Raw genomic sequence first — 56,475 nt, forward strand, 5'->3', positions numbered from 1 at the left:
CCGCTCCGCCGACGCCACACCCGACTGCAGCAGGTTGGCCATCGACGCCACCTGCGAGAGCGGTTGGGTGAACTGGCGGGAGTACTGGATGAACGCCTGCACGTTGCCGAGCGTCATCGACCCGGTGGCCACCTGGACCCCGCCGACGACGGCCACGAGCACGTAGGAGATGTTCCCGATGAACATCATCGCCGGCATCATCAGGCCCGACACGAACTGCGCCCCGAAGGTCGCCTGGTACAACTCCTGGTTGGTGCGCATCGCCGAGGCCACGGCCTCCTGACGCCGACCGAACACCGTGACGAGTTCGTGTCCGGTGAAGACCTCCTCGATCTGTCCGTTGAAGACGCCCGTGCGCTCCCACTGCCGCACGAACAGCTTCTGGCTGCGTTTGGCGATGACGCCCAGGACGATCATGGACAGCGGGATCGCCGTCAGCGCGATGAGGGTGAGCAGCGGGCTGATCCACAGCATGATGATGAGGATGCCGACCACGGTGACCAGGGCGTTGAGCAGCTGACCGAGGGTCTGCTGCAGGCTCAGTCCGAGGTTGTCGATGTCGTTGGTGACGCGGCTCAGCAGCTCACCACGCGGCTGGCGGTCGACGTGGCTGAGCGGTAGGCGGTGGAGCTTGTCCTCGACGTCGGAGCGCATCCGCCGCATCGTCACCATCGAGACGTTGTTGACGATGAGGGCCGAGATCCACATGAGCACCGAGGACGCCGCGTACAGGCCGACGACGACGAGCAGCACTCGGCCGATCTCGTCGAACGGGACTCCTTGCCCCGGAACCAGATCCATGGCCGCGACCATGTTCGCGAAGTTGTCCTGCCCCTGCCCACGCAGACCCGCGACGACCTGGTCCTTGGACTGCCCGGCCGGCAGCCTCGCTCCGATGACACCGGCGAACAACAGGTCGGTGGCGCGGCCCAGCACCTTGGGACCCAGCACCGCCAGGGCGACGCTCGCGACGCTGAGGACGACGGCCGCGAGGACCTGGAGTCGCACCGGCGCGAGACGCCCCAGCAGTCGCCGCCCCGATCCGAAGAAGTCCATCGACTTCTCCGCCGGCACGTTCATCCCGCCGGGGTGTCGCCCGCCTTGGCGCCGTGCGGCCTTGGCGACCTGTTGCTCGTCGATCGTCGGCTCCCGATCGGGGGAGGCCGAATCCACAGCGGTGCTCACGGCGTGACCTCCCCCGTGGTCGCCGGGCTCTCGATCTCGGCGTCGGAGACCCGCAACTGGGAGGACACGATCTCCTGGTAGGTCCGACAGGTGTCGAGGAGTTCGTCGTGGGTGCCGACGCCGACGAGACGCCCGCCGTCGAGGACGAGGATCTGATCGGCCGTGGCGATGGTGGAGACGCGCTGGGCCACGACGATGACGGTCGCGTCGGCCACCCAGGGCGCGAGCGCGGCCCGCAGTCGGGCGTCGGTGGCGACGTCGAGGGCGGAGAACGAGTCGTCGAACAGGTACAGCTCGGGCCGGGCCACCAACGCCCGGGCGATGCAGAGCCGCTGCCGCTGACCGCCGGAGACGTTGGTCCCGCCCTGGGAGATGGGGTGCTCGAGCCCGTCGGCGTAGGCCGAGACGAAGTCGTCGGCCTGAGCCACCTCGAGCGCCGCCCACAGCTCCTCGTCGGTGGCATCGGGGCGCCCGAAGCGCAGGTTGGACGCCACCGTGCCACTGAACAGGTAGGGCTTCTGCGGCACGAGCCCGACCCTGGACCACAACTGCTCGGGGTCGATGTCGCGCACGTCGACCCCGTCGAGACGCACGCTGCCGCCGGTGGCGTCGAACAATCGCGGCAAAAGCTTGACCAGCGTCGTCTTGCCCGATCCGGTGCTCCCGACGACCGCCGTCGTCGTGCCGCGCCGCGCGGAGAAGGAGATCCGGTCGAGCACGGGCGCCTCGGCACCGGGGTAGGTGAAGGAGACGTCGACGAACTCGACCTCACCGCGCAGGTCTCTGAGCGGCACCGGGCTCTTCGGCGCCACGACGCTCGTGCGTTCGGCCAGTACCTCGCCGATGCGGTCCGCGGACACCGCCGCCCGCGGGATCATCGTCGAGACCATCGTGGCCATCATGACGCTCATGAGGATCTGGATGAGATAGGTGAGATAGGCGAAGAGCGAGCCGATCTGCATCTCGCCCGCGTCGACCCGCAGGCCCCCGAACCAGATGACGGCGACCGTCGACAGGTTCATCACGGCCATGACGATGGGGAACATCAGCGCCATGAGGCGCCCGACGGCCAGCGTGGTGTCGGTGAGCTCCTCGTTGGCCACGCCGAACCGCTGCCGTTCGGCGTCCTCCCGGGTGAACGCGCGCACGACCCGCAACCCGGTGATCTGCTCGCGCATCACCCGGTTGACCGCATCGATGCGCGTCTGCTGCTGCCGGAACAGCGGGACCATCCGGCGGATGATGAGCAGCACGGCGGCCAGGAGGACCGGGACGGCGACCGCGACGAGCCACGACAGCCCGACGTCCTCACGCAGGGCCATGACCACGCCGCCGACCATCATGATCGGGGCGCTGACCAGCATGATGGCGCCCATGACGACGAGCTGCTGCACCTGCTGGACGTCGTTGGTGTTGCGGGTGATCAGCGAGGGCGCGCCGAACCTCGCCACCTCGCGGGCCGAGAAGCCCATGACGGCGTCGAGCACGTCGGCCCGCACGTCGCGACCCAGGCTCATCGCGACGTTGGCCCCCGCCCAGACGGCGCCGCACGAGCACGCGATCTGGATGATGGAGGCCAGCAGCATGAGGATCGAGACGTCCCAGATGTGCTCGATGTCCCCCCGTGCGACGCCGTTGTCGATGATGTCGGCGTTGAGCGCCGGCAGCCAGAGCGCGGCGAAGGTCGACCCGAGCTGGAGCAGGGCGACCACCGCGAGCAGCCCGCGGTAGGGGGCCAGGTAGCGGCGCAGGAGACGCATGAGCACGTCTCAATCATGCAGGTATCCACCGACAGCCCGCGCGTCCAGCAGGTGAGGTGGGCCCTTCGGGCCGGCGAAGTCTCAGTGATTCCCGAGGGTTCGCGCGAGCAACGCCTCCAGCTCGGCGAACGCCCGCTCGGCTCCGGCCTCCTGGTAAGAGGCGGTGTCGGACATGGTGAAGCCGTGGGGAGCGTCGGGGTAGACGGCGCTGGTGACGTCCCTCCCGGCGCTCTCCAGGCACCGGTCCAGCTCCTCGATCGACTCCGGCGGGTTGAGCTTGTCCTGGTCGGCGTGACCGAACAGGTACGCGGCGCGGGTGCCGGCGACGAGGCGGTGCGGGCTGTTCTCCGAGTCCTCCACGAGGTTGGCCCCGTGGAACCCCGCGACGGCCGCGACCTCCTCGGGACGCTCGGCGGCGGCGCGGATCGCCAGGCGCGCACCCATGCAGAACCCGACCGTGCCGATCGGGGTCGTCGCGTACCGCCCGAGCGTGTCGAACCAGAACGGGACGTCGGCGTTCGACAGATCCGGGGTGTAGCCCTGCACCCGTGGCGAGGCCACCTTCATGAACGCCGCACGGTTGTCGGGGTCGCGCAGGTCGGTCGTGGGCGCGAGCTCCTCGATCGACCCCTCGCGGTAGAAGACGTTCGGCAGCAGCACCACGTAACCCCACGAGGCGATGCGGTCGGCCATCTCCTTGGTGCGCTCACGCACGCCGTTGGCGTCCATGAAGAACAGCACGCCGGGGTGCGGCTGGTCGTCGGGTCGCGAGAGGTAGGCCTCGGCCTCACCCGCGTCGGTCGTGATCCTCAGCATCTCGTTCACGACTCCTGCCTACGACACCTGCGCGAAGACCGCAAGGGCTGCGCGCACCGCACCCCGGCTGTGCTCGGCCGGCGTGACCGGCTCAGCCCAACTGCTTGGCCGTGACGAACTCCTGGGCGACGGCGGCCGGGTCCTGACGCTCGACGTCGACCTTGGTGAGCATCTCCTGCAGGTCCTGGGTGGTCAGAGCGTCGGAGACACGGTCCAGCGTCTCGGTGACCGCCGAGTTCTGCGCGACCTCCTTGGACACCAGCGGCACGACGTTCTGGCTGCCGAACAGCCCCTTGTCGTCCTCGAGAGCGACCAGTTCGTGCTGCACGTAGGCGGGGTCGGTGGTGAAGACGTTGGCGGCGTCGACCTGCCCGTTGACGAGCGCTTGGATCAACGCCTGCCCACCCAGCTCGCGCACCTGACCGAACTCGACCGCATACACGGACTTGAGGCCGGGGATGCCCTGGCGGCGGGCCTTGAACTCCGGCGGTGCCCCGAGGGTGAGCTCCCCCGCCTTGGTGGCCAGGTCGCTGACCGTGCGCAGCGACTGCTGTTCGGCGGTCTGCCGGGTGACGGTGATGGAGTCCTTGTTCTCGGCCGCGCTGGGCCGCAGCACGGTCAGCTCCGCGGGCAGGACGGACTTGAGGTGCTCGTAGACCTCGTTGGGGTCGGTGCCCGCGTACTCCTGGTCGTAGTAGGAGGCCAGGGCGCCGGTGTACTCGGGGATGACGTTGATCGAGCCGTCGGTCATGCCCTTGATGTAGGCCTCGCGAGCACCGATCCCGAGGCGCGGCTGGGCGACCTGGATGCCCTGGGCCTTGAGCGCGGTCGTGTAGACGTGGGCCAGCAGCTTGGATTCGGAGAAGTCGGCCGAACCGACCGTCACCGTGCCGCCGGCCGCCGATCCGCTCGCGCCGGGAGCGGGCTCTTCGGCCAGCGGGTCGGAGCCGCCGCCGCACGCGGCAGCCGTCATCGTCGCGACGAGGGCGACCGCGGCACCGAGCCTGCGCCGGGTGGCCGTGCGGGTGGAGGAGGTCGTCGTCATGGGATGGCCTTTCTGCCGGAGGGTGTGGGGCGGGGATCAGGACGTCGATCGCGGCGTCGGGGTCGGGCGTCGGCGCGCAGGCCGGGTGAGACGACGAGCCGCGTGAGCAGCGCGAGCAGTCCGTCGAGGACGAGGGCCAGCAGCGCGACGAGCAGCGCGCCTCCGGCGACCTGGGCGTAGTCGGAGGCCGCGAGCCCGTCGATGAGGAAGCGGCCGAGCCCGCCGAGGCTGATGTAGGAGGCGATCGTGGCCGTGGCGACGACCTGCAGGGTGGCGCTGCGGACCCCGGAGAGCAATAGCGGCAGCGCGCAGGGCAGTTCGACGCCGGTGAGGACCTGGCGTCGGGTCATGCCGACACCGTGCGCGGCGTCGCGAGCGGCGGGGTCGACCGCCTCCACCCCGGCGTAGGCGCCCGAGAGCAGCGGCGGCATCGCGAGGATGACGAGAACGATGAGGCTGGGCAGCACGAACGCCAGGTCGGACTCCAGGCGGGGCCCGAGCCAGAGGGCGAACGCGAACAGCAGGCCGAGGCTCGGGATGGCGCGGGCCGCGTTCGTGGTGCTGATGAGCCACCTGCCCCGGCCGGTGTGCCCGATGGCCAGGCCGAGGGGAATGGCCACGAGACCGGCGATGACCAGCACCACGAGGGAGTACACGAGGTGCTCCCCCGTGCGGGCGAGGATGCCCTCGGATCCCGACCACGTGGCCGGGTCGCCGAGCCAGGCGAGGAGACGGTCGATCACGACGCGGCTCCCACCCGTGTCCACGGCGTCATCAGCCGCGAGGCCACGACGATGGCGAGGTCGAACAGCAACGCCAGCACCAGGGTGGCGACGATGCCGACGACGAGCACCTCGGGAAAGGCCCGGGCGTACCCGTCGGTGAGCAGGTTGCCCAGCTGGGCCACGCCGATGAGGGAGGCGACGCTGACGATGCTGACGTTGCTCACCGACGCCACCCGCAGACCCGCGGCGATCACCGGCACTGCCAGCGGCAGCTCGACCCGCAGGGCGCGCGCCACCCGCCCGTACCCCATGGCCGTGGCGGCGGCCTTGACGTGCTCGGGAACCGAGTCGAAGCCGTCGGCGACCGTGCGCACCAGCAGGGCCAGGGTGTACACCGTCATCGCGACGACGACGTTGATCGGGTCGAGGATGCGGGTGCCCAGCAGCAACGGCATGAGCACGAAGAGCGCCAGCGAGGGGATGGTGTAGAGCAGCCCGGCCCCGACGACGAGGAACGGGCGGATCGCACTCCAGCGGTGGGCGATCCAGCCCAGCGGCAGCGCCAGCACCAACCCGATCAGCAGGGGCAGACCGGCGAGCTGCACGTGCGCCCAGGCGAGCTGGGCGACCGTGTCGAGGTTGTCGGGCAGCCAGGTCATGCGGGCTCACCGTCGTCGGCGACACCGGCCCGGCCGGCCGCCTCGATCGCGGCGAGGACCTCACCCGGATGCACGATGCCCACGAGGACCCCGTCGCCGTCGACGACGACACCGCGCCGGCTCGGGGAGGACAGCGCCGCGTCGAGATGGGCGCGCAGCGTGCCGCCCTGCCCGGCCAGGGTGCCGCCGAGCCGCAGGTCGTCCTTGCCGACCGGACGACCGACGAGCGATCCGGCCCGGACCCACCCCTGTGGCCGGCCGTCGTCATCGACGACGAGCTGCCAGTCCGAGGCGTCCTCGACGGTCTCGCCCAGACGGATCGTGTGCTCACGGTGCAGCGGCACGTCGGCGGCCTGGAACGCGAGCGAGCGATACCCCCGGTCGCGTCCGACGAAGTCGGCGACGAAGTCGTCGGCCGGCTCGGCCAGCAGGCGGGCGGGGGCGTCGACCTGGGCCAACTCACCTCCGACCCGGAGCACCGCGACCTGGTTGCCGAGCTTGACGGCCTCGTCGATGTCGTGGGTGACCAGCAGGATCGTCTTGTGCAGTTGCGCCTGCAGGGTGAGCAGTTCGTCCTGCAGCGCGTCGCGCACCACCGGGTCGACGGCGCTGAACGGCTCGTCCATGAGGAGCACCGGCGGGTCGGCCGCGAGCGCGCGGGCCACGCCCACCCGCTGCTGCTGGCCGCCGGAGAGCTGCGCGGGGTAGCGCCCGGCGAGTTCGGGGGCCAGGCCCACGACCTCGAGCAGCTCGCGGGCGCGCGTGCGGGCCTTGTCGGTGGACCAGCCGAGCAGCTTGGGCACGGTCATGACGTTGTGCTCGACCGTGCGGTGCGGGAACAGGCCGCCGTGCTGGATGACGTACCCGATGCCCCGCCGCAGCTCGGTGGCCGACATGGACCCGGTGTCGGTACCGTCGAGGGTGATCGTGCCCGAGGTGGGCTCGACCATGCGGTTGACCAAGCGCAACGAGGTGGTCTTGCCACAGCCCGAGGGCCCCACCAGCACCGTGATCTGTCCACGGGGTGCCTCCAGGGTGAGGTCATCGACGGCGACCGTGCCGCCCGGATACGTCTTGGTGACGCGGTCGAACCGGATCATGCGCTCCAACGTATCGGCCACCACCGACAATCGCGCGTCATGGGCCTCCCGCCTTCGGGCCCAGGGGGATTCCCGGGGCCGGCGGGGAGATCAGGCCGGTCGCAGGAGCGTGGAGATCAGATGCTCGGCGGCGAGGTCGTGCCACTGCGCTGCGCGGCGCAGCATGAGGTGTCCGCAGTTGTGGAGTTCCTCGTAGCGCACGTCACCGCCGGCTGCCCGGAGCCGGTCGACGAACTCGCGGGCGTGTTCGGGCGGGCACTCGCGGTCCCGATCGCCCTGGACGAGGAGGACCGACCGGCCGAGCAGATGCTCTACGTGGTCCCGGTCGTGCTCGGTCACCCACGGCGCGAGCGCGACGACGCTGCGCACCTGCTCGTGCCCGGCGGCCGCGAGCGCCGTCCGCCCGCCGAGCGAGTGCCCGAGGAGCCCGATGGGCAGGTGGGCGACGCGTTCGGAGAGGTCGCCCAGCAGCCAGCGCACCTGGCCGAGTGTGGTCTGCTCCCCACCGTTCCACCCGGTCTGGGTGTGCCGGACCCGCACCACGGCGATGCGATCCTCGGACAGCTCGCGGATCCGGCGCCCGAACGGGAAGAGGCGCAGGTAGGGCGCGCTCCAGGGGGCAGTGGTGGAGAACCCGCGCTCGGGGCCTCCGTGCAGGGTGACGACGACGGCCTCGACGGGCCGATCCCCGCGATGCACGGTGTGCGCCGGCCGACGCAGCGGGTGCCGGCGGAGGATGCGGGACACGGCTACACGACGGACTTGGTGAATCCGGCGAAGGAGCGGCTGGCCGTCGGGCCGCGCTGCCCCTGGTAGTGCGACCGGTAGACCGGGCTGCCGTAGGGGTGCTCGGCCGGCGAGGACAACTGGAAGAAGCAGAGCTGGCCGATCTTCATCCCCGGGTAGAGCTTGATGGGCAGCGTCGCGACGTTGCTGAGCTCGAGGGTGACGTGCCCGTCGAAGCCCGGGTCGACGAAACCGGCGGTGGCGTGGGTGAGCAGCCCCAGGCGACCGAGGGAGGACTTGCCCTCGACGCGGGCCGCGATGTCGTCGGGCAGGCACACCGTCTCGTAGGTGGACCCCAGCACGAACTCACCCGGATGCAGGACGAACGCGTCGTCGGACTCGACCTCCACCAGCCGCGTGAGATCGGGCTGCTCCTCCGCGGGATCGATGTAGGGGTACTTGTGGTTGTCGAACAGCCGGAAGTACCGATCGAGCCGGACGTCGATGCTCGAGGGCTGGACCATCCCCTCGTCGTAAGGGGTGAGGCGGACCCGCCCGGCGTCGACCTGGGCCTTGATGTCGCGATCGGAGAGCAGCACGGACAGACACGTTACCGTGGCGGCCTCGGTGCAGAACGTCGGCGAGCTCCGAGCGATGACCGCCCCCTGACACCCTCGCGGCACCCCTTGGACGTCGCGGATCGCTCAGGGCCGTCCCCGGGTCGCCGAAGGGATGGCTGCGAGCGCACACGAAACGACGTCGTCCCCTGGGGCGGCTGGTGCTGCGGGGGGACCTCGCACGCCGATTCGTCCCGTTCGAGCGATCGAGCGGGCCGAGCCTCTCCGCGACACCGAGGAATCCCATGCGCCTGCGCACCGCGACGGTCAGCGCCGTCACCATCACCCTGCTCTCCTCCGGCGTCGCCGCCGTCGCCGCTCCGGCGACCGCCGCGACCAGTACGACCTCGACCTCGACCTCGACCTCGACCTCGACCTCGACCGACGCTGCGCGGCAGTCGAGGACCACCGCGCTCCGAGCACGGGTGAGCGCGCCGTCGGCGATGACCTCACGCCTCAACGGGGGCGCCAGGAGCCGCTATCTGGGCACCGGGTTCTCCGGGATCGTCCTCGACGAGGCGAGCGGTCAGGTGCTGTGGTCGACGCGCACCGCGACGGCGCGGATGCCCGCCTCCACGCAGAAGGTCATGACGGCGTTCACCGTGCTGTCCTCCACCTCGCCCGGCACGCAGCTCGTGACCCGCGTGTTCCAGAGTCCGGCCGTGCCCGGCAACGTGTACCTGCGCGGCGCGGGCGACCCCTCGCTCACGCCGGCCAAGCTCAAGACCCTCGCCGACCGTACGGCCGCCGGGCTACGCGCGCAGGGCCGGACCTCGGTCACGCTCTACGCGGACGCCTCCGCGTTCCCGGCCCCCACGAACGCGACGGGCTGGAAGAGCAGCTACATCAGCGGCAAGGAGGTGCAGCACGTCCGCGGGCTGACGCTGGCGGGGTATCGCGGCTCGAACGGGTCGATCGCGGCCGCCAACACCTTCGCCGCGCATCTGCAGAAGGCCGGCGTGAACACCCGGGTCGGCGGCGCGGGGGTGACACCGCGGCAGTCCACCCAACTCGGCGAGAGTTGGTCGCGTCCGGTGTCGTCGCTGGTCTCCACGATGCTGTCGGTGAGCAACAACGACTACGCGGAGTACCTGCTGCGCATCGCGGCCCTGGAGTCCGGCCGCTACCCCACGTGGGCGAACTCCCTGGCGCACCAGCGCTCGACGCTGGCCGCGGCGGGCATCCCTCTGAGCGGCTACGTCAACCGGGACGGATCGGGACTGTCGCGGTCGAACCGCATGCCGGTGCGCACCCTGGTCACCACGGTCGACCGGATGTGGGACGACCCGCAGATGCGCCGGGTGGCCTTCGCGTACGGCGCCATGCCGCGCTCGGGCCAGACCGGGACGCTGCGCACGCGGTACAAGGCCACCGCTCAGCGGTGCGCCGTCGGCAAGGTGCTGGCCAAGACCGGCACCCTCGGCGACGCCGTGGCCCTCGCCGGCATCGCCCAGGGCACCGACGGACACACGCGCGCCTTCGCATTCATCCAGAACGGCAACACGCGGACCTCCTCGGTGCGCGGCGCGGTCGACACCCTCGCCACGGCGACCGTCGGGTGTCGCTGACGCGGTCGCCCGACCGGTAGTCCGGCCGGTTCTCTGACCGGCCACGTCGTGTCGTAGACTGCTACCCACGCGAGCGCCGACCCCGGTTCTCACCACGCCCCGCACCGGGTCGACCACGGTCACCAGCCAGGTCGAACCACAGCAGGGTCAGAGGGTGGAAACAAGGGTTGACCTGCGAAAACGCGAGTGTAGTTCAATGGTAGAACACAAGCTTCCCAAGCTTGATACGCGGGTTCGATTCCCGTCACTCGCTCCAGGACGAACAACGAGGGCCGCACCGAATCGGTGCGGCCCTCCTTGCGTTGTCACGCCGACGCTCGCGCCATCCACCCGCCCGTCGTGGAGGCGGGCCGGTCGGAGGAAGAACAACACCGACAACATCGACGCCACCCCGCAGCAGAGGCCAGGCCTCTGACCTGCACCGACGAAAATCTCCCACTGATGCATGTTGTCGGTGTTGTTCTTCGTCGGCCGAGACCTCCGTCCGGCCTCGCCCTCAGACCCGGAAGGTCGACACGCGCCGGTTCAGTTCGTCGCTCAGCTCGCGCAGGTCGGTGAACGAGGACGACATCTCCTCCAGCGCACTCTTCGAGCCCTTCGCGCCCTGGGCGATCGAGCCGATGCCCGTGGCGATGATGCCCGCCCCGGAGGCGGCGTCGGTGACGTTGCGCCCCATCTCGTTCGTCGTGGCGGTCTGCTCCTCCACGGCCGAGGCGATGGTGCTCTGGGTGTCGTTGATCTGGGCGATGATCGAGGAGATCTCGCTGATGGCGGCGACGGCGGCCTCGGTGTCGAGCTGGATCGCCTCGACGCGGCGGCCGATGTCCTCGGTGGCCTTCGCGGTCTCCTGGGCCAGGTCTTTGACCTCGTTGGCGACGACGGCGAAGCCCTTGCCTGCCTCCCCGCGCGGGCTGCCTCGATGGTGGCGTTCAGCGCGAGGAGGTTGGTCTGCTCGGCGATGCCCGTGATCGTCTTGACCACGTTGCCGATCTCGATGCTGGACTCGCCGAGCTTGGCCACGGTCGTGTTCGTCCGGTCGGCGACGTGCACCGCGGAGGAGGCCACCCCGGCCGCGTCGTTCGCGCTCTTCGCGATCTCGCGGATGCTCGCCGTCATCTCCTCGGTGCCCGCGGCGACCGTCTCGATGTTGCGGTTGACCTCACCGGCCGACTCGGCGATCCCCCGGCCTCGCGGGCCGCCGCCTCGCTGGTCGAGAGCACCGACTTGGCGGCGTCGTCGAGGTCACCGGCGGACCGGGAGACCCGCCGGCCCATCCCCTCCACCTGCGTGATGAAGGCCCCGATCTTCTCCAGAGCGGTGTCGATGGCCTCGGCCGCGGTACCGACCTCGTCGCGGGAGTGGATGCCGGTGCGCTGCGAGAGATCCCCCTCGGCGGCCGCGGTCGAGACCGCCTCGACGCTGCGCAGACCACGCACGATCCGGGCGGCGACCCACCGGGCGAGCAGCAGCGCCAGCAACAGCCCGACCACGGCGATCACGACGATGAGCACGAGCGCCTGACGCGCGGTCTCCTGCGTCGCCTGCGCCTGCTGTCGCGCCGTCTCCATCTTCATCTCGACGATGCGGTCGAGGGAGTCGGCGACCTCCTTGCCCGTGGGGGCGAGTTCCTTGGCGCGGTAGGCGTTGGCCTCGGCCGGTTTGCCGTCGGCGAAGAGCTGGTCGGCCGTCGCGAGCCGCTCGACGTAGGCCTCGACGTTCGCCTGGATGCGCTGACCGAGTGCCCGCTCCTCATCGGTGAGGTCGCCGCGCTGCGCGAACGCCGCCGATTCGGCGCGGAGGGTCTCGATGACCTGAGCGCGCTCGTCGGTGAAGGTCTTCTTGCGCGTCGGGTCCTGCTCGAGGGCGATGCTCGCGCTGAGGAACCGCATCCGCCAGTAGCCGACGTCGAGGGCGTCCGCCTTCGACAGGCCGTCCACGTCGCGGTTGAAGGTCTGCTCGTTGAGGTTCGCGACGGTGTTGATGCCCGTCACCCCCGAGAGCGCGATGCCGACGGCCGCGAGCCCGGCGAGCGCGACGGCGCTGATGACCTTGGTGAGCGTGCTGAGGTCGTCCACGCGTCGGCGGAATCCGCCGCGGGAGTCGGTGTCACTGGCGTGGGGCATGACGCCTCCTTGACGGGCGGGCCGGTGTGTGGGCGCGTCGGAGTGGCACCGTCCCCCGAACACCTACTCCATCGGCGGGGAGAGGCGTACACTGAGCCGTTTGTCCACCATCCGGACGAGATGGCTCGTGATCCGGATGCGCCGGGTCACCCCTTCGTGCCGACCTTGCCCGCCGCCGCGATGGCGCCCTCCAGCAGCGGCTTGTACCGCTCTTCGACACTGCGGGCCACGGCGTACTCGCGCTCCGCGAGCACTCCGTAGGTGAAGGTCTCGCGACCGGCTTTGCGCGCGTCCGCAGCGAGGCGCATCACGACACCGCGCGAGACGACGCTGTCCTGGTGATCGCCGAGGGCTTCCTGCAGGTCCTTCCACGCAGAGACGACGGCCTTGGCCTCACCGCCCGCGGCGGCACCGGCTGCCTCGGCGGCGTACCTGGCCGCCTTGGCCAGCTTGCGCACCTCGTGGATCGCCTCGTCGCGCTCGGCACCCTCGGGCATCGCCTCGGCGGCCTCGGCCTGACGGACGACCTTGGCCGACGCCTTGGCGACGAGCTTGGGGAGCACGGCCGACGAAGGCCCCGTGGCGCGCTCGGAGAGCGGCGGGTGCAACAACAGGTCTACGAGGTCGCCCATGAGCCGCTCGTACCGTGTCGAGTCCAGCGCCTTGACCATGCGGGCATGCGCCCGCTCGTGCTCGTCCGTCAGCGCGGCACGCATGTCGCGGTCGGCGCGGTCGACGATCAGGTCCGGCTCGAGGGAGTCCAGCAGTCCCGAGATCCGCTCCAGCATGACCTCGCCGTCGCGGGGGTCACCCAGTGCACCGGTGAGCCACTTGATCTCGGCGCGCAGGGGGTCGGTCTCGACCCGGTCGATCAACGCGCGGTAGGACTTGAGCGTGCTGCGCAGCCGGCGGGTGGCGACCCGGGCCTTGTGCACCGCGTCGGGAGCGTTCTCACGCAGGGCCTGCTCGGAGGACTGCAGCACACCCACCTGGGCGGCGAGGTAGGCCAGCACGACCTCACCGGCGCTCCGGCTCTCCGGCGCCGCCGGATCCTTCGCGCCCTTGCGCTTCTTCTTCGACCCCTTCTTCTCCGAGGACGTCCCGCTCGCGGCCTCCCCCAGGCGCGCGAGCGGTTCGGCCAGGGCTCGCGAAAGCTTGCTGGGGCTGTCGGAGACGGCGAGACCCTTCGCGACCAGGGCATCCCTGACCGCCGCGAGATCCTCGGCCGTTCCGTCGACGAGTTCGACCTCGATCTCCCGCCAGCGGTGGACGCGCTCACCGTCGACGTAGGTGGTCGCCTCGACGGCGTCGTCCTCGACGAGCAGGAGGACCCGTCCGCCGTCGTGGAGCAGGGACCGGCGCGTGCGGCGGGTGCGGAGCGTCGCCACCGGCACCAGAGCGTCGCCGTCCACCAGCGGCGCCACGATCGCGTGCAGTTCGGCCGGGACGATCGCCGCGGAACGCCCGAGCGGCAGCCGGTGTTCGACGCGCCCGTCCCCGTCGCCGGGCGTCTTGAGGTGCCACCCGGCATCGCTGCCGCCCGTGCGCCGACGCAGGGTGTGCCGGGCGCGCAGCAGGTCGAGGTCGAGCGTGTCGAGATACGTCGCCGACTGGGTCATCCGCCGCGGCCCCTCGACCGAGGCGACCCGCCCGATACCCTCCAGCCGCGGCATCGTCCAACGACGTGGCACCTCGAGCTTGATCTCCTGTTCGATCCCGATCTCCGGGCCGACCCCGACGTCGCTCACGTCGTTCACCTCACGTTCACCTGGCGGAAAAGTATCCGCCATTCTCCCACGTCCGGCGGGATCGGCCACAGGATGGACCGCCACCACCTGCCACACCGCCCACCCATCACCTGCGGGCGAGCACCTGCGTTCCATCTCACCCGCGACGCAGCTCACCCCCAGCGCTTGCGAGTGGACGCCTGCATCGCCCATGCTGATTACCGACCAGTAATGTCGGTCGTGGGTCACCGCAGACCCGACCGCGAGACGAGGGGATTCCGACGTTGGGCCACTACAAGAGCAACCTTCGAGACCTCGAGTTCAACCTGTTCGAGGTCCTGGGCCGCGGCGACGTCCTGGGAACCGGCCCGTACGAGGAGATCGACGCCGGCACCGCGCGCGAGATCCTGCACGAGGTGGGCCGTCTCGCCGAGAACGAACTCGCCGACAGCTTTCTGGACTCCGACCGCAACCCGCCGATCTTCGACCCCGAGACGAACACGGTCACGCTGCCCGAGTCGTTCAAGAAGTCCTACAAGGCCTACTGCGACGCGGGGTGGGGCCTGCTCAACGTGCCGGCCGAACTGGGCGGCACCGTCATTCCTCCGTCGCTCAACTGGGCCGCCGCCGAGCTCGTCCTCGGCGCCAACCCGGCCGTCTACATGTATTCCGCGGGCTTCGGATTCGCCCGCGTCCTGCACGAACTCGGCAACGAGGACCAGAAGAAGATGGCCTCCCACATGGTCGAGCGTCAGTGGGGCTCGACGATGGTCCTCACCGAGCCGGACGCCGGCTCCGACGTGGGCGCCGGCCGCGCCCGGGCGATCGAGCAGCCCGACGGCACGTGGCACATCGAGGGCGTCAAGCGGTTCATCACCTCCGGTGAGCACGACATGGCGGAGAACATCATGCACCTGGTGCTGGCCCGCCCCGAGGGCGCCGGGCCGGGCACGAAGGGACTCTCCCTGTTCGCCGTCCCCAAGTTCGAGTTCGACCTGGAGACGGGCGAACTCGGCGAGCGCAACGGCGTCTACGTCACGAACGTGGAGCACAAGATGGGCCTCAAGGTGAGCACCACCTGCGAGGTGCGGTTCGGCGAGAAGCACCCCGCGATCGGCACGCTGGTGGGCGACTCCCACGAGGGCATCGCCCAGATGTTCCGCGTCATCGAGTACGCACGGATGATGGTGGGCACCAAGGCGATCGCCACCCTCTCGACCGGCTACCTCAACGCGCTGGAGTACGCCAAGGAACGGGTGCAGGGCGCCGACCTCACGCAGATGGCCGACAAGAGCGCCCCGCGCGTCACGATCACCCACCACCCCGACGTGCGCCGCTCCCTCATGCTCCAGAAGGCCTACGCCGAAGGCCTGCGGGCGCTCGTGCTGTTCACCGCGCTGCAGCAGGACATCGTCGACCAGGCCTACCTCGCCTCGGGCGCGATGGAGTTCGAGAAGGGCTCCGAGCCCGACATGGCCGCCCGCGTCAACGACCTGCTGCTGCCGATCGTCAAGGGCGTCGGCTCCGAGCGCGCCTGGGTCCTCCTGGGCAGTGAGTCGCTGCAGACCTTCGGCGGTTCCGGATTCCTCCAGGACTACCCCGTCGAGCAGTACGTCCGCGACGCCAAGATCGACACCCTCTACGAGGGCACGACGGCCATCCAGGGCCAGGACTTCTTCTTCCGCAAGATCGTCCGCGACAAGGGCCGGGCGCTCACGTGGATGTCGGAGCAGGTCATGGCCACGGTCAAGGCCGGCGAGGGCATCGTCGACGACCCGCTGGCCAAGGAGCGCGAGCTGCTCGGCCGGGCCGTCGACGACGTCACGGCCATCGGCGGCTACATGATCGGTGAGCTGATGAAGTCCGACCCGCGTCAGGAGGGTGGCGAGATCACCAACCTGTACAAGGTCGGCCAGAACACCACCCGCCTGCTGCTCGCCGCCGGCGACGTCATGGTCGGCTGGCTGCTGCTGCGCCAGGCCGACATCGCCGCGAAGGCGCTGAGCGACGGCGCGACCGGCGCGGACGTCGATTTCTACACCGGCAAGATCGCCGCGGCCCGCTTCTTCGCCCGCACGGTGCTCCCGCTGCTGGCCGGCGAGCGCACGGCCGCCGAGATGACCGACAACTCCCTCATGGAGGTGCCCGAAGCGGCGTTCTGATCCCGACCCGCCTCCGTCGTCGCTGGTGTGACCCTACGTGAGGATCAGGGCCGACCGAGGGGTCGGTCCCGTCGTCGTACGTGGTGGTCCGACGTGCCACGACGGTGCGGTTGCGGTTGGTCATGATGACCGACACGAGGGCGGTGACCAGGCCCGCGGCCATGAGGATGTAGCCGATCATCTCGAGGTTGATGCCGGGCAGGGCGTCGCTGACGGCGAAGGACAGGATCGCGCCGAGGGCGATGAGGAAGATTCCGAAACCGATGGACATGTGACCCCTGACGTAGGTGAGTACTCAGTGCCATGATCGGCAGCCGGAGGCGCACCTACACCTCCCCACGTGCCCGGTTTGCCAGGATCATGCCGGCCCCAGGCAATATCCAGACGTTCCCATGACGTTGTCCCGTATGTGAGTCCCAACGCCCGCATCCCCCTGTCCATCCTCGACCTGGCGCCGGTCAGTGCCGGATCGAGCGCCGTCGACGCGCTGCGTGACAGCACGCTCCTGGCCCAGGAGGCCGAGCGGCTCGGTTATCACCGCTTCTGGATGGCCGAGCACCACGGCAGCGTCACGTTCGCCAGCTCCGCCACCTCGGTCCTGCTCGCGCACATCGCGAGTCACACCGAGTCGATCCGCGTCGGGTCCGGCGGGGTCATGCTGCCCAACCACGCGCCGCTCATGGTCGCGGAGCACTACGGCACCCTCGCCACGCTCTACGGCGACCGCATCGACCTCGGCCTCGGCCGGGCTCCGGGCACCGACCCCGTGACCGCCGCCGCGCTGCAACGGGGTTCCGGCGATCTGCGCGACTTCGCCACCGACGTGGCCGATCTCGTCACCCTCCTCGGCGACCGGGAGGCTCCCGGTCGCGACGGGCTGCGGGTGCGCGCCCTGCCCGGGGAGGGCACGCACGTCCCGCTGTGGATGCTCGGCTCCTCCCTCGGCGGCGCCCAGGTCGCGGCCGTACTCGGCCTGCCGTTCTCGTTCGCCTCGCACTTCGCGCCCGACGCCATCGAGCAGGCCTTCGAGGTCTACCGCTCCGGGTTCAGCGCGGAGGCGCACACGGCGCAGATCTCCGAGCCGCACGTCATGGCCGGCGTCAACGTCATCTGCGCACCGACGACCGAGGAGGCCACCCACCTCGCCACCACGGCCCGCGCTATGCGCACCCGCATCATGAGCGGGCGTTCGGCGCCGCTCGACCCCCCGGGCGAGGACATGCTGCAGGACCTGCGCGGGGCCTCCCCGCTGCGCATGCCGCAGCGGAGCAGCGCCCTGGAGACGTCGTTCACCGCCATCGGCACGCCGGAGGAGGTCGTGACGCAGTTGGACACCCTCGTCGACCGCTACGACCTCGACGAACTCATCGTGACGACCTACACGTGGGATCCGCAGTTGCGCCGGCGCAGCTACGAACTCCTCGCCGACGCGTGGGGCCTCACCCCGCGCTGAGGCCTTCCTGCTCCAGTGCGAGGGCGAACCGTGCCCGCGCCCGCTGCCACACCTCCCCGTCGGGGAGGGTGAGCAGCGTCGCTAGGAGGTCCGCGGAGTAGGTGGCCGCCGCCTCGGCGGGCAGGAGCGAGGGCAGGTTGTCGATGGCGATCATCCGCACCGCCGGGCGACCACTCGCGTCGTCCGCCGGGCGGATCTCGCGCACCGGCTCCTGCCAGGTCGTGATGTCGTCGTAGATCGGCAACAGGTTGAGGTCGGAGGTGACGTCGCAGGTCACGTCACTGATGACCGACAGACGCCGTGACGGGGCGTCGAGGTCCTCCTCGGTGACGAACGGCGGCGCGGGCGAACTCACCATGACGCAGTTGACGAGGATGTCGTGACCGAGCAGGGCGGCCTTGTCGAGGTCGCGGGTCTCGGCGAGGTCCCAGCGGGTGGGCTCGATGCCGGCGGCGACGAGCGCGTCGCACGCGCCCCGTCCGCTGCGCCCGAGCGCCCCGACCACCAGGGCCCGGACCACCGGGCCGTCCGCCCCTTGGCGCAGCAGGGCGTCGAGGTCGGCCTTGGACCGACGCTGCATGTCGGGTTCGAGCAGGCCACGGTGTTCGAGGACCGCCAGCGCCGCGCCGACGTACCCGGCCCAGTAGCCGAACGCCGCCACCCGTCGGCCGTCGGCGTCGACGAGGTACTCGAGGTCGAGCAACGTGCCTCCGCCCTCGACGAAGCGCGACAGCAGTGCGCGGGCACCGTGCTGACCCTTGAAGGCGTGACCGAAGTAGATGTGGTCGCGCAGCGGGGAGTCCCCTCCGGCAACTCCTTGAGGCCGACGACGATCGCGTCGGCCGGGGCGTCGACCCAGGAACCCGTCGGCGCCGGCTCGCACCCGGCGCGCACGTACTCCTCGAGGGCGAACGCCCGCTGAGGACAGTCTTCGACGACGATGCGGAACCCGGCGTCGATCAGGGCGGCGGCGCTTCTCGGCGAGATGGCCGACCGACCCTCACCCCTGCGGGTCTCGTCACGGAGCCAGAGAACGGGGCGACCGCTCATGGCGCCCTCCTTCGCGGGTGCGGGTCAGGGTCGTGCCGAGCTTGTCACAGGTCGGGGCCGGCGAGCGCGCCCGGCTGCACGCGGATCCGTCGGTCGTTCAAGACCGGGAAGGACGCCCGTGCCGCGCGCAGCTCGTCGAGGTCGACGTCGACGACGAGAACCCCCGGTCCGGTACCGGCGACGGCCAGGTCGGTTCCGGCAGGATCGACCACCGCGCTGCGGCCGGCCATCTGCGTCTTCCCGTCGGTCCCCACGGCGCTCGCGCCCACGACCAGGGCCTGGTCCTCGACGGCGCGGGCCCGGAGCAGGACCTCCCACGCACGGGCCCGGATCTGCGGCCACGACGCCGGGACGACGAACGCCTCGGCCCCCTCGTCGACCATGGCGCGGAAGAGTTCGGGAAAGCGGAGGTCGTAGCAGGTGGCCAGCCCGGTGCGCAGGGTCGTGCCGTCGCGCAGCGGGAGGTCGACGACGCCGATCTGGGTGCCCGGCGCCAGGATCTCCGCCTCCAGCCCGCCCGCCCGCATCCGGTGGATCTTGCGGTAGGTCGCCAGCAGATCGCCGTCGCGACCCAGCACGACGGCGGTGTTGTAGAGGCGGTCGTCGGCGGCCCGCTCGATGAGGGCGCCGAGGTGGACCACGGTGTCGAGGCTGCGGGCGAGCCCGGCCATGGCGGCGACGATCGGGCCGTCGAGGGCCTCGGCCCGCTCCTGCCAGGTGCGGGGCCGGAACGCCCCGACCGGCCACAACTCGGGCAGGACGAGAAGGTCGATCTCCTCACCCCGCAGGTGGTCGCCCACCCAGGACGCGACCGCGTCGACCTGCTCGACCACCGACGGCCGCTCGCCGTCGTAGGTCGTCTGGACCACCGCGATGCGCATGCTCACCGCCCGTGTCCGGGGTGACGGGCCCGGTAGCGGGCGTCCTCCGCCTCGTCGGCTCGGCGCATGGCCTCACCCCGCGCGCGCATGGCCTCGTTGTACGCCTCGAGCTCCGCGTCGTCGTCGCGGGCGGCCTGCCGGTCGCGGCGTTTGGCCTCGCTCTCGTCCGAGCGCATCCACGTCAGGGCCACGAGCAGCGCGAGGAACAGCATCGGGATCTCCCCGATCCCCCACGTGATCCCGCCTCCGGTCTGCTGGTCGGCGAGCAGGTCACCGACCCACGGCAGGGCGAGCTGGGTGAAGTAGTCCTCGGCGAGCAGCGTCGTCATCGAGATGATCGCCACCCCGAAGAAGGCGTGGAACGACATCGTGGCGAAGAGCAGCACGAGCCGCAGCGACGGCGCCCACCGCTTGGGTCCGGGATCGATGCCGATGAGGGCCCAGCTGAACACGTACCCGGCGAGCATGAAGTGCACGATCATCGCCATGTGGCCGACGTGGGTGCGCAGCGCGAGCTCGAACAGGTCCGAGAAGTAGAAGAGGTACAGGCTGCCCGCGAAGTTGGCCCCCGCCACGACGGGGTTGGCCCAGAAGCTCATCCAGCGCGAGTGGGCGGTGGCGAGCATGATCTCGCGCGGCCCCATCGTCTTGTCCCGCCGGGCCGCCAGCGCGCGTGAGGCGAGGGTGAGTGGTGCACCGAAGGCCAGCAGCGGCGGCACGCCCATCGTCAGCGTCATGTGCATGAGCATGTGACCGGAGAACGTGAGGCGGCCGTAGATGCCGGGAGCGCCGCTGGTGGTCCACACGAACAGGGCCCAGCCGAGGATCCACAGCACCGTCCGGTGCCACGGCCAGACATCGCCCCGGCGGTGCAGTCGCACGACGCCCGCGACGTACAGGCCCACCGCGAGCACCGAGGCCGCGAAGAAGATCCAGTCGATCCGGAACATCGTCAGCCAGTCCAGCGTCGAGGGCGGGCCGGGGTCGGGGTAGCCGGTGAGAGAAGTGACGATGTCGGGAGATTCCCGCTGCGGCACCGGCGGTGCGCTGCGCGACAGGGCGACGGCGACACCCATCGCCAGCGCCATGAGCGTGATCTCCAGGGCGGCGAGACGGGCGAAGATCCGTCCGTCACGATCGTCACCGGTCAGCCGCTGCAGGAGCGAGGAGCGCATCCGCCAGCCGGCGAGACCGAGGAGCACGAACGCGACGACCTTGACCACGACCAACATCCCGTAGGGCGTGGCCAGGCCGGAGTCACCCGAGATCCGCAGTGAGGCGTTGACCACGCCGGAGACCGCGATGCCGCCGTAGGCCCAGATCGCCAGGTGGGAGTAGCGGTGGGCGACGACCGGAAGGTCCTGCCCGAGGGTCGGCCGGAGGATGACGAGGGCGGCCAACCCGCCCATCCACACCGCGGCCGCGGCCATGTGCACGGCGATCGAGTTGACCGCGGTGTCGTGGGCCGCGGCACCGGCGGAGTGACCGATGAGCGCGAGGACCAGCATCGCGACGACGCCGAGGGCGGCCGCCCACGTGATGGAGGTCGGGGTGCGGGCGCCGGCGGCGAGCAGCGTGGCGGCCAGCGCGATGAGGGTGCTGATGAAGAGCGTGCGGAAGTACTCGAACTCCCAGATCACCGAGGAGACCTGCGCGCCGAACATCGGGTCCGTGACGTGGACGCCCGAGAGGTTGGAGATCGACAGGATCGTCAGGGCCAGTGAGGCGAGGACCCACACGGACCCGGTGACCGTGGCGATGCGGCAGGCGGTCCGGCGACGGTCGGTGGAGTTGCGCTCGGGCACGATGGTGCCCGCCAGCAGGAGCAGACCGATGGTGATCGAGGCGGACACGTCGAGGGTGGTACGGGCCACGGGCACACCCCAGCGGGCGAGCGCCCCACCGTCGGCGAACCCGGCCGCCCCCTCGAACACGCCTCCGACCTGGCCCGCGACGATCAACGCCACCAGCGCGATCACTCCCGCCAGGCCCGTGACGGCGACCCGCGGCGAGGCATGGCGTGAACTGCGCGTCCGCTCCGAGATGGCCATGACGCCCAGCCTAGTTAGGGTGAGGGCATGCCTATGCACCCGGCCGCTCCCGAAGAACTGTCCGGACTCGTCGACGCGTACACCCAGACGGCCCAGGCCATCATGGATCTCGCCTACCCCTGCTCGGACGCCGACTTCGCCAAGCCCACCGAGTGCCCGGGCTGGACCGTCAAGGACCAGCTCTCGCACGTCGTCGCGCTCGAGGCGATGCTCATCGGACGCCCCGACCCCGAGGTCGACGTGCCCGCCTACGAGCACGTGCGCAACGACACCGGGCGCCTGATGGAGCGGGGAGTGGAGCTGCGGCGCGAGCGTCCGGACGCCGAAGTCGTCCAGGAGATGCAGCAGGTCCTCGCTCGGCGGCTGGGTCAGCTCAAGGACCTCAAGGACCACGAGCCCGAGAACCTCGACGAGGCCGAGATGGACAGTCCGCTGGGTCGCGTTCCCCTGCTCCGGGGTCTGACGCTGCGCATCTGCGACCTGTGGGTGCACGAGCAGGACATCCGCGCCGCGCTCGGACGTCCGGGCAACCTGGACTCCGCCGCGGCGGCCGTGTTCACCCAGAGCGTGCTCGACGCGCTGCCGATGATCGTGGTCAAGCGCGCCGGGGTGCAGCCGGGCCGAGTGGTCATGGTCGAGCTCACCGGGCCCGTCGTGGCCCGCGCCGGTGTGCGGGTCGAGAAGGACGAGAACGGCGAGCCGCACGGCCACCTCATGTTCACCGGCGGCACCGACGAGACCGGCCCCATCCCGGTCATCGGCAAGACGACAAGCATCCAGATGAGCACCGACGCCTTCACCCGCCGCGCCGCGGGCCGCCGCAGCACCGACGACCTGCACTACAGCGTCCACGGCGACGACCAGGTAGCCCGCCGGGTGCTCGACGCACTCGTCGTCACCCCCTGAGACATCGGGCGCGTGTCACCGCGCGCACCCTCAACCGTGCGGAGCCTCCCGAAGAGTTCACGGTTGACACATACGAGAATGCCCTCTTACGCGACTCGGATCGGACGTCGAAATCCAGATCTCACCGCTCAAGAGGGCAATTCTCACCAGAACGCCACACTGACGCCACCGCCGGCCCACGGTGGGTCAGTGGGCACAGCGCATGGTTTCCCTTTACTTCGCACCGGAGTTCGAGGGCGGGCGGTTCCCGGACATCCTTCTTCTTTCCTCGCGAGTGAGCTTGCGCGCTGAACCCCAGTTCGGATTGACACCGCGTCGCGTGAGGAGATCCCTCTCCTCAGGTGTGATTCGTCTGATGCGTCCCGCACGCACCCCTCGCCAGATCATGACGATGAAAAGGACCACGATGACGACAGCAATGCCGACGCTCAGGACCGTGGTCATCTGCGCCTCACTCATGTGCTCATGCCCCTCTGACGCGATTCGGCTCGCTTCGACCAAGACTCTCGTCAGACATCGTCGCTGACGTCGGGCCGTTCCGGACACCCCTCCGGCTGAATAGTGAAACCAATCGGCGGTTGAGGCCGGCCGAGAAGAGCCGTCCGTCGCGGAATGCGACGTGGCCGCGCCACCGACGCACCGTTGCGTGCGTCTCGATGGGCGGACTGCTCCACGCACGTCGACCGGCCGGCGGTTTCTCCTGTGCCCCAGCGACGGACATGAGCCCTTCACACCGGCTTCGGCGGACGCATACCCGCGTAGTTGGACGCTCGAACGAGTGCGCCCTAGCGTTGATGACAGCGGCGGGGGACCGCATCCACGGATCCAGGCGTTTCGGGCTGGTCTCGGACCTCACGCACCGCGTGACTGCCGATCCTCGACCCTGAAAGGCCGCCCGATGGCTCTGCGCCTATCTCCCTTCCGTCGCCGGGCCCGTCGGCCTGCCCGCGTCGGGACGATCCTCACGACGGGCCTGACCCTCGGGCTCGGCGCCGTCGCTGTGATCCCCGTGAACACGGCGGCCGCCACCCCGACAGCCGCGGAGGCGAGATCGGCCGAGAGCGTCGGCGCCACCCGGGCCGCAGCCCGCGCCAAGGGCGCGGCAGCCCGCCGTCACCTCGGGACTCCCGTCAGCAAGAAGCGGTGGCATTCCGGCGCGTGGGTCGGTGGGCACATGAGTGCGGAGCGCACCAACCGTTGGGGTGCGTGGCGTGGCGCCGTCAACGACGTCACGCTGACGTTCCCCGAGTACGCGACGTGGAAGACCATGGGCGACTCGGCCTGGCACGTCGACACGTTCAAGGGGGCGACGGGTCGCCTCGTCTACGGGCTGCCCCTGCTGCCCCGCGAGGCCCAGCCGGCCCAGCTCAAGGACGTCGCCGCGGGCAGGCACGACGCGACGTTCCGCAAGATCGCACGCGATCTGCGCACCCGGGGCCGCGGCGACGCCGTCGTCAAGATCGGGTGGGAGGCCAACGGCTCGTGGACCGCCTACCGCTCGACGACCGCGAACGCGGCCCGGTACCGGGCGGCGTGGCGCCGGGTCGCGAAAGTCATGGCCACGGAGTCGCCTGCGTTGGTCCTCAGCTTCGAGATCAACTGCGGCTCACAGTTGAAGGGGCAGAGGAACCGCATCGACAGCCTCACCCGCCTCTACCCCGGCGACGACGTCGTCGACCTCGTCGGATGCTCCGCCTACGACTGGGCGTCCCTCGGCGCGACGACGGAGCGGCAGTGGCGTTCGGCCCTACGGCCGGCGCGCAGCCCCGGCCTCGCGGACGTCGCGGCCTTCGCCCGCGCCCGCGGCAAGGGCCTGTCGATCTCGGAGTGGGGTCTGGCCTCCACGAGCCGCGGTGGCCACGGCGACAACCCGTTCTACCTCCGCAAGATGAAGCAGTTCTTCGACGCGAACGCCGACATCCTCGTCCTCGAGATGTACTTCAACGAGGCCACGACGATGGGCAACTCGCTGTGGCCAGAGACGCCCCAGAACCCGCGCGCCGCCGCCGTCTACCGGCAGCTCTGGTAGGCACCGGGCCGTGGCGGCGTGCCGTTCCGCATCGGTGGTCAGTGGCGGGCGGCGAGGCCGGTGACGGCGGCGACCCCCAGCACGCTGCGGGGGTCGTAGCCCGTGCGCCACAGGCCTCCGTGGGCCGCGTGCGCGGCCTCGTCCTGCCACGGGTGCTCGCGGGCCGGGATGCCTGCGCACAGGTCGTACACCAGCAGCGCTGCCATGAGGGTGTTGCTCGTGGCGGGCTCGAACACCTCGACCCCGAAGCGGTGGGCGCCGGAGTACGCCGCCGCGAGCGCACGGTTCTTGACCACCGACCTCGTGCGGGTCGGTGGCGCCACCCCGAAGGCGACCTGTGTTCCGGCGGCGCGGGCCGACGTCGCCCGCCACCGGTGGATCCGCTTGGCCAGCAGGTAGTTCGGGCCCTGTTGGGCCACGACGCTGTCGGTGATGCCGGGCTCTCCGGCCCCGGAGGTGTAGCCGGGCCGGTACAACGACTGGAGGCTGAGCATCCGCACCCCGGCGCTCAGGAGGCGAGCGCGCCGCCCCTGGAACCGCTCCTGTGAATGCTCGACGGCCTCCCGCGGGACGACGAACACGTCGGTCGGTGTGGCCAGGTAGGCCAGGGCCACGTCGTCGCGACGCCGCAGCAGACGCTCGGTGAGGGCGTCGGTCGCCGCGGAGAGACGCAGGTTGGTCGCGCCGTCGGCGTACACGTAGTTGCCGAGGACCAGGGGCCCCTCGATCGACTCGATCCAGTCGGCGATGCGCGGCAGGTCGTGCAGGAGATCGGCACCGGCGCGCTCCTCGATCTCGCGGGAGTCCTCGGACTGCACGGGAACCCGCAGCGTGCCGGCGTACCGCCGCACGTCGGGCACGAGGCGCCGCCACAGGTCGGGCCGCGGCAGATCGACGGCGGCGACGGCGGCCCCCACCGCAGCAGCGAGCGCAACGGACCCATCTCCGAGGTCGCGCCGAGCACGACGGCCGTGCGTCCGGGCAGGCGCAGCCAGTGGGGGTTGGACTGGACGGCGTCCACGGCCTCGGCGACGTCGGGTTCGACGATCCCGCGCTCGACCCACCCCTCGAGGTGTCGGTGCAGGTCGTCGCCCGCGAGCCGGCGGCCACGGTAGGGCACGGAGAGCTCGGTCTCCGGTGCGCCGGCACCCACCACGGTCTCGGTCGACAGCGGCGGCGTCTCGGGCGCCGAGGTCGCGAGGCGCTCGCGCAGACCCGTCTCGACCCCGTCGTCCCCGATCCAGCGCATCCGGGCGGACACCGATGCCAGCCCGTCCTCGGCGATGCGTCGGGCGTCGTCGGCGCTGCCCAACCCCGCCTCGACGAGCCGGTGGAAGTGGGCGCCGTATCCCTTGCGCCAGTCGGGCTCGGCCTCGGCGCGCACCGCACCCTGCCGGTCGACGCCGCGCAGCGCGTCGGCCACGACCGCCCGACCGAGGGCCGAGGTGCGACGTCGCGCACCCTCCAGAGGGACCACGACACCGGTGGAATCGCTCATGGACCCCAGCGTGGCACGCCGGCCGGCGAGATATTCGCTCGCGCGGCCCGGATGCCCGGACGTATTCTGGCGGCGATGCTCTCCTGACACTCGCGACCGTCCCGCGCCCGAGGCGCCGACGTCCTTGCCCACACCGATGGGTCACGTGGACGTGCGGCATCCGCCCGGCGGGATCGACTCCCCCCGCAAAGGCTCCACCCGTGTCAGTACTCATCGATCATCTCGCCCTCGAGGGCATCGACCGCCGCTACCCCGACCGCACCGTGCTGCGCGACGTCGGCCTCACCGTCCCGCCCGGTGAGCGGGTGGCACTCGTCGGCGAGAACGGCGCCGGCAAGTCCACCCTGCTGAGGGTGGCCGCCGGGCTGGACACCCCCGACGCCGGGACCGTCGTCCGCCCGGGGAGTCTGCGACTCGTGCAGCAGGAGCTGCCGTTCCCGGACGACGCGACGATCACGGACGTACTGGACGCGGCGACCGCGCAGGCCCGCGCGGTCGAGGCACGTCTGATGGCGACCACCTCCGACCTCGCGGTGCTGAATCCGGCATCGGCCGAGGGACGACGCGCCGCCGATCGCTACGACGAGGCCCTGACCGAGGCCGACCTCACCGACGTGTGGTCGGTCGGCTCCCGGGTCGACCGTGCGGTCGAGGGGCTCGGCCTCGGTCACCTCCCGCGCGACCGCGTCGTGGGCGCGCTGTCCGGGGGTCAGCGGTCGCGCCTCGCCCTCGCCGGGGCCCTCGTGGCCGGCCCGGTCGCCCTGCTGCTGGATGAGCCGACCAACCACCTCGACGCGGACGGGATCGCCTTCCTCGCCGACGAACTCCGCGGTCGGCGGGGTCCGCTGCTCTTCGCGACCCACGACCGGGGGTTCATCGACGCGGTGGCCACCAAGGTCGTCGACCTCGACCCCGCCGTCGGCCCGCACCGCGCCGGAGAGGACCGCGATCTCGTCGGGGTGCAGGGCACGACCTACCGCGGCGGCTACACCGACTTCCTCGCGAGCCGGGCGGCGGAGCGCGACCGGTGGGTCGAGCGGTACGAGCGTGAGCAGGCGCGGCTGACCGAGCTGCGGCACGAGGTGAACGTCGGCGCCCGCGACGTCATGCACACGACGCAGCCCCGCAGCGAGGCTCGGGCCTCGAAGAAGTTCTACGCCGACCGCGCGGCCACGACGATCGCCCGACGTGTGCGGTCGGCCCGCGCACGCGTGGAGGAGCTCGAGTGTGACCAGGTGGCCAAGCCGCCGAATCTCCTACGATTCAGCGGCTTTCAGGCTCGCCCCGCCCGTGGACGCGGCGCTGCCGACATCGTGGCCGACCTCGTCGACGTCGCGGTGCACCACCGGTTGGCGCTGACGTCGCTCACCGTCGGTGGACGTGACCGCGTCCTCGTCACCGGCCCCAACGGGTGCGGCAAGTCGACACTGCTCCACGTGCTCACCGGCGACCTGGCACCCGAGGTCGGCACCCGCCGCACCGCCCACGGCCTGCGGATCGGGATGCTCACCCAGGACGTCACCTGGGCCTACCCGCAGCGATCGACCCTGGCCACGGTGGCGACGGCCACGCGGCTGGAGGAGGACGACGCGGCCGAGCGCCTCGCCGCATCCGGGCTGGTCGCGCGCCGTGACCTGCACCGGGAGGTCGGTCGCCTCTCCGTCGGGCAACAACGCCGGGTCGCGCTCGCGATCCTCGTCCTCGACCCGCCGGACCTCCTCGTCCTCGACGAGCCGACCAACCACTTGTCCCTCCCGCTGTCGGAGGCCCTGGAGGAGGCGATCCCCGACCACCCCGGGGCGGTCGTCGTGGCCAGCCACGACCGGTGGATCGGCGAGCGGTGGACCGGCCGCCGTCTCGACCTCGGCACCTGAGGGCTCACTCGCGCTCGAGGCGACGGACCGGGCCGCCCACGACCGCGGCGGACTCCCCCACGGTGACCTCGAGCCGGCTCGGCCGGCCCATCTCCATGCCCTGGTCGAGCGTGAACGTCGCACCCGGCTCGGCCCGTCCGCGGGCCCGCAGGTACCCCGCGAACGCGGCGGCCGCCGCACCGGTGGCCGGATCCTCGACCACGCCGCCCCAGGCGAAGGGGTTGCGCGAACGCCACCGGCCCTCACCGGAGGTCGACCGATACCGCTCTTGCCCAAGCACTCCCGTTTTCGAATAGAACAGGGAAGAATCGGGTTATGAGCACTCCACACCCCGCGCTGCCGCTGCTCGGCGGCGCGATCATCGCGTTCGGGCTGGCCGGTTTCGTCGCTCTCTCACCCCAACCGACGCCCCGACTCATCGCCACTCCGATCGAGTCGCACGACCACGGGCCCTACCACCCGCCGTTCAACACGGAGTACCGCACGAGTGTGGCCGTCTGCGTCGACCGGCCCGGCCGGGTCCGCATCGAGTACGCCGACGTCGCCGAGGGCGCCCCGGTGCTGCGGGAGTTCGGCGCCGAGAGCAGCGACGTCGTCGAGGTCGCTGCCCAGTGTCCCGACAGCTCCCACGGCGAGGACACGCACTCCGTGCCGTCGACGCTGCGCCTCGTCCTCGCCGGCGAGTCGCCGAAGGGCGCCGGCGCCACCACGGTCCGCCTGCGGTACACCGTCGAGGGTCAGGAGGGCGAGCACGAGACGAGCGTCGCCCTGCCGTCGGTGCGTCACCGCCCGACCTGAGCACCCTCGGGCACCCGCAGACGACATGGCGAACGGCATCGTTCTGGTCGTGATCACGACCAGAACGATGCCGTCTGCGATGTCTTTCAGCCCCAGACGAGACCCCTGGCCGGATCCTCCAACACCGCGGCGACGTCGGCGAGGAACCGGGAGCCGAGGTCGCCGTCGATGAGGCGGTGGTCGAAGCTCAGGCCGAGCTGGGTGACCCAGCGCGGCTCGATGCGCTCGTCCGCGCCGGTGCCCACGACCCACGGCTGACGCCGGATCGCGCCGAACACGAAGATCGCCGACTCGCCCGGGTTGATGATCGGGGTGCCGGTGTCGACACCGAAGACGCCGACGTTGGTGATCGTGATCGTGCCGCCGGACATGTCCGCCGGCTGGGTCTTGCCCGCCCGGGCCACGTCGACGAGTCGTCCCATCGCGTCGGCCAGTTCGCGCATCGTCATCGCGTCGGCGTCCTTGATGTTCGGGACGATGAGCCCGCGTGGGGTGGCCGCCGCGATGCCGAGGTTGACGTAGTTCTTCTGCACGATGACGGCGGACCCGTCCGGCTCGTCCACCCACTGCGCGTTGACGCCCGGGTTGCGCCTGCAGGCCAGCAGCAACGCCTTGGCGACGACGAGCAGCGGCGTCACCTTGACGTCGCGGAACTCCCGGTCGCCCTTGAGCCGCTCGACGAGCTCCATCGTGGCCGTGACGTCGATCGTCACGAACTCCGTGACGTGCGGGGCGCTGAACTTGCTCGCGCTCATCGCCTGCGCCGTCATCTTGCGGACGCCCTTGACCGGCGTGCGCGTCTCACGCTCCCCGGCCGGGCGGGCGGGTGCCGCTGCGGCTGATGGCGCCTCGGCGACCGCGGGCGTCTCCGCGGCGCTCGTCTGGCCACCGGAGAGGTAGGCCTCCACGTCGGCGCGTGTGATGATGCCGTCCTTGCCCGAACCCGCCACGAGGGCGAGGTCGACGCCGTTGTCCTTGGCGAACTTGCGCACCGGCGGCTTGGCCAGCGGACGACCCGACCGGGCGACCGGCGACCCCGACGCCGCGGCCGGGGCTGCGGGAGCCGGCGGCGCGGCAGCCGGTGCGGCAGCCGGTGCGGCAGGTGCCGCCGGCGGAGGCGGCGACGCGGCCGCCGCAGGTGCCGGAGGCGCCGAGCGACCCCGACGGGCGCGGCGGGTGGTCGAGCCGGCGATCTCGCCGTAGCCGACGAGGTTGGGCTCGCGCTTGGCCTCCTCGGCAGGAGCGTCGCCGCCCGAACCCGCGACGCGGATCGTGATGATCGGGTCGCCGACCGGCACCTCGGTGCCCTCCTGCGCGAGGAGCTCGACCACGGTGCCGTCCCACGGGATCGGCAGCTCGACCAGCGACTTGCTCGTCTCGACCTCGAGGACGATCTGGTTGACCTTGACCTCATCCCCGGGCTTGACCTTCCACGAGACGATCTCCGCCTCGGTCAGGCCCTCACCCGGGTCCGGCAGCCGGAAGGTCTTGACGTCGCCACCGGAGGACGAGCCCTGCGGCGCGGGTGCCGAGGCTCCCCTGGCCCGCTGCGGCGCCGTGGCCTCGGGGGCCGCGGCCCCACCCCAGCCCTCGGCGGCGTCGGTCGGCGGGGCGGCGTCGCCCGCCGAGGGGACGGGATCTCCGGCGCCGACGACCTCGATGGCGATGATCGGCGAGCCGACCTCGACCTCCGTACCCTCCTGCGCGAGGAGTTCGGTGACGGTGCCGTCCCACGGGATCGGCAGCTCGACCAGCGACTTGCTCGTCTCGATCTCGACGACGATCTGGTTGACCTTGACCTCATCCCCGGGCTTGACCTTCCACGAGACGATCTCCGCCTCGGTCAGGCCCTCACCCGGGTCCGGCAGGTTGAACTTCTTGATACCCATGTCGGTTCCCTCCTCGCCGGTCAGTACGCCAGGACCCGATCGACCCCGTCCAGGACGCGGTCGAGGTCGGGCAGATGCAGGTGTTCGAGCTTGCTCGGCGGGTAGGGGATGTCGTAGCCGGTGACGCGCTCGACCGGCGCCTCCAGGTGGTAGAAGCAGCGCTGCATGACCTGCGCGGCGATCTCGGCGCCCAGGCCGAGGAACTTGCTCGCCTCGTGCGCCACGACCAGGCGTCCCGTCTTGCGCACCGAGGCGGAGATCGCGCCGATGTCGAGCGGGTTGAGCCCGCGCAGCTCGAGCACCTCGATGGAGGTGCCCTCCTGCTCGGCGGCGACGGCGGCCTGCAGGGCGGTCTTCATCATCGGACCCCACGCCACCAGCGACACGTCGGTGCCCTCACGGGCGACGACCGCCTGATCCATGTCGCGCGGCGCGGCGCCGGCGTCGAGGTCGACGTCCATCTTCTCGTGGTAGCGGCGCTTGGGCTCGAAGAACATCACCGGGTCGTCGGAGGTGATCGCCTGCTGGATCATCCAGAACGCGTCCTCGGCGTTGCTGCAGGTCACCACACGCAGACCCGCGCTGTGCAGGAAGTAGGACTCGTTGGACTCACTGTGGTGCTCGACCGCGCCGATGCCGCCGCCGTAGGGCACCCGGACGACGATGGGCAGCTTGACGTGCCCGTGCGAGCGGGCCGGCATCTTGGCCAACTGGCTCGTGATGTGGTCGAACGCGGGGTAGATGAACCCGTCGAACTGGATCTCCACGACCGGGCGGTAGCCACGCAGCGCCATGCCGATGGCCGTACCCATGATTCCCGACTCCGCGAGCGGGGTGTCGATGACGCGGTCCTCACCGAAGTCCTTCTGCAGACCCTCGGTGATGCGGAAGACGCCGCCGAGCTTGCCCACGTCCTCGCCCATGACGAGCACCTTGGGGTCGCGCTCCATGGCGCGACGCAGACCGGTGTTGATGCCCTTGCCCAGGGTGATCTTGGTCATCACGCCTCCTCGGTGTCGAAGCCGGCCTGGTACTCCTCGAACTCCGCACGCTGTTCGTCGAGACCGGGGTGGGGGTCGATGTAGGTGTTCTCGAAGAGCATCGACGTCGGCGGGTCGGGCATCTGCTGGACGCCGGCGCGCACCGTGGCGGCGAGTTCGTCGGCCTCGCGGTCGACCTCGGTGAAGAACGCCTCCTCGGTCTCGTGCAGCGAGAGCAGGAACTTCTTGAGACGCACCAGCGGGTCGCGCTCGCGCCAGAGTTCGACCTCGGCGGAGTCGCGGTACTTGGTGGGGTCGTCGGAGGTGGTGTGGGCGCCCATGCGGTAGGTGTAGGCCTCGATGAGGAACGGCCCCTGACCGCTGCGCGCGTGCTCGAGCGCGTGCTGGGAGACCGCGTAGCAGGCGAGGACGTCGTTGCCGTCGACGCGCACGCCGGGGAACCCGAATCCGGAGGCGCGCTCGTACAGCGGGTTGCGGGTCTGACGCACGTTGGGCTCGGAGATGGCCCACTGGTTGTTCTGGCAGTAGAAGACCACCGGCGCCTGGTTGACCGCGGCGAACACGAAGGACTCCATGATGTCGCCCTGGGCCGTGGCGCCGTCGCCGAAGAACGTGACCACCGCGGTGTCGCGCTCGGGGTCACCGGTGCCGTACGCGCCGTCGCGCTGCACGCCCATCGCGTAGCCGACCGCGTGCAGGGCGTTGTTGCCGATGACGATCGTGTACATGTGGAACCGCTTCTCCTCCGGGTCCCACCCGCCGTGGCTGACGCCGCGGTACATGCCCATGATGCTCAGGGGATCGACGTCCTTGCACCAGGCGACGCCGTGCTCGCGGTAGGCCGGAAAGGCGTAGTCCTGCGGTTTCATCGCCCGGCCGATGCCGATCTGCGCGGCCTCCTGGCCGAGCAGCCCCGGCCACAGACCGAGTTCGCCCTGCCGCTGCAGGGCCGTGCCCTCGGCGTCCAGCCGCCGCACCAGCGCCATGTCTCGGTACAAACGGCGGCCGTCCTCCTCGGTGAGGGCGTCGACGTAGGGGTCGTAGGGGAGGTTGACCTCGTTGCGGATCCGCTGGCCGTCCTTGTCGATGAACCGGACGGCTTCGGGTCCGCCGTCGTAGAACGGTGAACCGACGGTCGACTCGTGATGCTTGAGGCCCTCGACCTCGAAATCGAACGCGCGGGCAACTTCGTTGTTGCTCATAGGCACTCCTTCGTGGAGAGTGGGACGGACCGTCAGGACCCGGTGCGGGGTGGTGCACCGGGCTCTCGCCCGGCACCGTCGACCTGGGGCGTGTCCCGATGACGGTAACCCAAACCGCTCCCCCGCGAGAGACGGTCGTCCTCACGGGCTGCTCGCCCTGTACTCCTCAGGTCGCAGGCCGATAGGGGGACATGTCCTCCGTCCCCGGCCGTCAGCGGCGCAGACGCCTGCTGACGACCGCCGCGTGGGTGATCACCACCGCGTTGGCGCTGCTGTTGTGGGGCATCGCGTTCTGGCACCTCGGGACGTCCACCGTGTCGATGTTCACCGCGAGCGGCGCCACCGGCGACGTGGTCAGCTGCAGCACCGCACCGATCGGCCCCGGCTGCACCGTGCGCTACATCGACCCCTCGGGGACGGTGCTCACCCGCGTCATCGACCGCCCCGGACTGATCGGCACCACCGAGGGCGACCTCGTGCCGCTGTGGATCGCCGCCGACGGCAGCCTGGCCGTCGCCGGGTGGCGCGCGTGGGTCGACGCCGCACTGTTCCTCGTGTTCGCCGTGATCATGACCGCGAGCGCCGTCCGCTGGTTCGGGCAGATGCTGCGCGAGGGTGACGCACTCTCCGACATCGACCTCCGCGATGACGGGCACGACGCCCGGCGACGCGACGCCGGGTGACCACGGAGGCACGCTCGTGATGGGATGGGGCCCATGGGTCTGTTGCTCAGGATCGTCGTCAACGCCGTCGCCCTGTGGGTGGCCTCGCTGATCGTGCCCGGAATCCGCATGGCCGAGCAGGGCACGAGCGGCACCATCGTCACCGCGCTCGTGGTGGCGGTCGTCTTCGGCCTGCTCAACGCTCTGGTCAAGCCACTGCTCGTCGTGCTCGGCCTGCCCCTGATCGCCGTCACCCTCGGGCTGTTCCTGCTGGTGATCAACGCGGCGATGCTCATGCTCACGAGCTGGGTCGCGGGCCTGGTCGGAATGCCGTTCTCGGTCGACGGGTTCGTCCCGGCGCTGCTGGGGTCGCTCGTCGTGACCGTCATCGCCTGGGCGTCCAGCGCGATCACCTCCGACCGCCGCTGAGTGGCCCGGCGGGATCGCCGGACCACCTCGCCTGCGACCGTGCTCGCGGCAGCGTCGGCCCTACCGGCACCTCAGCCGGACAGCCGCTCCCGGAACCGCTCGGCGACCTCCAGCAGACGGGTGTTCGCCTCGGGGGCCTCGACCGACACCCGCACGCCTTCACCGGCGAACGGTCGCACCGACAGACCCACCGCGTCGGCGGCCTCGGCGAACTCCTCGGTCTTCGCGCCGAGCTGGAGCCACACGAAGTTCGCCTGCGTCTGCGGCACCGCGTAGCCGAGCTCACGCAGACCGTCCTGCACGCGGGTGCGCTCACCGACCAACGCCTCGACCCGCTCGAGCAGCTCGTCCTGCGCGGCGTAGGAGGCCACCACGGCCTGGATCGCCATGTCGGAGACGGCGAACGGGATGACGCACGAGCGCAGCGACACGGCGATCTCGGGCCGCGCGACCGCGTAGCCGACCCGCAGGCCGGCCAGGCCGTACGCCTTGCTGAACGTGCGCAGGACGACGACGTTGGGGTGGCGTCGGTACACCTCGATCGCGTCGGGTGAGTCGGCGTCGCGGACGAACTCCAGGTAGGCCTCGTCGAGGACGACGAGCACGTCGCGCGGTACCGCACCCAGGAATCGCTCCCACTCATCGGCGTGGACGGCGGTCCCCGTCGGGTTGTTGGGGCTGCAGACGAGCACGACGCGCGTGTCGCGGGTGACGGCGTCGGCCATCTGCTGCAGGTCGTGCCGGCCGTCCTCGGTGACCGGCACCTGCACCGAGCGCGCGCCGGAGAGGGCGACCATGATCGGGTAGGCCTCGAAGCTGCGCCACGCGTAGACGACCTCGTCGCCCGCCTCGCACGCGGCGTTGACGATGGCGCTGAGCACCCCGAACTGCCTGTGCCGGTGACGATCTCGTCGGCGTCGACGCCGATCTCGGAGGCGATCGCCTCACGCAGCGCCGTCGTCCCCATGTCGGGGTAGCGGTTGACCTGCTGCACCGACCGCACGATCGCGTCGACCACCGACGGCAGCGGCGGGTAGGGGTTCTCGTTGCTGCTCATCTTGTAGGAGGTGAAGTCCTCCGAACGCGTGGGCGGACGACCGGGCTTGTAGACCGGAACCCCGTGCAGCGCCTCCCTCAGGTGCACCTGCGAGTGCCGCGCCTTCGCCTCGTCGCCGGTCCCCAGCAGTTCGGACATCGTCTCTCCTCGCTCGTCCTCATCGACTGCCGCGCACCCTCGCGCGGCGTGGTCTCCCACACCTTCGCACGCCGGAGCAGCAGGCGCAGGGAGACGGGCTCGACCGACGCAGACACCCGGCCCGAGCCCGGCTCGTCCGCAGGTCAGGGGCGGGCGCCCACCGCGGGCGGCACGGTCCGCGAGATCCCGGCGCGGTCGGCGGCGCGCAGGAGGATCAGCGTCGCGAGCGCCATGACGGCGACCCCGACGAGGGCCTCCAGCGGCGTGGAGCGGGTGGAGGCGTCGATGTAGCTCTCGGCGCTGGTGCCCGTGAGGACGCCGAAGACGCCCACGACGACGTTGTTGACCACGTGGATGGCGATCGCGGCCTCGAGGCCACCGGTCCGCCAGGTCAGGTACACGCAGGCCACGCTCATGCCGACGAGGTTGACGATGATCCACGGGTCGCCCGAGCCGTGCGCCGCCGCGAACACCGCCGAGGAGACGACACCCGAGATCACCAGGCCCACGATCGGTCGACGGAACCACGCGCCGATGGAGACCATGACGAACCCGCGGAAGAGGTACTCCTCGCCGGCCGCCTGCAGCGGGGTCATGAACAGGGCCATGAGCAGCAGCGCGATCCAGCCGTCCTCGCGGCCGAGGGTCCGCGTGCCGTCGACGACCCACGCCGACACGATGTAGATCAGCCACAGCGGCAGCAGGAGCATGAGGCAGCGTCCGAGCCATCCCCACCGAACCCGCCCCTCCACGGAATGGAGGAACCGGGACGCCACCGGGTGCCCGATCGCCACGGCCAGCAGCGCGACCCCGATGAGCAGGGCCAGGGAGAGGTTGAGCACGAACGTCGACGGCGCGTCGGCCATCTGCGGGTCGAGGCCGGCCACGGCGTCGTCACCCCCGAAGACGAAGACACCGCCCAGGTAGAACAGCATCGGGAGGACCACCGCGGCGCCGCCGAGCAGCAGCGCGACGACCCACGACACCACGGGGTTCCACCAGCGGTGCCGGGGAGTCCGCAGGACCTGCGGGTAGGAGGCGCCCACCAGCGGGAGCGCGAGGGGGCGGGCGGGAGGGCTCGAGGCGAAGGTCGTCGGCGGCTGTGCGGTGTGCATGTCTTCATGCTGCCCGGCCGGGACGGCGGACGCATCGACCGTTCGTCTCGGCTCGGGAGACGAAGGTCTGAGGTTCACCGCCGCAGGTCGGAGGCCACGTCGGGCCCGTCGGCGTCGTTCCCCCGCCGCTCGGCGCGTTCGGTGCGGTCGGCGCGGTCGTTGCGCTCCCGCCGGTCACGAGCCCGCTCACGCCTCTCGGCGCGCGAGGAGTTCTCGGTCCGCTCGGCGCGGGGAGTGCTCGTCTGTCGGTCGTCGACGCGCGCGTTCGGCCCGGCGTCAGGGGTCACCACGGCCACGGCGGGCGTCGAGGCCGTCGTCCGATCCGGCGTCCGGGTGGTCCGGTCGGGAGTCGGGGTCGAGGGCCGGTCGGGAGTCCGTGTCGGCGTGTGCACCGGCGGCGGCGCGGTCGTCCGGGTGGGAGCCTGCGTGGCCGTGCGGGTCGGGGTCTGGATCGGGGGTGGCGTGGTGCGGGTCGGCGTCTGCGCCGGCGGAGGCGCCGTGCGCGTCGGCGTCTGCACGGGCGGTGGCGCCGTGCGGGTGGGCGTCTGGCGCGGAGGCACCGGCGTGCGTCCCGGGGTCGGCGTGACCGGAGGAGCGGGACGCGCGGGGACGGCCGGGGGTGTCGTCGAGGGCGGGGTGCTCGGGTCTTGCGTCGTGAACCCCGGACCGGCCTGTGTCGGAGTGGGATTCGGGGTCGGCGATGCCGTCGTCGTCGGCGTGGACTCGTCGGTGGTGGCCGGCGTCGAGCCCTCGGACGTGGTCGACGGTGCGGCCGAGCCCGTGCTGCTCGCGGCGGCGGTCGGGGCTCCGGAGCGGTAGTGCATCGCCCAGGGCAGGACCTCGCTCGCGAAGGTGGGCGTGTCGTCGAACTTGACCAGGCCCTTGGCCAGGCCCTCGGGGGTGGTGAGATCGGAGTCGGCCGAGCACAGCAGGGTGCCGACGGCGAGCGTCGCGTCGTCGACGTTGGAGACGTCGGGGCGGGAGTCGCCGTTGCCGTCGCGGCCGATGTTCTGCCACGTCTTGGGCAGCAGGAGCATCGGGCCGACGCCCCGGTCGAACGAGAGGTCGCCGTCGAGGGCGCCCTTGTCGGTGTCGCGGACGATGGTGCCGCCCACGACGGTGCCGTCGAGGCGGGGTCCGACGATGCGCACGGTGGTCGTGCCGGCATCGTCGACCTTGCCGCCGGCGGCGTGGTCGGACTCGACCTTGCCGACACCGGCGAGCAGCCACCAGGGCAGCTTGCAGGCGGGGGACTCCGAGGCAAGGGTGGACTCGGCCTTGCGGTAGGAGTCGAGCACCCGGGCGGGGATCTGGTCCTTGGCGCCGGCGGCGAGACCGGCCGGTGCGGGCAGCGACCCGTCGAGCGCGGCCGTGGTGGTCGGCAGCACGGCGGTGACCGCCTCGGGGCCGCCCGTCACGGTACGGCCGAGCGCGGTGAAGACGGTGGCGTCGGCGGCGCGGGCCGTGTGCTCCGATTCGCGTGGTTGCGACATCGTGAAAGCCACGAGCCCTGCAGAGACGGTGATGACGACTGCCGATGCGATCCCCACGACGACGACCGGTAGCCGATTCCCCCGCCCCGTGTCGTCGGTGACGTCATATCCATCGGCGTCCAATTGACGCTTCACGATGAGACCCAAGTTCTAGACGACTGTCCGACTCGGACACGGTAACACCGGTAATCGATCGGGCGAGTAACGATTTCGCTCCGCCCCGCCCCGCCGGCCGCCGCCACGGACGGCGGCGGAGGTCAGCGCGGGGCGACCGCCGGAGACGTCGACGCAGGCGAGGGAGTGGCCGGCGAGGTCGTCGCCGGCTGCGGCGTGCTCGTGGGAGCGGGGGACGCCGATCGCGTCACATCCTCCGGTGGCATGACGCAGGTCGGCGTCGGGATCGGCGTCTGCTGCCCGTCCGGACCGAACGTGTGGTTGGGGCTCGGTGTCGGCGAGGGGCTCGCGTCGGGGGACGTGGTGGGCGGCGAGGTCGTCGGGGACGGCTGACCGGGAGGCAGGGTCTGGGTCGGGCTCGCCGTCGGGACCACCTCACACACGGGGAGGGTGGGCGGCGCCGTGGGGGTGACGTTCGTCGTCGCCGTCGCCGTCTGGGGGGTGGCGGGCGGGGTCGTCGGCGCGGGCGACCGCGTGGCGGTGGGACGAGGCACCGTCGGCGTCGGAGTCGCGGTGGTGCGCGTCGTCGGGCGGGACGTGGCCTGCGGAGTCGTGGCGCGGGTCGTGGCCCGCGCCCGCGACGTCGGCGCGGTCGGCGCGGCGGCCACCACGGAGGCGGCCGGATACTCCTGCAGCACTCCCCCGACGGGGGCGTCGGTGGTGAGGACGGGCGGCGGGTTGGTGCCGGGGCCCATCGGCGGCTTCCACGCGGGCGGCGGTGTCCGGCCGTCGCGGTAGGCCTCCCCGCGGTCAGGACGTTGCGCACGTACTCCTCGGAGGGGTTGTAGCGCAGGATCGCGGTGCGCAGGTCACCGGCGACGCTGAGATCGCCGCCGCCGGAGCACAGGTAGCGCGCCGCGCTGAGGGCGGCGTCGTGGACGTTGTGGGGGTCCGCGACTCCGTCGCCGCTGTTGTCGGCGCCGAAGGAGCGCCAGGTCGAGGGCAGGAACTGCATCGGTCCGACCGCGCGGTCGAAGTCGGCGTCGAGGTCGACGCCGCCCTGGTCGGTGTCGGGCACCGTCGCGGTGTTGGGGGTCGTGCCGTCCAGGCGAGGACCGAAGATCTCACCCGTGGTGCGCCCGGCGGCGTCGACCCGACCACCGGCGGCGTGACCGGACTCGACGTGCCCGATGCCCGCCAGCAACCACCACGGCAGCCGGCATCCGGGCTGGGTGGAGGCGAGGGAGGCCTCGGCCTTGACGTAGGCCTGGTGCACGGCCGGGGGGACCGCGCCCGGAGCGGCGGGGCCGGCCATCGCAGCGAACGATGCCGGCAGGACGGACCCCTGCCGGGCGAACGCCAGCCACGGCAGCGACACCTGACCTCGCGCACCGGCCTGCACGGCGTCGGCGGCGGACATCGTGGCGGCCGGTGGCCGGGGGCGTTGGGCACGTCACGGGTCCACGGCTTGGAGGCCCCGGCGGCCAGGGGTGCCAGCACCACGAGGGCGGCAGCGGCCGACACGGTGGCGTACCGGGCACGCGAGCGTCGCTCCGGCTGCCGCATCGGGTCACTGGTACGCGACGAGGAGTCGCGACGGCTCATGTTTCGTCCTTCCGGGGTGCGCGCATGCGGCAGCGCTCGACGGATGTCCTCTCACCTCATCGGTGCGCGCCCGCCCCTCTTGAGTGCTCTCGTGGTCCGATGTCGAGACACCCGCGAACCCCTCACCCCCGAACTGCATCCCCGCCGAAATCCACCGCACCGGAGCCCCTCGCACCGGAGGGCGGGCGCCTCTACCGTGGGAGACGAGCACGCACCGACCCTCCGAGGCGTCCCGAGGTGATGCAGATGCCGACCGACCGGCCTCCCGCCGACTCCGGTTCACTCCCCGATCGGGTGCGCGCCGCGCTGGCCGACCGCTCGCCGCGCGAGGTGCCCATGTTCGGCGGGATCTCGTTCATGATCGAGGACCGCATGGTCGCGGCGGCCCGCCGCGACGGCGATCTGCTGCTCCGGATCGACCCCGCCCAGCACGATCGGCTGCTGGCCCTGCCCGGCGCCAAGCCGGCGATGATGGGCCCGACCCGCCCCATGGGTGACAACTGGTTGGCCGTCGACGGCGTCGGCCTCGAGGGCGCCGGCCTCGAGGCCTGGCTCGCGCACGCACTCGAGCATCACGCCGCGCAGACGCCGCCGCGCTAGACCGACCCATCGCACTCGTCACATCGCGCCCGCCCCACATCACACCCGGCACACGACGACGGGCGGAGAACTCCGTGAGGAGTCCTCCGCCCGTCGTGGCGCTGGGTCGGCGTGGTGGCGCCGACCCGCCGATCACATGTCCTGGCCGCCGTTGACGCCCCAGACCTGACCGGTGATGAATCCGGACTCGTCCGAGCACAGGAAGTGCACGACGCGAGCGATCTCCTCCGGCTGCGCGAGACGGCGCAGGGGGATGTTCGACTTGATCTTCTCCAGGACCTTCTCCGGCACGGCCGCGACCATCTCGGTGAGGACGTAACCCGGCGTGACCGCGTTGACGGTGACGCCGATGGAGTCGTCGGACAGCTTGCCGTCGCGGCCGAGCTGGAACGCGGCCTCACGGGCCAGGGTCTTGGTCAGACCGAAGAGGCCCGCCTTGCTGGCCGCGTAGTTGGCCTGCCCGATGTTGCCCATCTCGCCGATGATCGAGCTGACGTTGACGATGCGGCCCGTGCCGCGCTCGAGCATGTGCGCCAGGGCGGCCTGAGCCAGGTAGAACGCACCCGAGAGGTTGACCTGGAGGACGGCCTCCCAGTCGTCGTCGGTCATCTTCGCCACCGTGCGGTCACGCGTGATGCCCGCGTTGTTGACGAGGATGTCGAGTCGACCGTGCTTGTCGATGACCTCCTGGATGGTCCTGCGGCAGTCCTCGGCGTTGCCGACGTTGCCCTTGTGGATCGTGAACTCGCGGTCGTCGTCGCCCCAGGCCTTCTGGATGTCGGCCTGGTACGCCTCGGCGCGTTCGGTGTTGCCGCCGTAGCCGGCAGCGACCGTGGCGCCCTGACGGGCGAGGCTGTTGCTGATCGCCGCGCCGATGCCTCGGGTTCCGCCCGTGACGAAGGCGACCCGGCCCTCGAGCTTGCCTCCACGGCCCGGAGTCTCGGCGGCCTGGTACTGGATGTCGTTCACCGTGCTGGTCATCACGTCTCCTTGTGGGGTGGGACCCGACCCGGGGGGCGAGGGCGGGTGTCGTGCGGGTGTCAGTTCTGAGATCTGGGCTCGAGCCAATCGGCGATGTCGGGCCAGATCTCCTTGCGGGCTTTCGAGCCGGCCATGAGGCCGATGTGGCCACCGACGCGGTCCATGTGCTCGACGTCGTCGCTGCTCACGAGGTCCAGCAGCGGAAGGGTGGACTCGCGCGGTGCGATGTGGTCGGCGGACGCGGTGACCACGAGGATGCTCTGGTCGAGGTTGCGCAGGTCGACGCGCTTGCCCCGGAGCTCCATGCGTCCACGGACGAGGCGGTTCTCCTTGTACATCCAGCGGATCCACTGGCTGAACGCGCGTCCGGCGAAGGGTGGGTTGTCGGCCACCCACTTGGACATCGCCTGGTAGGCGACGCGGTTGACGGTCCCGTCGTGGACCTGTTCGAACAGGCGACGCCGGGTGGTCACGTGGTTCTGGACGGGCTTCATCATCTTGTTGGCCCAGTCGACGATCTCGCCGGCCACGTTGCCGAGGCCGTCGACCACCTCCTGCTCGTCGAAGGAGTCGCTGCCCATCCACGTGGTGTAGAGGGCACCTTCGGCGTCGACCGGCATCGTCAGCAGGACGAGGTTGCGGGCCGGTCCACCGCGGTTGAGCGAGGCGTACATGGCGGTCAGCACGGCGCCGATGCACCAGCCGAGGATGGAGATCTCGTTGCTGCCGGAGGCCCGGCGCACCTCGCGCACGGCCCACGTGAGCTCGTCGCACACGTAGTTGTCCAGGCCCATGTCGTTGTCGGCGTCAGAGGGCACGCCCCAGTCGACGAGGAAGACGTCGAAGCCGCGGTCGAGCAGGAACTCGACGAACGAGTGCCCCGGCCGCAGGTCGAAGATCATCGGCCGGTTGATCAGGGCGAACACCAGCAGCACCGGAACGGGGTGGGTCCGCTTGTTGCTGCGGTACCGGTAGAGCGTCGTGGTGCGGTGGGTCCAGACGACGTCCTTACGGGTCGCACCGATGACCGCATCCTCGGTGGTGAGGAGGATGTTCGAGGTCTCGAGGACGGTGCGCGGCAGCTTCAGCATCGATGCCAGGACGCTCACCGGCCGTTCTCCTCGCCACCCTGCGCCACGGAGTTCGTGACGTCGGCGCTCGTCACTTCGCCGTTCGTCACATTGGCGGAGCGACCACGGCCGCGGCCACGGCCGGACGTCGAGGAGGACGCGGCCGAGGACCTGACCGGCGTGGTGGCGGCGGTGCGCTTGGCGCGCGTCTCCACCGGGCGGGTCTCACGACGCGCCTCGTCACGCTCGGCGCGGGTGGCCGCCAGCTCCTCCTCGAGCTGCTCGACGACCTGGAGCACCTGCTCCAGCTTGTCCTCGGTGCGGTTGAGCTGGCGTGCCAACCGGTTGATGTCGCGCTGGCCGGCCAGGCGGGTGGTCTTGACGACCTGGTCGAGCCCGGTCGACATGACACGCGACATCGCGACGGCGTTGCTCGTGAGCATCGCCAGAGCCTCGGTGAAGCCCTGGGTCGCGACGAGTTCGTCACTGGTCCGGGAGACTCGCTTCTCCGACTTGTCGTAGGCCTGACGCAACTTCTGCTCGGCCGATTCTCGCTGCTGCTCTGTCATCGGGTGATCACGATCCTTGCTCGTCGGTTGTTCGGGGGAATCGACCGCACGCGGAGCACCGGGTCGACGCCGACCGGGTCGGGAAAAATGTGATCCCGGCCACCTGTGAACGACCCTATCCGCTGGACGGGGTGAATCAACGGGCTGAGATCAACCGACTCTGACGACACCCGGCGAACGTCGCCGGGCCCGGGGCCGTTGCGGCCACCTCGTATCCTGGTGGACCTGGACGAAAGCGGCGAGAGGACTCCAGTGGACGAGAAGAAGGACGATTCGCGCAGAACGGTCCTGGGTTCCTACATCCGGGCCCAGCGGCAGCTCGCCGACCTGTCCCTGCGTCAGTTGGCCGGCATCTCGAACGTGTCGAACGCCTACCTCAGCCAGGTCGAGCGCGGGCTGCACCAGCCCTCGCTCAAGGTGCTCCACTCGATCGCCGACGCCCTGGACATCTCCACCGAGCACCTGCTCACGCAGGCCGGGCTGGTCTCCACGGGTGCCGCCAACCTGCGGCAGGCCGGTGGCGACCCCAAGGGTGCGGCCACCTCGCCGGCGGTCGCCGAGGCCATCGAGGCCGATCCCGACCTCACCGCGGAGGAGAAGCAGGCCATGTTGGCCCTGTACCGCACGCTCATCGCGCGGCACTCCGAGTCGGCAGCGGACACCGAACCCGGTTCCACCGGCGTCTGATTCGGCCGAGCGCGCCCGAGCCCGAGCGATCGTTCGTACCTGGGGCGCCCGGACGTCACATGCCCTTCACCCGGACGCCCCAGAGTTGGACGTGAGTCCGCCTCTGCTTGACATCCCGATCAATGTGCGTAGTATTTCAAGCAGAGCGCTTCTCCACGAGAGCGGCGTGACCCCCACGACACTCGACCAACCCCTTAGGAGAACTCATGTCGATCACTTCCCAGTACATCGAGGCCACCCGCAAGATGCAGGAGAACTGGTTCTCGGCCGTCGACTCCATGACCGCCCAGTTCGCCGAGAAGTTCGAGCGCCCCTCGGCCGCCACCGTCCCGGTGATGGTCGACCCGCGCAAGGCCGTCGACGAGCTGTTCGACTTCTACGGCAAGGCCCTCGCCGTTCAGCGCGAGACCGCGCACAAGATCCTCGACGCCAACCTGCAGGCGAACGACCAGTGGACCGAGCAGGCCGAGCGCTTCTACTCCGCGTGGCGCGAGCAGGCTCAGACCCTCACCCAGACGGCCCGCGAGCAGATGGAGAACTTCGCCACCTCCGCCCGTGAGCAGGCGCAGCAGCTCGGCGAGACCGTCGAGGCCCGCGTCGCCGACGCGCAGCAGGCCGGCCGCGAGCAGGCCGAGCGTTTCACGACGGCTGCCACCGAGCAGACCCGTCGCGCCACCGAGGCTGCGGCCACGCAGACCCGTCGCGCCACCGACGCCGCCAAGGAGACCTCCGAGGAGGCGACCGACACGGCCACCGAGCAGGTCAAGCGCAACTACAACCTCATGAACACCGCGCAGCTCAAGTCCGAGCTCACCACCCGTGGTCTCGAGACCACCGGTTCGCTCGACGAGCTCCGCGCCCGTCTGCGCGAGGCCGACGACAAGGCCTGAGCAACGACTCAGTACCAGGCTGCTACGGCCTGAGCACCACCACACGAGGGGTCCGCGAGTATTCGCGGGCCCCTCGTGTCGTCTCACGACGCTCCTCGGTCTCCGGCCTGAGCCCTACCCTCCGGTTTCAGGTGACAGGATCGGGGGGAACTTGTTCGCCTCCCCCGAACGGAGAACATCGTGAGCGACCTCATCAACCTCGATCTGACCGGACGCACCGCCGTCGTCACCGGTGGCGTGAGCGGGATCGGTCTCGCCTGCACCCAGGCTCTCGCCCGCGCCGGCGCGGAGGTCGTCGTCGTCGACCTCGACCAGGCCAAGGCCGAGGAGACGGCGGCGCCGCTCGGTGGCCGCGGCATCGGCGCGGACCTCTCCGACCCCGACGTGCTCGCCTCCCTCGACGTCGCCGGCGACATCATCGTCAACAACGCCGGCTTCCAGCGGGTCGCGCCCGTGCACGAGTTCGAGCCGGAGGTCTTCACGGCTATCCAGCGGGTGATGGTCGAGGCGCCGTTCCGCCTCATCCGCAACTCCCTGCCCCGTATGTACGAGCAGGGGTGGGGGCGCGTCGTCAACATTAGCTCCGCGCACGGCCTGCGCGCCTCGGCCTTCAAGGTCGCCTACGTGACCGCCAAGCACGGCCTGGAGGGGATGTCCAAGGTCGTCGCCCTCGAAGGCGCCGAGCACGGGGTGACGAGCAACTGCATCAACCCCGGCTATGTGCGGACTCCGTTGGTGGAGAAGCAGATCGCCGACCAGGCCAAGGCCCACGGCATGTCCGAGGACGACGTCGTCGAAAAGGTCATGCTCCTGCGCATGGCCCGCAAGACCCTCGTCGAGCCCGCCGAGGTCGCCGATCTCGTCCTGTTCCTGTGCTCCGGTTCGGCCGTCAGCATGACGGGCGCCTCGTACACGATGGACGGCGGCTGGACCGCGAGCTGACCTCCCGCGCACCCCACCGTCGGTCGGCAGGGCGGCGGCTCACGGACGAACCGCCGGGGTTCCGCCGAGGTGACGGAGGTCCCTTGCCCCCGGGCACCCGCGACCGGTAGACCCGCATGCATGAGTGAGTACGTGGAGTCCGTGGACATCGACGTCGAGCCCGAACGGCTCTTCGAGTTCCTGTCCGATGTCGCCAACCTGCCGAGTTACATGCCGCGGCTGTCCCAGGCCGAACCCGTGGGTGATGGGGCCGTCGAGGTCGTCGCGACTCCGCGCATGCCCGACGGGTCGACGGTGGAGGTGCGCGGTACCGCGTGGACCCGCGTCGACAATCCCGGCCGCACGTTCAGTTGGGGTTCGGTCGGCGGACGGCACGGGTACAAGGGCAGTTTCGACATCGACCGCCGCGGTGAGGACGCCACGCTCACGGTCCGCATCACCAGTGGGCGCGCCGACCCCGACGGTGTGCGTGCGGGGTTGCGCGACGTGCTGGCCTCGATCAAGGACATGACCGAGAAGCGTTGACCCACCGGGTTCGATCCCGGCGGTGCCGTCACCCGCCCCCACCACGACCCGGCCCCGCGACATCGTCGTCGCGGGGCCGGGTGGTTCTCGGGGCGCCTCGAGCGGCGATCAGCCCTTGACGTGCCGGTCGAGGAAGGCGATGAGCTTGTCGTGGATGGCCGAGTCGGTCCAGAACTGCGGATCAGCGTGTTCGGTGTCGATGAACGTCAGTTCGGAGGTCGCGCCCGCCTTCTGCAGCGCCTGGTGGAACTCCTCCGGCTGGGGGTACGGGGCGGTGCAGTCCTTGCGACCCGAGAACAGGATGACGGCGGGTGAGGTGGCGGACACGTAGGTCACAGGGCTCGCGGCCTTGGCCTTCTGCTGTCCCTCGGGCGCGTCGGGGTCGGTGCCGATGAGCATCCCGTGGGAGGACTCGGCACCCGGCTTGCCGCCGCCGCAGACCTGCTTCTGGTCGCGGGTGCGGGTGCTCAGGTCGTAGATGCCGTAGTACCCGACGAAGGCCTTGACCTGCGCGTCGACGCCGGTCTCGCCGAGGGAGCCCTGCAGATCGGCCTTGTCGGGTGCCAGCGCGGTCATCGCCGCGAGGTGCGCCCCGGCGGAGTCGCCCATGAGCGCGAATCGCTGCGGGTCCAGACCGAGTTCGGCGGCGTGTGCGCGCAGGTAGCGCACCGATGCGGCGACGTCGTGCATCGGCGCGGGGAACGTGGCCCCCGGAGCCAGCCGGTAGTTGGGGGCGGCGACCGCGTAGCCCCGGTCGAGCAGGAGTTGCTTGGTCTCGACCATCCGGATGTCCTCGGCGCGGCCGATGTCACCCTTGTCGCCGGACTTCCAGCCACCGCCGTGCACCCACGTGACCAGCGGGAACGGACCCGGGCCCTGCCCGGTCGGCAGGAACAGGTCGAGGCGGTGTTCGTCGGCGCCGTCTCCGACGTAGTCGATGTCGAGGCGCTCGGGGACGGGCTCGGCCGGCGCCTGCGAGTTCTGCGCCGGGCTCTGGCTCCCGCTCTGTGTGGTGGCGGAATCGGCCGCCGGTGTCGGCTGGGCCTGCGGACCGCCGCAGGCCGCGAGCAGCACGGCGAGACCGGCTCCGACACCGATCTCCAGCACGCGTGACTTCATGGTCTCCCCCTTGGTCTGCATCCGTCCCCACGGAGCGTGAGCCACGCTAGACGGCGCTCGCCGCCACCGCATCGGCGCTTGTCGACGTCCGGAGGTGGCCATGGCGGCTCAGGCGGGAATGGGGTTGGGGTTGTCGGCTGCCGGGCCGAGCAGCAGCGACCGCAACTCGGCGGCGAGATCGTCGTGGGCGAGGGCGTCGATGCCTCCGCGGATCGTCCGGATCTGCCAGCCCGGGCGGTCACGGGCGAAGTCGACCACGTCGTCGAGGGCGTCGACGAACTGGCCGATGACGGGTTGGATCACCCAGATCGGTAGCTGGAGGGCGGCGAGGAGTTCGCGTCCGGGGTAGGCGAAGGCGTCGGGTGGCAGTTCGGTGTACCGGCGGCAGGTCTCGAAGGTCGGCCGCCGCTGCCAGGCGCCGGTCTCGTCGACGACCGTGTCGGCCTCCAGTGCGGCGCGGGCGTGTTCGGGCGTCGGCCACAGGGCCAACCAGTCGTTGACGAGCCGGGGCGCGTACTCGTCGAGAAAGTCTTGCAGCGATTCCGCGGCCGGGCCGGAACACCCCAGGCCGATCCGTACGGTGAGGTCCTCCTGGATCGCCTTCTCCTGAAACACCTGGAGGAACTCCCGGTACTCCGACTGCGAGAGGTTCATGGGGCTGTCGACGACTCCGACCGCCGAGAACCGCCCGGGAAATCGGGCTGCGGCCATCGCGGCGATCCCGGCGCCGAACGTGTGCCCGATGATCGCGGGCCGCTCCATGCCGACGTGGTCGAGCACGGCCGCGATGTCGTGCAGGACGATGCCGAGGCTGCCGGTGAGTTCGCACGTGCTCCGCCCGTGCCCGCGCAGCGCGAACGTGACGACGCGGAAGTCGGCCGCCAGCAGTTCGGCGGTGTGCCGCCAGACGAGTTCGCTCGACCCCACACTCGGCACGAGGAGCACGTCGGGCCCCTCGGCACCGTGCACGTGGCCGACGATCTCCCCACCCCGGACCGCGACCCGGATCTCTCGGGCTTCACTCATGGCTGCCTCCGCGTCGTTGCGGGTGAGGACGACTTCGCGCTCGCCTGGTGCCGCTGCTCTCCTGCCGCCGTACGCGGCTCATCTGTGTGGATCCATCCCCACAACAGTACCGGCGCCGCCGCTTAACCCCGGTCTTTCATGACGGTGCCGACGACGGCATCGCTGCGTGGGGTGAGTCGATGACGGTGCGCGGGTACGACGTTGGGCCGGCTGGCGCTGCCGGGCTGCGGTTCTCCGGGTCGTGATGTCGTGGGCGGACGGGGGGGTCAGGCGGGTTGTGGGATCGCGGCGATGTTGGCGAAGACTGCGACGATCGCGGCCGCCCATGGCCACGACTCGGGTATCCGCAAGCGTCGTCGGCGGGCGCTGTGAGTCAGCCGGGCTGGGACGTGAAGGAAGCGGTAGCGCAGCGCTTTCGGCTCACACGCCGCCAGCGACTTCGCGTCTCCGGTCAGTGCGAGGAGCCGGGTCCATGCGGTCAGGTCGGCAGCGATCTGCACCAGCATCAGCCACACCCGGTTGATCTCGAACTCCCGCGACGGGAACCGCCCCAGCCCCGAGTCCTTGGCGTGCCGGATCCGGTCCTCGACCCGAGCGTGCGCCCGATGCCGGGCCTCGAGGAAAGCCAGTTGTCCGGTCGTGGTGTTGGTGACGAAGGCTTGGTAGCGCCAGCCGTCACGTTCCTCGAACAGCGACAGTTGGGCGCCGGGATGGGGTCGTTCGCGGCGCACGATGACGCGCATTCCGGTCGGCCAGCTGCTCAGGTCCAAGAGCCCGGTGAGCTCGGCGACGTCACCTCCTTCGCGGATCCCACCGTCGGCGTCCAGTGCCGGGGTCCAGACCTTCTTCGGGACCAGGTCGATGGCGTCGCGGATCTTCTCGGTGACCGCGAAACCCACGCTGTACTCCACGCTGCGGCCACGGACCCGGTTCTGCTCGGTAAGCCAGTCCAGCAGCTTGTGCGATGCGCCCGCGCCGTCGGAGCGGATGAGCAGCTTCTTGCGGTGCGTGCCGGGGATCTGCGCGATCGCGTCGGTGAGGACCTCGATGTGGTCGGCGGCGGTGTTCGAGCCGGCATTGCCAGCGCGGAGCTTGGCGGCGAGGAACTCACTCGTGTTGTCGCACCACACCCCGAGTGGGTGGAACCCGAAGGTCCGCTTGAACGTGGCCGCCGCGTTCTCCTTCTCGCTGTGGCTGATCACGATGGTCGCGTCGGTATCGAGCACGATCAGATCGTCAAGATCGGTCCCGGCGACCTTGCTCGCCGGGACGCCGTCAGGCAGCTGGGACCAGACCTGGCGGCGGACCCGCGCCCGCGCGTTCTAGATCCTCTTCAACCGGCCAGGTGTGACCTCGTCCAGTGCCCGCCACACCGTCGGCGCCGACGCGACACGGCCCAGCACGCTGGACTGGTGGCGCAGCACGTCGATGTCGGCGATCGCCTCCCCGCCGTCGGCGAGCATCACCGCGACGTCGGTCAGCACCCTGCCGCGGTCGTGACCGGGGACGAAGTTGCGGCGGACCATCACCTTGGACAACTCGGACGTGAGGCCGACCCGGTCGGCCAGAAGGCGGGTGGCGACGCTGCCCGCATGGGCCACCACGCCGACACCATCGGAGGTCACGGACAAGCCGGTAGACCACGAAGTACGCTTCACCTACGGAGTGCCTTCCGGTTCGGAGATCTTGAGTCGTCGCAAACCCAAGTTTCCCCTGCTGGACAGGCACTTCCGTGCTTCTACGCGCCGATCACACCCGAGTCTCGTGAACGATCCGGGTTAACGGCCTGAAACGGACGCGGTCGGACAGCGATTCGGCTTGCTTCGAGTCCGGTCGTTGGGGTCCCTGGCGTCATGGGTGACGGGGAGTGACGGTGTCTGTTCGGCGGCCGGTAGGTGCCGGGCCGGCGGTGAATCCAGGTCGGCCGGGATCCGGATCACCGGTAGGCATGGCGGCGGTGACGGCTGGCGATCACCACGTTGACCACCGCCTCCTGCTCGATGCGGTAGGTGACGCGGTACTCACCGCGCCGTGCGGAGTACAAGCGGGCGAACGTGCCGGTCATCTGCGTGCCGACACGGTGAGGGTTCTCGGCCAAGGGACCGCTGAGAAAGGCGAAGCAGGCTGCCGCGACGACTTCGGGTAGCCGGCTCCCCAACGCTCTGCGTGCGGGAGGAGCCAGCCTGACCTCATAGGCCACGAGGCCTGACGCGTCGGCGGGTGAGCTCGTCGACAGGCACGGTCTCCGACATCGGAGCTGGCAGCCCCTCGTCGATGTCCGCGACCAACTCTGCGTCCGAGAGCACGTCGATGGTCTCGATGAGGGCGTCGAAATCCTCGGCCGCCAGCAGCACGGCTGCACGGCTGCCGTTCCGGGTGATGTCGATCCGCTGATGGGTGGACACCGCCTCGTCCACGAGCTTCGACAGCTGCGCCCGAGCCGCTGCCAGGGAGATCGTCGTCATGTACAGAATTCTCGCGTGGATGCTGCGGTCTGGAAGGGCCGACGCCGTTTCCATGCACGTCCCGGGCGATCTCGCCGAGGGTGGCCGGGTGTTCACGTTCAGCCGGCGGTAGTCGCCATCGAACGCTGGGCTGATCTCGAACTTCACGAACCGTCGGGGCCGGCCGGCGCATCCAGGTGCGACAGGAAGGCGTCACCGTCATCGTGGGCAGTCACGCGGCCCTCTTCCACGTGCGCGTCGACCTCGCGCTCCCGCTCCTGCCAACGCTGCTCCCAGAACCAGACCTGATCGGCAGGCACCGGCAACGAAGGACGCAACTCCAGGACCCCGTCCTCACGCTCGGTGATCTCGACTTGCGCCCCTGGCTGATCGAGCAGCAGCCGTCGACGCACCTCCGACGGGAGCGCAATGACGCCGCGCCCCTGCACCCCGACGTACCCGTGAAAGGCCATGTCCTGAGCGTAGACGCACCGCAGCAGAGCCGTAGGTTCGCTTTCCGCACTGCGACGAGCCGACCGAACGCTGAGCGTTCGCGTGTCAGCTGGCCGGCATCAGAGTCGACCAGCTCCATCGCCTCACTTCAACGAAGGGCGCCCCGGGAAGGGGCGCCAGCGGATGGGCCAAGCCGTGGCCGATGGCCGTCGGCGCGCCTCAACGAAAGGGCGCCCCGGGAAGGGGCGCCAGGGCGTCGGCGGACGGTCTCACGGTGCCTCATGGCCCTGCCTCAACGAAAGGGCGCCCCGGGAAGGGGCACCAGCGCCGCCTGTCCCGGCATCGTGATCGAGGTCAAGTCGCCTCAACGAAAGGGCGCCCCGGGAAGGGGCACCAGGCGTGTCCATCGAGGAACTCAAGGCCCGCTTCCCACAGCCTCAACGAAAGTGCGCCCCGGGAAGGGGCGCCAGCCCACGCCGGTGGGTCATCGTGGACGGCTTGACCGTGCCTCAACGAAAGGGCGCCCCGGGAAGGGGCGCCAGACGTGGCGGTTCGCGTGGGAGGACAACGAGGACGTCGGGCCTCAACGAAAGGGCGCCCCGGGAAGGGGCGCCAGCATCGACCAACGGGCCCGTCCACTCCGCTGACACGCCTCAACGAAAGGGCGCCCCGGGAAGGGGCGCCAGCCACGCAGGGGCACCTGCGTCGTCGGGTGCGCCACGCCTCAACGAAAGGGCGCCCCGGGAAGGGGCGCCAGCGTCACGCACCCACTCGGACTCGCCGACGCCACGGCCGCCTCAACGAAAGGGCACCCCGGGAAGGGGCGCCAGTTGGCGATCTTGCGGCGGCGGACCGGCTTGCCCTTGGAGCCTCAACGAAAGGGCGCCCCGGGAAGGGGCGCCAGCTCTACAAGTATCTCCCTCACCTTCGTGGTGTGACTGCGCCTCAACGAAAGGGCGCCCCGGGAAGGGGCGCCAGCACAGGCGGATCGTGCTCATGGGCAGGACGAGGTCGCTGCCTCAACGAAAGGGCGCCCCGGGAAGGGGCGCCAGTGATCACGACTCGCGTCGTCCGCAGGATTTCACCCTGCCTCAACGAAAGGGCGCCCCGGGAAGGGGCGCCAGGGGGTGGCGTGGACAGTCACGAGGTCTCCTTGCTGGTGCCTCAACGAAAGGGCGCCCCGGGAAGGGGCGCCAGGTCGGCCCACGGGCCGAGGTCGTACCGCCACTTGTAGCCTCAACGAAAGGGCGCCCCGGGAAGGGGCGCCAGCGCGAGTCGAGGACGGTGGCGTCCTCGTCGCCGTCCTCGCCTCAACGAAAGGGCGCCCCGGGAAGGGGCGCCAGCGACCGTATGACCGCACCCGAGTCCGCATGACGGTGTAGCCTCAACGAAAGGGCGCCCCGGGAAGGGGCGCCAGCACGAGCAATCGCCTCAGCCTGCATCGGCACGACGCCTCAACGAAAGGGCGCCCCGGGAAGGGGCGCCAGCAGGAAAACCCTAAAGTTCACCGCCTACCGGCCGTATAGGCCTCAACGAAAGGGCGCCCCGGGAAGGGGCGCCAGTGTGAGTCGATCTGACGGACGCTGAGGGTTCCTCCGGCCTCAACGAAAGGGCGCCCCGGGAAGGGGCGCCAGCACGACAAGCACGGCAGCCACCAAAGACATCATCCACGCCTCAACGAAAGGGCGCCCCGGGAAGGGGCGCCAGTTCCTCGACTGGCACTAGTGCCCGCAAGGGCAGGCCTCAACGAAAGGGCGCCCCGGGAAGGGGCGCCAGCAGCTGTCATCACGGTGCGGTCGCCGTCTGTCTTGACGCCTCAACGAAAGGGCGCCCCGGGAAGGGGCGCCAGGAGGTTCTGAGCGGCGATGGGCGCGTCCTGCCGGAGGCCTCAACGAAAGGGCGCCCCGGGAAGGGGCGCCAGGGCCCCTCCGAGGGTACCTGAATCACAACGGCCTTCAGGTCCCCTCGCGAGCAGTGTCTCCGTCTGTGAGCTGTTTGAGACGGTGCCGGCCGCCGCAAGGTGGGGCATGCCGACCGGAAGGCCCATGACCAGGCGAGATGCAACTGCGAGGGGTCACGCCTGAGAGACCGGTGATCTGCACCCCTCGCGGACCCCATCAGATGATGAAGGAGTCGCCATCCGTCAAGGAGCGTCCGACGCCAATGGAAACGAACCTGGACTCGCTGACGCCGCTCACCGGGCCGACGTCGCAGATGAGGACCGCATCTTGATCCAGCCGGACGATGCGCTCCACTTCACGGCGCATCCGCCGCAACCTCACTTCGCTCGCATCGACGACGAAGACGCTGTACTGCACCCGGTCCCCGAATGACTGGAGTGCCTTCGCCAACCGCAGCCGGCGACGATCATCAGCGATGTCGTACGCCACCAGATACCGGTGAGCATCGCTACGCGTCACCGGACCCTGATCCCCACATATCGATCCTGGGTCCCGTCGAGGACCCCGAGAACGAGGCGCGACTGAATCTCGACGGCTCGTCGCCACGACACCCGATACCCGAACAATGGATGCGTGAAACGCTGCTCCACTCGTCTCTCGAAGCCGCGCGCAATGCGCCGACGCCCCTCATCCCGCAGCCTCCAGGTACCGAGCACGTCACTGAACATATCTCTACGAAGTTCCCCGTTGTTGATCAGACCCAGAACGACGGAGTCCGCAACAACCGGACGGAACTGCTCCATCAGATCGAGGGCTAGCGCGGGCTTGTTCCTCGACGAAGAATGGAGGAAGCCTGCGTGTGGATCCAACCCACACGCCAAGATGGCCCTGATCATCTCGGCCGACAGAATGCCGTAACAGTAATTCAGCGCGACGTTCACCGGGTCATCCGCGCCCCGTCCGACACGACCGAGCCAGGCAGTCACCAGAGATTCATCGGCAGCCGGCGAGAACAGCGCCGTCCACTCACCGAAGTACAGGGCCGCAGCGGCCCCTTCCTGGCCGAACAGTTCCCCGATCGACTGGGCACTGCCCGCTGCGCGGGCGAGACGCCGCATCTCTCGCACCACCGGCGATACGTCCCATCGCGCCCCACGGCGAAGGAGCGTCGCCTGGTTGGAGATTTTCGACATCACGAACTCGCGCGCCAAATCGAGACGGCCCTCGGCCGCCGCCACATGCTGGGCTACACGCACGCCGCCGTTGGGGGCGTGGACACTCCTGCCAAATCCGACCACGCGGCCTTGCCCAGAGCACCAGATGATGCTGCGCGACATCCACATCAACTCGCGCACCAACGCCGTCGACAGGTCGACGTTGCCGTGGACCACCACAGCCTGCACCCGATCCAGCGGCAGACTGCCCAGACTCTCGTCACCCTTGACGACCTCCACCCGGCCCGCTCGGAGGTACGCGCGGGCCCCTGGTGTTGTCAGATGCAGCACCTCTCCGTCAGGATCCGCGACCTTGATGTGTGGTGTCACCACCCCCAGAGCCCGCTCCTCCGGCAAACACACTCCTGCATGCGAGCACCGTCCACACCGCGGATCCTGGAGCAAAGGAGGGGGCGCCGCATCGGCCTCGACGACGCGACGGGTCGCTGCGACCATCTCCCTCGCCCATACCCGCGCCTCCTCATCGATCACAACGTCTACCAGCCGGCGGCCAGTGGTGAAGTACACGCCATACCCGACGACGCTGTGTCCCGCTTCCTCAAGACACATCCCTTGGAGCGCGAGCTGAACACGCTGAGCCGCAGTCACCACCGTGGACCGTCTCAGCGGCGCTGACTTGTACTCGACCACTCGAAGGTCACCGCCCTCGCCCACGTCGATGACGTCGCATCGCCCGTTGACACCCAGTCGCTCCGAGGCCACCTCGACGGACCGACGGCGTGAGACGCGGTCATCCGCGCGGCCGTTCACCGCAGCGTGAGCGGCTACGCCGTCCTCGATCGCGCGGCTCTCCACTCTCTCGCCTACCGACTCCAGCCAAGCTCGTCGTTCGCAGAAGACGGTATGGGCGACCAGCGAGATCGGGAGCGAGGTCCCCTCACGTGGAGACACTGATCTGCTCCAGCGGACGGGCCGTTCCAGGCAGCAGGTATCTCTCGGGTGCCGATGGGCTGCCTCCTTTGTGGACTTCACAGACGAGCGCCGCCGCGACATGCCGGGCCATAAGTCGCGAGACCGCTGACGCAACGCGCACCTCCACCGCCTCGGCGGCATCATCGTGAACCGCCGCGCACACGACCGCCCAGTCATGGGACTGCAGAGTGTGCCGGTACCGAGCGGGCGTCACCGGGCGTACGAAGATCGGGAGCACCGCGCGCCGAGGATGTGTCACCCGCGCCGGCACAACTCCCGAGGACGAGCCGACACCACGAGGGCTCCACCACGTGGCTGTGGCGGCGATTCCCCACAGCGCACACCATGCTTGAGCATCGTCGACAGGGCCCGGGGGAGTGAGACCCGTCGACGTCCGCGACTCCGCGGCGTTGCGCCCCCGTCGCTCGACATCTCGCGTCCGGACAACCCGTCCGCGATGGACGACACCGTCAACTCCGCGACTCTCTGCGCCAAAGGCGCGAGTCGATGGCCGACGAACTGTTCTCCCCGGTTGCGGGTCTTCATCTCCCACCGGCTCGCTCCGGCGTCAGGATTGGGTTGGGATGTGTCGTCGAGCCAGTACGCAGGGCGTCCGAGCGCGCTCAGAAATCGGTGGTCCAACGCCGAGACCCCCTCGATCCGGTCGAGGGCCTGCCTGCGCTCTCGCTCCAGCGCTGACCAGTCCTTCGGCGCGGACTGACGCGGGCTCAGCACGCCTTTCAGCGCCTGCCCCTTCACGCGATCCTTGAACTCGGCTTGCACCCACGAACTGCCATCAGCGTGCGCGAGTGCGTGACGACGAACGGCCACGGCCACCTCCGACGGGTCACAATCCGCGACCATGACTGCTCGCGGCGTGCGTTCAAGCGTCCACCCCCACGCCACACCACCGATGCTCGAATCGACGAGGATCTCGCCGAGCCCGGCGGCCAGAAAGTGAGTGAAGGGAGAGGCGTAGTGCCCTGGTAGATGGAACTCGTTCATGAGCCCTCCCCTGAGATCTGGCAGTCGGCCGCTCGAAGAATGGCCTCCAAGTAGGCACAACCCCACACCCCGTACCTGGCGTGCGTCTCATCGATCAGAGCGTCCCACTCACCACGGTCGAACAAGGCCTCCGCCACGCGCCTGTCAGCCTCGAGTCCTGTCAACAGATCTCCCGTCGTGTGCGGGAAGCCCGCCCGCCCGCGGCCGTGGCTGGCACCGATGAGACGCATGGTCAATGGGTCCGTGACACCCTGCTCCACGGCACGGACGACGGACCACTGCTCGTGCCGCCACCCTGCCGGCATGACCTGCGCCCTGCGTCGGCGCTGGCCATCACGTGCCGTAGTTCCACTCTTGGCGAGGGGCTTCTCACCGACGCCCGGTTCGTGCCCGCGAAGAATGGCCTGGAAGAACGGCGCCACCTTGCCGTCGTCGTGGTGCAATCCGGCCTCTCGGACCGTCTCCGCCATCTCCGGAGGCAGGGCCATGGCCGTCGCCAAGGCGAAGGCTCGCTGCCCAACGGCATTCTGATGGATATCGAGGGCCACCTGTGACGACCGCGACCACTCCTGCCGCGCCTCGTCATCGGCGGCCACCTCGACCTTCGGGCGCGCCACCACCCAAGGCAGTGGTTCACCTTCGGCCTGAAGAGTCCTCG

Annotated in this window: 53 protein-coding genes, 1 tRNA gene, 3 pseudogenes and 1 CRISPR repeat array (2 of these 58 cut by a window edge); of the genes and pseudogenes, 18 read left to right on the plus strand and 39 right to left on the minus strand. The window is 70.4% G+C overall.

Going from position 1 to position 56,475, the window contains the following annotated elements; all coding sequences use genetic code 11:
- The 9 genes from QQK49_RS15695 to dcd all read right to left on the minus strand — a co-directional run.
- A protein-coding gene (locus tag QQK49_RS15695) for an ABC transporter ATP-binding protein (RefSeq protein ID WP_284305930.1) crosses the window boundary here: on the minus strand, positions 1-1,080 show its 5' portion. 807 nt of this gene lie to the left of the window's left edge; only the first 1,080 of its 1,887 coding nucleotides appear in the window; the start codon lies at positions 1,078-1,080; the stop codon falls past the left edge of the window.
- A gap of 101 nt (positions 1,081-1,181) precedes the next feature.
- On the minus strand, positions 1,182-2,951 hold the full coding sequence (locus QQK49_RS15700) for an ABC transporter ATP-binding protein (RefSeq protein ID WP_284304742.1): 1,770 nt from the start codon (positions 2,949-2,951) through the stop codon (positions 1,182-1,184).
- Between the two features lie 75 nt (positions 2,952-3,026).
- Positions 3,027-3,761: a dienelactone hydrolase family protein gene (locus QQK49_RS15705; RefSeq protein WP_284305931.1), complete on the minus strand. Its 735-nt coding sequence runs from the start codon at positions 3,759-3,761 to the stop codon at positions 3,027-3,029.
- A 91-nt stretch (positions 3,762-3,852) separates the two neighbouring features.
- On the minus strand, positions 3,853-4,806 hold the full coding sequence (locus QQK49_RS15710) for an ABC transporter substrate-binding protein (protein WP_284304743.1): 954 nt from the start codon (positions 4,804-4,806) through the stop codon (positions 3,853-3,855).
- Positions 4,803-5,549 carry an ABC transporter permease gene (locus tag QQK49_RS15715; protein ID WP_284304744.1) on the minus strand — a complete coding sequence of 249 codons (747 nt, stop codon included), beginning with the start codon at positions 5,547-5,549 and terminating at the stop codon, positions 4,803-4,805. The genes QQK49_RS15710 and QQK49_RS15715 overlap by 4 nt, the downstream gene beginning before the upstream one ends.
- Complete coding sequence (locus QQK49_RS15720) at positions 5,546-6,190, minus strand: ABC transporter permease (protein ID WP_284304745.1); 645 nt, start codon at positions 6,188-6,190, stop codon at positions 5,546-5,548. Before QQK49_RS15720 ends, QQK49_RS15715 begins: the two co-directional genes overlap by 4 nt.
- Positions 6,187-7,290, minus strand: coding sequence for an ABC transporter ATP-binding protein (locus QQK49_RS15725; RefSeq protein ID WP_284304746.1), 1,104 nt, complete (start codon positions 7,288-7,290; stop codon positions 6,187-6,189). Before QQK49_RS15725 ends, QQK49_RS15720 begins: the two co-directional genes overlap by 4 nt.
- Before the next feature lie 90 nt (positions 7,291-7,380).
- Positions 7,381-8,037, minus strand: a complete 657-nt coding sequence (locus QQK49_RS15730) for an alpha/beta hydrolase family protein (RefSeq protein ID WP_284304747.1) — start codon at positions 8,035-8,037, stop codon at positions 7,381-7,383.
- A gap of 2 nt (positions 8,038-8,039) precedes the next feature.
- Complete coding sequence (gene dcd / locus QQK49_RS15735) at positions 8,040-8,615, minus strand: dCTP deaminase (protein WP_284304748.1); 576 nt, start codon at positions 8,613-8,615, stop codon at positions 8,040-8,042.
- Between the two features lie 263 nt (positions 8,616-8,878).
- Here dcd and QQK49_RS15740 point away from each other — a divergent pair, with 263 nt between their 5' ends.
- Both QQK49_RS15740 and QQK49_RS15745 read left to right on the plus strand, forming a co-directional pair.
- On the plus strand, positions 8,879-10,201 hold the full coding sequence (locus QQK49_RS15740) for a D-alanyl-D-alanine carboxypeptidase/D-alanyl-D-alanine-endopeptidase (protein WP_284304749.1): 1,323 nt from the start codon (positions 8,879-8,881) through the stop codon (positions 10,199-10,201).
- 182 nt (positions 10,202-10,383) lie between these two features.
- Positions 10,384-10,457, plus strand: a tRNA-Gly gene (locus QQK49_RS15745).
- 240 nt (positions 10,458-10,697) lie between these two features.
- Here the strand turns inward: QQK49_RS15745 and QQK49_RS23355 are convergent.
- The 3 genes and pseudogenes from QQK49_RS23355 to QQK49_RS15765 all read right to left on the minus strand — a co-directional run bounded on the left by QQK49_RS23355 (position 10,698) and on the right by QQK49_RS15765 (position 14,072).
- Positions 10,698-11,317 (minus strand): annotated as a pseudogene (locus QQK49_RS23355) (methyl-accepting chemotaxis protein).
- A complete protein-coding gene (locus QQK49_RS15760; RefSeq protein ID WP_284304750.1) occupies positions 11,314-12,324 on the minus strand; it encodes an MCP four helix bundle domain-containing protein in 1,011 nt (336 codons plus the stop codon). Before QQK49_RS15760 ends, QQK49_RS23355 begins: the two are co-directional and overlap by 4 nt.
- 146 nt (positions 12,325-12,470) lie before the next feature.
- The gene (locus QQK49_RS15765) at positions 12,471-14,072 is read right to left on the minus strand and encodes a CYTH and CHAD domain-containing protein (RefSeq protein ID WP_284304751.1); all 1,602 of its coding nucleotides are present in this window, start codon (positions 14,070-14,072) and stop codon (positions 12,471-12,473) included.
- 263 nt (positions 14,073-14,335) lie between these two features.
- On the opposite strand from QQK49_RS15765, the gene QQK49_RS15770 reads away from it, so the two are divergent.
- Positions 14,336-16,213 carry an acyl-CoA dehydrogenase gene (locus QQK49_RS15770; protein WP_284304752.1) on the plus strand — a complete coding sequence of 626 codons (1,878 nt, stop codon included), beginning with the start codon at positions 14,336-14,338 and terminating at the stop codon, positions 16,211-16,213.
- On the opposite strand, the gene QQK49_RS15775 is transcribed toward QQK49_RS15770, so the two are convergent.
- Positions 16,185-16,484, minus strand: coding sequence for a DUF6458 family protein (locus QQK49_RS15775; protein WP_284304753.1), 300 nt, complete (start codon positions 16,482-16,484; stop codon positions 16,185-16,187). The two genes, QQK49_RS15770 and QQK49_RS15775, sit on opposite strands and share 29 nt — an antisense overlap.
- Before the next feature lie 138 nt (positions 16,485-16,622).
- Between QQK49_RS15775 and QQK49_RS15780 the strand changes: the two genes are divergently transcribed.
- A complete protein-coding gene (locus QQK49_RS15780; RefSeq protein WP_284304754.1) occupies positions 16,623-17,666 on the plus strand; it encodes an LLM class flavin-dependent oxidoreductase in 1,044 nt (347 codons plus the stop codon).
- Here QQK49_RS15780 and QQK49_RS15785 read toward each other — a convergent pair.
- Genes QQK49_RS15785 through QQK49_RS15800 form a run of 4 tightly spaced genes read right to left on the minus strand, consistent with a single transcriptional unit; the run spans position 17,653 to position 21,648 of the window.
- Complete coding sequence (locus QQK49_RS15785; protein ID WP_284304755.1) at positions 17,653-18,024, minus strand: Rossmann-fold NAD(P)-binding domain-containing protein; 372 nt, start codon at positions 18,022-18,024, stop codon at positions 17,653-17,655. The genes QQK49_RS15780 and QQK49_RS15785 overlap by 14 nt on opposite strands.
- Positions 18,018-18,716 carry a Rossmann-fold NAD(P)-binding domain-containing protein gene (locus tag QQK49_RS15790; RefSeq protein ID WP_284304756.1) on the minus strand — a complete coding sequence of 233 codons (699 nt, stop codon included), beginning with the start codon at positions 18,714-18,716 and terminating at the stop codon, positions 18,018-18,020. The genes QQK49_RS15785 and QQK49_RS15790 overlap by 7 nt, the downstream gene beginning before the upstream one ends.
- Before the next feature lie 44 nt (positions 18,717-18,760).
- Positions 18,761-19,597 (minus strand): nitrilase-related carbon-nitrogen hydrolase, encoded by an 837-nt coding sequence (locus QQK49_RS15795; protein ID WP_284305933.1) that lies wholly within the window; start codon positions 19,595-19,597, stop codon positions 18,761-18,763.
- Between the two features lie 2 nt (positions 19,598-19,599).
- Positions 19,600-21,648, minus strand: a complete 2,049-nt coding sequence (locus QQK49_RS15800; protein ID WP_284304757.1) for a bifunctional copper resistance protein CopD/cytochrome c oxidase assembly protein — start codon at positions 21,646-21,648, stop codon at positions 19,600-19,602.
- A gap of 27 nt (positions 21,649-21,675) precedes the next feature.
- Between QQK49_RS15800 and QQK49_RS15805 the strand changes: the two genes are divergently transcribed.
- Both QQK49_RS15805 and QQK49_RS15810 read left to right on the plus strand, forming a co-directional pair.
- The gene (locus QQK49_RS15805; protein ID WP_284304758.1) at positions 21,676-22,554 is read left to right on the plus strand and encodes a maleylpyruvate isomerase family mycothiol-dependent enzyme; all 879 of its coding nucleotides are present in this window, start codon (positions 21,676-21,678) and stop codon (positions 22,552-22,554) included.
- A gap of 898 nt (positions 22,555-23,452) precedes the next feature.
- A complete protein-coding gene (locus QQK49_RS15810; protein ID WP_284304759.1) occupies positions 23,453-24,583 on the plus strand; it encodes a glycoside hydrolase family 26 protein in 1,131 nt (376 codons plus the stop codon).
- Positions 24,584-24,621: 38 nt separating this feature from the next.
- Here QQK49_RS15810 and QQK49_RS15815 read toward each other — a convergent pair whose 3' ends face one another.
- Complete coding sequence (locus tag QQK49_RS15815) at positions 24,622-25,500, minus strand: hypothetical protein (protein WP_284304760.1); 879 nt, start codon at positions 25,498-25,500, stop codon at positions 24,622-24,624.
- Positions 25,501-25,577: 77 nt separating this feature from the next.
- On the opposite strand from QQK49_RS15815, the gene QQK49_RS15820 reads away from it, so the two are divergent.
- On the plus strand, positions 25,578-26,168 hold the full coding sequence (locus QQK49_RS15820; RefSeq protein WP_284304761.1) for a hypothetical protein: 591 nt from the start codon (positions 25,578-25,580) through the stop codon (positions 26,166-26,168).
- Between the two features lie 113 nt (positions 26,169-26,281).
- Positions 26,282-27,955 carry an ABC-F family ATP-binding cassette domain-containing protein gene (locus QQK49_RS15825; RefSeq protein WP_284304762.1) on the plus strand — a complete coding sequence of 558 codons (1,674 nt, stop codon included), beginning with the start codon at positions 26,282-26,284 and terminating at the stop codon, positions 27,953-27,955.
- Between the two features lie 4 nt (positions 27,956-27,959).
- Here QQK49_RS15825 and QQK49_RS15830 read toward each other — a convergent pair whose 3' ends face one another.
- Positions 27,960-28,235: a PhzF family phenazine biosynthesis protein gene (locus QQK49_RS15830; RefSeq protein ID WP_284304763.1), complete on the minus strand. Its 276-nt coding sequence runs from the start codon at positions 28,233-28,235 to the stop codon at positions 27,960-27,962.
- 35 nt (positions 28,236-28,270) lie between these two features.
- Here QQK49_RS15830 and QQK49_RS15835 point away from each other — a divergent pair, with 35 nt between their 5' ends.
- A complete protein-coding gene (locus QQK49_RS15835; RefSeq protein WP_284304764.1) occupies positions 28,271-28,753 on the plus strand; it encodes a hypothetical protein in 483 nt (160 codons plus the stop codon).
- 86 nt (positions 28,754-28,839) lie between these two features.
- On the opposite strand, the gene QQK49_RS15840 is transcribed toward QQK49_RS15835, so the two are convergent.
- From QQK49_RS15840 to pdhA, 3 genes are read right to left on the minus strand one after another with little or no spacing between them, the layout of a single operon-like run.
- Positions 28,840-30,642 (minus strand): dihydrolipoyl dehydrogenase family protein, encoded by a 1,803-nt coding sequence (locus tag QQK49_RS15840; RefSeq protein ID WP_284304765.1) that lies wholly within the window; start codon positions 30,640-30,642, stop codon positions 28,840-28,842.
- A gap of 20 nt (positions 30,643-30,662) precedes the next feature.
- Positions 30,663-31,643, minus strand: a complete 981-nt coding sequence (locus QQK49_RS15845; protein WP_284304766.1) for an alpha-ketoacid dehydrogenase subunit beta — start codon at positions 31,641-31,643, stop codon at positions 30,663-30,665.
- Entirely contained in the window at positions 31,643-32,845 is a 1,203-nt protein-coding gene (gene pdhA, locus QQK49_RS15850) for a pyruvate dehydrogenase (acetyl-transferring) E1 component subunit alpha (RefSeq protein WP_284304767.1), read from the minus strand. The genes QQK49_RS15845 and pdhA overlap by 1 nt, the downstream gene beginning before the upstream one ends.
- Before the next feature lie 191 nt (positions 32,846-33,036).
- Between pdhA and QQK49_RS15855 the strand changes: the two genes are divergently transcribed.
- Complete coding sequence (locus QQK49_RS15855) at positions 33,037-33,528, plus strand: hypothetical protein (RefSeq protein ID WP_284304768.1); 492 nt, start codon at positions 33,037-33,039, stop codon at positions 33,526-33,528.
- Between the two features lie 33 nt (positions 33,529-33,561).
- Complete coding sequence (locus tag QQK49_RS15860; protein WP_284304769.1) at positions 33,562-33,936, plus strand: phage holin family protein; 375 nt, start codon at positions 33,562-33,564, stop codon at positions 33,934-33,936.
- Between the two features lie 71 nt (positions 33,937-34,007).
- Here the strand turns inward: QQK49_RS15860 and QQK49_RS15865 are convergent, their stop codons facing one another.
- From QQK49_RS15865 to QQK49_RS15875, 3 genes are all read right to left on the minus strand, one after another.
- Positions 34,008-34,817 carry a histidinol-phosphate transaminase gene (locus QQK49_RS15865; protein WP_348536218.1) on the minus strand — a complete coding sequence of 270 codons (810 nt, stop codon included), beginning with the start codon at positions 34,815-34,817 and terminating at the stop codon, positions 34,008-34,010.
- A 457-nt stretch (positions 34,818-35,274) separates the two neighbouring features.
- Positions 35,275-36,246, minus strand: a complete 972-nt coding sequence (locus tag QQK49_RS15870; RefSeq protein WP_284304770.1) for a CPBP family intramembrane glutamic endopeptidase — start codon at positions 36,244-36,246, stop codon at positions 35,275-35,277.
- A gap of 74 nt (positions 36,247-36,320) precedes the next feature.
- Positions 36,321-37,739, minus strand: coding sequence for a lysozyme family protein (locus tag QQK49_RS15875; protein ID WP_284304771.1), 1,419 nt, complete (start codon positions 37,737-37,739; stop codon positions 36,321-36,323).
- A gap of 300 nt (positions 37,740-38,039) precedes the next feature.
- Here QQK49_RS15875 and QQK49_RS15880 point away from each other — a divergent pair, with 300 nt between their 5' ends.
- Together QQK49_RS15880 and QQK49_RS15885 are read left to right on the plus strand one after the other, a co-directional pair.
- Complete coding sequence (locus QQK49_RS15880; protein WP_284304772.1) at positions 38,040-38,246, plus strand: hypothetical protein; 207 nt, start codon at positions 38,040-38,042, stop codon at positions 38,244-38,246.
- Positions 38,247-38,315: 69 nt separating this feature from the next.
- Positions 38,316-38,651 carry a hypothetical protein gene (locus QQK49_RS15885; RefSeq protein ID WP_284304773.1) on the plus strand — a complete coding sequence of 112 codons (336 nt, stop codon included), beginning with the start codon at positions 38,316-38,318 and terminating at the stop codon, positions 38,649-38,651.
- Positions 38,652-38,763: 112 nt separating this feature from the next.
- Here the strand turns inward: QQK49_RS15885 and QQK49_RS23360 are convergent.
- Positions 38,764-39,273: pseudogene (locus QQK49_RS23360) on the minus strand (lytic murein transglycosylase); the annotation flags it as partial.
- 431 nt (positions 39,274-39,704) lie between these two features.
- On the opposite strand from QQK49_RS23360, the gene QQK49_RS15890 reads away from it, so the two are divergent.
- Positions 39,705-40,058, plus strand: a complete 354-nt coding sequence (locus QQK49_RS15890) for a TfoX/Sxy family protein (RefSeq protein WP_284304774.1) — start codon at positions 39,705-39,707, stop codon at positions 40,056-40,058.
- Positions 40,059-40,190: 132 nt separating this feature from the next.
- Here the strand turns inward: QQK49_RS15890 and QQK49_RS15895 are convergent, their stop codons facing one another.
- From QQK49_RS15895 to QQK49_RS15905, 3 genes are read right to left on the minus strand one after another with little or no spacing between them, the layout of a single operon-like run.
- Entirely contained in the window at positions 40,191-41,039 is an 849-nt protein-coding gene (locus tag QQK49_RS15895; RefSeq protein WP_284304775.1) for a beta-ketoacyl-ACP reductase, read from the minus strand.
- 59 nt (positions 41,040-41,098) lie between these two features.
- Complete coding sequence (locus QQK49_RS15900; protein ID WP_284304776.1) at positions 41,099-42,148, minus strand: alpha/beta fold hydrolase; 1,050 nt, start codon at positions 42,146-42,148, stop codon at positions 41,099-41,101.
- Positions 42,145-42,678 carry a holo-ACP synthase gene (locus QQK49_RS15905; protein ID WP_284304777.1) on the minus strand — a complete coding sequence of 178 codons (534 nt, stop codon included), beginning with the start codon at positions 42,676-42,678 and terminating at the stop codon, positions 42,145-42,147. The genes QQK49_RS15900 and QQK49_RS15905 overlap by 4 nt, the downstream gene beginning before the upstream one ends.
- A gap of 252 nt (positions 42,679-42,930) precedes the next feature.
- Between QQK49_RS15905 and QQK49_RS15910 the strand changes: the two genes are divergently transcribed.
- The 4 genes from QQK49_RS15910 to QQK49_RS15925 all read left to right on the plus strand — a co-directional run bounded on the left by QQK49_RS15910 (position 42,931) and on the right by QQK49_RS15925 (position 45,722).
- On the plus strand, positions 42,931-43,365 hold the full coding sequence (locus QQK49_RS15910; RefSeq protein ID WP_284304778.1) for a helix-turn-helix domain-containing protein: 435 nt from the start codon (positions 42,931-42,933) through the stop codon (positions 43,363-43,365).
- Between the two features lie 206 nt (positions 43,366-43,571).
- Positions 43,572-44,255: an SAP domain-containing protein gene (locus QQK49_RS15915; protein ID WP_284304779.1), complete on the plus strand. Its 684-nt coding sequence runs from the start codon at positions 43,572-43,574 to the stop codon at positions 44,253-44,255.
- Positions 44,256-44,435: 180 nt separating this feature from the next.
- Entirely contained in the window at positions 44,436-45,197 is a 762-nt protein-coding gene (locus tag QQK49_RS15920; protein ID WP_431310546.1) for a 3-hydroxybutyrate dehydrogenase, read from the plus strand.
- A 120-nt stretch (positions 45,198-45,317) separates the two neighbouring features.
- Positions 45,318-45,722, plus strand: coding sequence for an SRPBCC family protein (locus tag QQK49_RS15925; RefSeq protein WP_284304780.1), 405 nt, complete (start codon positions 45,318-45,320; stop codon positions 45,720-45,722).
- Positions 45,723-45,830: 108 nt separating this feature from the next.
- On the opposite strand, the gene QQK49_RS15930 is transcribed toward QQK49_RS15925, so the two are convergent.
- From QQK49_RS15930 to cas3g, 10 genes and pseudogenes are all read right to left on the minus strand, one after another.
- On the minus strand, positions 45,831-46,841 hold the full coding sequence (locus QQK49_RS15930) for an alpha/beta hydrolase (protein ID WP_284304781.1): 1,011 nt from the start codon (positions 46,839-46,841) through the stop codon (positions 45,831-45,833).
- Between the two features lie 108 nt (positions 46,842-46,949).
- Complete coding sequence (locus QQK49_RS15935; protein WP_284304782.1) at positions 46,950-47,867, minus strand: alpha/beta fold hydrolase; 918 nt, start codon at positions 47,865-47,867, stop codon at positions 46,950-46,952.
- 266 nt (positions 47,868-48,133) lie between these two features.
- A pseudogene (locus QQK49_RS15940) lies at positions 48,134-49,525 on the minus strand (IS1380 family transposase).
- A gap of 278 nt (positions 49,526-49,803) precedes the next feature.
- Complete coding sequence (locus tag QQK49_RS15945; RefSeq protein ID WP_284304783.1) at positions 49,804-49,932, minus strand: type II toxin-antitoxin system RelE family toxin; 129 nt, start codon at positions 49,930-49,932, stop codon at positions 49,804-49,806.
- 124 nt (positions 49,933-50,056) lie between these two features.
- A complete protein-coding gene (locus QQK49_RS15950; protein ID WP_284304784.1) occupies positions 50,057-50,479 on the minus strand; it encodes a type II toxin-antitoxin system Phd/YefM family antitoxin in 423 nt (140 codons plus the stop codon).
- Positions 50,476-50,784 (minus strand): AbrB/MazE/SpoVT family DNA-binding domain-containing protein, encoded by a 309-nt coding sequence (locus tag QQK49_RS15955; protein WP_284304785.1) that lies wholly within the window; start codon positions 50,782-50,784, stop codon positions 50,476-50,478. Before QQK49_RS15955 ends, QQK49_RS15950 begins: the two co-directional genes overlap by 4 nt.
- Before the next feature lie 124 nt (positions 50,785-50,908).
- Positions 50,909-52,685: direct repeats of the CRISPR family, unit length 36 nt; unit sequence GCCTCAACGAAAGGGCGCCCCGGGAAGGGGCGCCAG.
- Between the two features lie 196 nt (positions 52,686-52,881).
- Positions 52,882-53,154 (minus strand): CRISPR-associated endonuclease Cas2, encoded by a 273-nt coding sequence (gene cas2, locus QQK49_RS15960; RefSeq protein ID WP_284304786.1) that lies wholly within the window; start codon positions 53,152-53,154, stop codon positions 52,882-52,884.
- A 26-nt stretch (positions 53,155-53,180) separates the two neighbouring features.
- Positions 53,181-54,989, minus strand: a complete 1,809-nt coding sequence (gene cas1, locus QQK49_RS15965; RefSeq protein WP_348536219.1) for a CRISPR-associated endonuclease Cas1 — start codon at positions 54,987-54,989, stop codon at positions 53,181-53,183.
- Positions 54,990-55,067: 78 nt separating this feature from the next.
- Entirely contained in the window at positions 55,068-55,817 is a 750-nt protein-coding gene (locus QQK49_RS15970) for a hypothetical protein (protein WP_284304788.1), read from the minus strand.
- Positions 55,814-56,475, minus strand: the end of a protein-coding gene (gene cas3g / locus QQK49_RS15975) for a type I-G CRISPR-associated helicase/endonuclease Cas3g (RefSeq protein WP_284304789.1). 2,026 nt of this gene lie beyond the right edge of the window; only the last 662 of its 2,688 coding nucleotides appear in the window; its start codon lies off the right edge, out of view — the gene reads right to left on this strand; it ends in the stop codon at positions 55,814-55,816. The genes QQK49_RS15970 and cas3g overlap by 4 nt, the downstream gene beginning before the upstream one ends.

Origin of the sequence: Mobilicoccus caccae, assembly GCF_030161635.1 — a bacterium.
Taxonomy (GTDB): Bacteria; Actinomycetota; Actinomycetes; order Actinomycetales; family Dermatophilaceae; genus Mobilicoccus; species Mobilicoccus caccae.

What these genes read in the sequence shown, in the direction of transcription:
- QQK49_RS15705 (WP_284305931.1), bottom strand. Translation starts at nt 3,761, where the DNA reads ATGCTGAGGATCACGACCGACGCGGGTGAGGCCGAGGCCTACCTCTCG.
- QQK49_RS15710 (WP_284304743.1), bottom strand. Translation starts at nt 4,806, where the DNA reads ATGACGACGACCTCCTCCACCCGCACGGCCACCCGGCGCAGGCTCGGT.
- QQK49_RS15720 (WP_284304745.1), bottom strand. Translation starts at nt 6,190, where the DNA reads ATGACCTGGCTGCCCGACAACCTCGACACGGTCGCCCAGCTCGCCTGG.
- QQK49_RS15725 (WP_284304746.1), bottom strand. Translation starts at nt 7,290, where the DNA reads ATGATCCGGTTCGACCGCGTCACCAAGACGTATCCGGGCGGCACGGTC.
- QQK49_RS15740 (WP_284304749.1), top strand. Translation starts at nt 8,879, where the DNA reads ATGCGCCTGCGCACCGCGACGGTCAGCGCCGTCACCATCACCCTGCTC.
- QQK49_RS15760 (WP_284304750.1), bottom strand. Translation starts at nt 12,324, where the DNA reads ATGCCCCACGCCAGTGACACCGACTCCCGCGGCGGATTCCGCCGACGC.
- QQK49_RS15775 (WP_284304753.1), bottom strand. Translation starts at nt 16,484, where the DNA reads ATGTCCATCGGTTTCGGAATCTTCCTCATCGCCCTCGGCGCGATCCTG.
- QQK49_RS15785 (WP_284304755.1), bottom strand. Translation starts at nt 18,024, where the DNA reads ATGGTGAGTTCGCCCGCGCCGCCGTTCGTCACCGAGGAGGACCTCGAC.
- QQK49_RS15790 (WP_284304756.1), bottom strand. Translation starts at nt 18,716, where the DNA reads ATGAGCGGTCGCCCCGTTCTCTGGCTCCGTGACGAGACCCGCAGGGGT.
- QQK49_RS15795 (WP_284305933.1), bottom strand. Translation starts at nt 19,597, where the DNA reads ATGCGCATCGCGGTGGTCCAGACGACCTACGACGGCGAGCGGCCGTCG.
- QQK49_RS15800 (WP_284304757.1), bottom strand. Translation starts at nt 21,648, where the DNA reads ATGGCCATCTCGGAGCGGACGCGCAGTTCACGCCATGCCTCGCCGCGG.
- QQK49_RS15805 (WP_284304758.1), top strand. Translation starts at nt 21,676, where the DNA reads ATGCCTATGCACCCGGCCGCTCCCGAAGAACTGTCCGGACTCGTCGAC.
- QQK49_RS15810 (WP_284304759.1), top strand. Translation starts at nt 23,453, where the DNA reads ATGGCTCTGCGCCTATCTCCCTTCCGTCGCCGGGCCCGTCGGCCTGCC.
- QQK49_RS15835 (WP_284304764.1), top strand. Translation starts at nt 28,271, where the DNA reads ATGAGCACTCCACACCCCGCGCTGCCGCTGCTCGGCGGCGCGATCATC.
- QQK49_RS15840 (WP_284304765.1), bottom strand. Translation starts at nt 30,642, where the DNA reads ATGGGTATCAAGAAGTTCAACCTGCCGGACCCGGGTGAGGGCCTGACC.
- QQK49_RS15845 (WP_284304766.1), bottom strand. Translation starts at nt 31,643, where the DNA reads ATGACCAAGATCACCCTGGGCAAGGGCATCAACACCGGTCTGCGTCGC.
- pdhA (WP_284304767.1), bottom strand. Translation starts at nt 32,845, where the DNA reads ATGAGCAACAACGAAGTTGCCCGCGCGTTCGATTTCGAGGTCGAGGGC.
- QQK49_RS15855 (WP_284304768.1), top strand. Translation starts at nt 33,037, where the DNA reads ATGTCCTCCGTCCCCGGCCGTCAGCGGCGCAGACGCCTGCTGACGACC.
- QQK49_RS15860 (WP_284304769.1), top strand. Translation starts at nt 33,562, where the DNA reads ATGGGTCTGTTGCTCAGGATCGTCGTCAACGCCGTCGCCCTGTGGGTG.
- QQK49_RS15870 (WP_284304770.1), bottom strand. Translation starts at nt 36,246, where the DNA reads ATGCACACCGCACAGCCGCCGACGACCTTCGCCTCGAGCCCTCCCGCC.
- QQK49_RS15875 (WP_284304771.1), bottom strand. Translation starts at nt 37,739, where the DNA reads ATGTCGCAACCACGCGAATCGGAGCACACGGCCCGCGCCGCCGACGCC.
- QQK49_RS15890 (WP_284304774.1), top strand. Translation starts at nt 39,705, where the DNA reads ATGCCGACCGACCGGCCTCCCGCCGACTCCGGTTCACTCCCCGATCGG.
- QQK49_RS15895 (WP_284304775.1), bottom strand. Translation starts at nt 41,039, where the DNA reads ATGACCAGCACGGTGAACGACATCCAGTACCAGGCCGCCGAGACTCCG.
- QQK49_RS15905 (WP_284304777.1), bottom strand. Translation starts at nt 42,678, where the DNA reads ATGACAGAGCAGCAGCGAGAATCGGCCGAGCAGAAGTTGCGTCAGGCC.
- QQK49_RS15915 (WP_284304779.1), top strand. Translation starts at nt 43,572, where the DNA reads ATGTCGATCACTTCCCAGTACATCGAGGCCACCCGCAAGATGCAGGAG.
- QQK49_RS15925 (WP_284304780.1), top strand. Translation starts at nt 45,318, where the DNA reads ATGAGTGAGTACGTGGAGTCCGTGGACATCGACGTCGAGCCCGAACGG.
- QQK49_RS15930 (WP_284304781.1), bottom strand. Translation starts at nt 46,841, where the DNA reads ATGAAGTCACGCGTGCTGGAGATCGGTGTCGGAGCCGGTCTCGCCGTG.
- QQK49_RS15935 (WP_284304782.1), bottom strand. Translation starts at nt 47,867, where the DNA reads ATGAGTGAAGCCCGAGAGATCCGGGTCGCGGTCCGGGGTGGGGAGATC.
- QQK49_RS15945 (WP_284304783.1), bottom strand. Translation starts at nt 49,932, where the DNA reads ATGACCGGCACGTTCGCCCGCTTGTACTCCGCACGGCGCGGTGAGTAC.
- QQK49_RS15955 (WP_284304785.1), bottom strand. Translation starts at nt 50,784, where the DNA reads ATGGCCTTTCACGGGTACGTCGGGGTGCAGGGGCGCGGCGTCATTGCG.
- cas1 (WP_348536219.1), bottom strand. Translation starts at nt 54,989, where the DNA reads ATGACTGGGCGGTCGTGTGCGCGGCGGTTCACGATGATGCCGCCGAGG.
- QQK49_RS15970 (WP_284304788.1), bottom strand. Translation starts at nt 55,817, where the DNA reads ATGAACGAGTTCCATCTACCAGGGCACTACGCCTCTCCCTTCACTCAC.